The sequence below is a fragment of the Bartonella sp. AA18HLJMS genome (assembly GCF_042197245.1).
GTDB lineage: Bacteria > Pseudomonadota > Alphaproteobacteria > Rhizobiales > Rhizobiaceae > Bartonella.
On the sequence record NZ_JBHIRP010000008.1, the window covers coordinates 1 to 57,671 of the forward strand.

Below are 57,671 nucleotides of genomic sequence, written 5' to 3' on the forward strand. Positions count from 1 at the left end.
CTAATCTTCCGCAATTTAAAAGCTTTAACTCATTGTATGCTAATAGCTTTGTCAGGTGTGGCTATGCCATATACCCCCTTCGGGGAAAGCATAACGACGGGCTATGTGCCGTGTTTTCTAGCACCCGGCATCTTTTAGAGTGTCAATAGAAAACCTTTAAGCACATAGGAGCCAAATCATGGCACAATATTTAATTGACTTACATCAAACTACGATTGATGGTGATATCGTTCAGACAGTGAATGCACCTGAATTACATACATTTTTGGCAATAGGTAAACGTTTTGCTATTTGGATTACGAACCGTATTAATCAGTATGAATTTGAAGAGGGAAAAGACTATATTTTAACGCTTTCCAAAATTGGGAAACGTTAAAATGTTATCAGCAAAGAATATCACCTCACCTTAGACATGGCGAAAGAACTTTCCATGGTTGAACGCAATGAGAAAGGACGTCAAGCACGCCGTTACTTTATTGAATGTGAAAAGAAACTGAGAAACCAAGCTGTTGATTATGATAATGATACACGCTTTGATGATTTTAACTATCTTCGTCAATATGTTTTGACAAATTATCCTAAAATCATGGGTATCATCTTTGGTTATCTTTTGAAAATAGATGAAATCGAAAAAGAGCTTGATCATTACAAATCAGTTACAAAAGAAGCTAAGCGCGTTTTAGCAAGATCTGTCGTAAAAGCTGCTTAGATTTAAAACACATCTCCCCTCCCCGTTCTCAAAATGGGAAGGTGGTTTAAAGATCAAGTTTTGAATGGGAGCCCAGACGCGCTAAAATCAATCGATCTTGACCAATCAAGCGATAAATCAACACTAGGTAAGGTCGAATATGGCAATCTCGATAATTGCTCCAATTCCCAGTCAATGCATGATCATGATATCGAGGTTCTAAGGGTTGATCATTTGCTAATGCTGCAATGATTTGGCGCAAATCAGTATCTAAAAGATGCCGATACCGTCCTTTCATTTCACGCTTGAAATCACATTTGAAGATAGTGGTACGTTCAATCGTCCGCATAGAGATCATCAAATAATTCGTCTACGGAATGAAACTTTTTTAAGTTACCTTCCTCTAGTTCTGCAAAAGCCGCTATAGTTTCCGCATTAGGTTGAAACAAGAAGGACGGAATAGCTTTATCTTGTGCAATACGCGTCATCAACACTCTCACAACATCACTTACTGATAAACCTGAAGCTTAAATAACTTGACTAGCGATATTTTGAATTTCTTCTGGTACACGCGCTTGAACCATGCGACTAGAAGCCATAATGAGCTCTCCTCTTGTAATTGTATTTCAATGTAATACAATTGAAGTTTAATTTCAACTGTAAAGCACATTTTTTAGAGTGGCGAGATCGTTTGGCTTAACAACCACTTGCTTTTTTTAAGACTTCACCCATACGTGTTCGCCAGTCTTTTCCTTGTTTTTTAAAAGAGGCAATAACATTTGGGTCAAGGCGTAGAGTAACCGCTTGTTTGGGAGATTCAACCGGTGGACGCCCACGTTTACGGCGTTCTTCTGTTACATATTTAAAAAAGGAGGCTGGTAAAACATCTTTAGCTGGCTTTAAGCGTGCAAGTTCTTCATCTGTCAATGGTGGGGAATCCACAGCGTCCCAATCTTCTTTTGTGTAGCCACATCCTGTTTCAAAGTTTTTTTTGATAATCATTGAAAACCTCTCTTTCTTTTTTATTCGCTTGACGAAAACTGATAATGGATATCGCTTCATTGCCAAGCTTTGCAAAAACAATAACTGTTGTGCCATCAGCAAAATGTCCAATAGCCTTCATGCGGTTTGAATGTGTTGCATCAATAAGAGCATGTTCCCAGTCAAAGTAAATAACATCAGCAAAATCAAGCTTATGTTTAACAATGTTTAAAGCTCTTTTTGGTTCATCCCACACTATCTTCATATATTTTATGTACACGAAAAATAAAATCTTGTCAATAATTAAAGTGTACAATAATTCGTATATACCATTAAAAATGGAGAAACTATGGATAAGAAGAATCGTAAGGGTTTATCGGTTCGTGCGTTTGCGAAGAAGATGGGTGTTTCACATAATGCGGTGGTTTCTCGGATAAAGACAGGTAAATTTGATAAGGCTCTTTTTGAAGATGGTTCTGTCAATGAAGCCGTTGCAACAGCCATCTGGAATGAGAATCCAACAAAGCGCCCTGCTCCATTTTTAGCGCCTGATGGTCAACCGCGGACAAAGATCAAACAAGCCTCTACAGATGGAGCCAATGAATACAAGATAAAACTGGAGCGAATGCAAGTTGCCCTTGAAAGCGAGAAGATTGCTCTTGAACGCTTACGCGAAACAACCGTTGACCGTGAAGAAGTCAAGAGAGCAGCTCGTGAGTTTGGAAGAGCGCACCGTGATGCTATGTTGAATTTTCCTCATCGTTTTGGTGCAAGCATTGCTGCACAAGTTGGATGTGATGCAGCCAGCCTTATTGGTGCTATTGATTACACTATGAGAACCGCTTTACTTGAGGCGGTTAATATTCCAGTGCCTTTTCATGATCCTCATTCTCCAGAGTTAGAGAACTTGCAAGAAACGAATAATGGATGACAATGCAGTCGAAGAATTTTTCTCCCATGCCAATAATGCAAGACAACCGGACCCACCCTACACGGTTTCGCAATGGGCGGATAAGAATAGATACCTTAGCACGGTAGCAAGTGCTGAGCCTGGGCTTTGGAGAACAAAGCGTACCCCCTATTTGCGTGAAATCATGGATAATCTTTCCTCCTACGTGCCAATTGAAACAACCATTGTCATGAAAGGGGCGCAGATCGGCATGTCAGAAGCAGGATTAAATTTCTGCGGTTATGCCATTCATTATAGTCCGGGACCTGCTCTTTATGTGATGCCAACGGTTGAGACAGCGAAGAAATTGTCCAAAACCCGTCTTGATCCAATGATTATGGCAAGCCCCGCTTTAAGCGAACGCATTGCCCCAGCGCGGGCACGCGACAGCGGTAATACTATGTTTTCGAAAGAGTTTGATGGTGGGGCATTGATGCTTACAGGAGCAAACAGTGCAGCTGGTTTGCGTTCCATGCCTATTCGTTATCTGATTTTAGATGAGGTGGATGCCTATCCTCTCAGTGTGGATAACGAAGGTGATCCGGTGATGATTGCGGAAAAGCGGACCTCAACCTTTGTGCAGAGAAAGATTTTTAAATTGTCCACACCCACCCACCGTGACACAAGCCGTATTGCCAAGGATTTTGTACTAGGAGACCAGCGATATTACAACGTGCCTTGTGATGCATGTGGTACACTACAGCCGATTGTTTGGTCACAAATCAAATGGCCGAAGGGGGCTCCTGAAAAAGCTGTGTTTGTTTGTGCGCATTGTGGTCATGAGCATGCCGAGCACCGAAAAACAGATCTCATGTGTGAAGAAAGAGGCGCATGCTGGGTCCCAACCAGTGAGTCAAGCAGACCCAATTTGCGTTCTTATCATATTTCGGCACTCTATTCTCCTTGGCTTACATGGGGGGAATGTGCAAGAGAGTTTTTAAATGCCAAGGATGATCCAGCTCTTCTACAGCCTTTTGTCAATACAGTTCTTGGAGAGCCATGGGAGGACAGAACAGGCGAAGTTATTGATCCTGATAGCCTCTATGCAAAACGCGAAGATTATCCCCTTGCACCAGAACAATCCGTCGTGTTGACAGCTGGTATTGATGTGCAAAATGACCGCTTGGAACTTGAAGTGGTGGGATGGGGGCGTAGTGAAGAAAGTTGGCATATTGATTATCAAGTGATCCTTGGTGATCCCTCTTCTTTTGAAGTATGGGACCAATTGGATGAATATCTTGCAAAACGCTGGCCACATCCAAGCTATAAAGAGGGGATTAGGATAACAGCTGCTTGTATTGATACCGGTGGTAGACATACACAGGCGGTTTATAATTACGTGCGCCCCCGTGAGGAGCGGCGTATCTGGGGGCATTAAGGGGCAAGCGAGATGGCGTGCAGTATGGCAAAGAAAATCTTTGGGGGTGTGCAATGAATACCAGTATCGATTTTTTGTGCGATTTATGAATAGCATTGTTTCAGTTTTCCAATCATCACAGCATTGGAGATGAGGATTGCACTGCCATAATTGAGATTATGGGCATGGTGGAAAAAGCTTTAGTTTTTAAACTTCAAGATGAAGTGCCTAATATTACAAAGATTTTGGCAGCTCTTACAGATTTTGGCGATTCAGAGTTTCCTACAGTTATGTTGCCTTTATTGCGAGCTTACGAACCAGATCTAGAAAACCCCATTAAAAAGGTTGCTTAAGTACCTCCCTTCCCCATCTTTAAAGGTGGGGAGAAGATCAAGAGGCTTCTTTAGGTAAGAATTCAAAATGAACAGATTTAAAATCAGTTAAGTCATAATCAGTAAGGTTGCAGTATCAACAAAGTTTTCTGCTTCTTCATCCGTCTTGAAAACGGGTATTTGTTTAATTTAGAGGTTTTCATAAGAATTAATTTTCTTTTAGTACGTATAGATTTTTAAAAGATTCAAAGCTTAGAAGAAATGTATCTGTTTAAACTAACACCATTTTCAGCGGCTTGTATTGAAAGTTTTCTATGGAGTTCTGGTGGTATTCTTAATTGAAACTTGCCACTATATTTACCATGAGACAAAGGCAGAGGAACTTCTTCTCCATTATGTTGCATGTCCTCAACAACTTCTGAAACAAGGTCCATAATACCTTTTAAAGCTTTCTCTGCTTGAGCATCTAACCATGAAAGGGATGGGAATTCTGCACACAATCCAACATATTCCTCATCTTCTTGCGACCACAAAACACGATATGTATAATGATTATTGTTCATGTTTCATCCTTTCTATCGCTTGTAAGACTTGTCTGACTTGATAAGCTTTTGCTTTGTTACCAGAATCTTTTTGAATATTCATACGGGGGTCACCAAGCCACGGGGTTTTAAAAACAAAGCGGCTTTTACCATTGTTCCGCGGTTTTCCAAAAAAAATGTACACACACACACAGCCAACAAATCTGAAAACTTGATGTTCTTTGGTGATGCTTTCATCAAGCTGATTATTTTTTCAACTTTATTGTTTATAACCAATAATAGTATCATTATTAATCCTAATCAATCATTTTTAGAAATAGCGTCAACTAACAAGAGCCTTTTGTAACTCGACACTGTTAAAAAAGCTCAATCAAGGTGAATATGAAGCTGTCCCTGCCGAGCTACAGAAATGGACCAAAGCAGGCGGAAAGCGTCTTGAAGGTTTAGCACACCGGCGTGCGGCAGAAACAGGCTTATGGGCAAAAGGGGCTTATGTTTCCTCCAATTATCAAACAGTAGAAACGCAAGCACCAACGGGGGTTTTCAAAGCCGAAGCCCTTGCACCGATTATTGGTTCTTTTTCTGGGCTTGGTGGTTTGTTAGCAGGAAATGGACCAATCCAATGGGCTTTGGCAACCATTATGGTTTTAGCCGCATGTGTTGGTATTTTCTTTGTTGCCAAACGTTTTCAGGAACACCGCCTATGATCTTATGGATGAAAAGAAATCTGCTGTTAATAGGCGCGGCTTTAGCTGCTTTTTTTATGATTTTAGCAAGAGCTTTTACTCTTGGGAAAAAAGCAGAGCAACAAAAGCAAACAGAAAAAGCTTTAAAAGCAGCCACAACACGTCTGGAGGTGGAAAGTGAAGTTAATCAAAAAAGTGATGCTGATGTGCGTACTACTCTCTCTGACTGGTTGCGCGACAAATAAATACGCTTCTTCTTGTGTTGGTTGGTTGCCAATTTATTTAGAGAGGCAAGATCTGAACACCATCAGTTCAAACTTAGCAAGAGAGATCTTAAAGCACAATAATCTAGGTGAACGCTTGTGTGGGTGGAAACATGGTTAGAAAAAAATCCAAAAAACACACAGAGCTTACAGAATCAGAAAAAGAAATACTTCAAGAAATGATCATCACCTATCAAAGTGTGAAAATGATGTCTCGTTTGATGAAGTGGATAGCATTTTTTCTTTTTTTTGCTTATCCTTGATTTTGCACGCCTTATGGATGCGATAGACAATATCTTTGCACATTATAAAACAGTGGCTAACCAAAAACTGAAAGCTTTACCCCCTTCCCGCTTTTAAAGCGAGGAAAGAGAGATTATATCGTAATCTATCCGCTAATCGCTTAAATGTTTCTTAGACACCTGACGCGACAATAGACATAACAATTATCAAGCCTCTCCAGATATAAAAGACGCCCATTGTTCTGAGAGAACACGGCGCTATTCTAAAAAATCCGTCCGCATGTAAGCCTTTGTCACTGAATTCCCAACTGAATACGCAAGAACAGATTCTGCAATTTCAAATGGTGTTGACGTTGTCTCTGCTATACAGTCCCGCAGAATCGATCTGAAACCATGAAGTCTATAATTAAAACCTTTGTTTTTCATGAATTTAGAAAGTGCTACATCAGATATAGGCTTTCCAAAACTCTCAACAAATAAAAAACCATTTTGTTGCTTTTTCAATAACAGCAAGCGCTTCAGCTGTGAGCGGCACATGAAAATCAGAAACCTTTCCAACAATTCTCTTCATATTTTCTTTTGGGATAATCCATATTGATCCATAAATCTCTGAATATACCTGATTGGTATAAAAAAAACGTCAAAATAAGAAGTTTTAAAGCTAGATGTGATACAAGCTCATCATTTTAAGATTGAAAAAACTTAGGCATTTCTTTCCATGGCATAGCTGGAATATTTTGGGTATTTTGAATAAACTTTTCTAATAAAGCTTTTGCTTTTAATTGCATATCCACATCTATACCAAGTGCCACCGCATGTTTTATAGCTATATTCAAGCGGGATAGAGCTTTACTTGCTGTTTCGTTTTTTGTTTTCCAAATAGGAAAAATGCATCCTTTTATATCAATCTGCGTCAGTTCAATGATTGGCGTATCATCAAGTTTAGGAAAAACATGTAACTCAAGAGGTGTTAACCAGCTTGCTGCTTTTCCTTCATTTTTCAATTCGTTTTTTTGGTTTCAAAAGCACTAGAGGCAATTTCTCGTAAAGAAATCTCCCCTGCCCGACGCAAATTTTCTTTTTGTTTTCGGCGAATCGGGTCTATTCTTTGATCTAAAAGATCACGATAAGCTAAAGCTTTGAACAGTGCTTCTTTTAAAGATACATTGCGACAAGAGCCTAATCCCATTTCTCGTCGTCTTTTATTGAGGTCAAACCTAAAAACCCATCATCCTTGATCTGGTGTAGTTTTGATAAGCCATAAACCAGCTCTGTCAGCATATTTTCCTTTAGATAGATTTTTTACAGATAAGATAGACGGTCTATCACGTTCTTCCGAACCACCTTTTAAAAACCACCTTTTGAATTGCACTTGGAGCACTTTCATCTGGTACCAAGATTATATATAAAAGGCAATTTAATAAATAAAATAAAATAAAAACAATTAGTTATTAAACAGAAAAAAGATAAACTGTGCTATCAGGTGATATTGTAGAGAGTTCTAAGGGAAGAAAAAATTGTTGCACAAACGTGCACGCCGTCCGCACCACTCTATATGAATTTTCTTTATTTTCTCATTACTTAGATAGTAAAAACTCTCTTTAAGTTTACTGTTTGCAACTCTATAACGGTATTATAAAGTGATAACTGTAATAATATGAAAGACGAAGCAATCCTTCTTTGCCAACAAATGTTTCAACCACACCTCGTGAACTAAAAATTTTTTATTCTTAACAATTAAGAATCTGAGTAACTCTTCCTTACCTCCTCATTCTCACTCAAAGTCAAAGCCCCCCTTTTTTCACCATAAAATAGTGTTTACAATGCATAAAATTAAAAAATAAAGGCCCTATCAAAGAAATAGGACCTCTTAAATTTAAGCTCCTTTATCCTACAAAATTAGAATTTGTAAGCTATTCCTGCGCGAAAATCATTCGTCTTATACTTAACTTCAATCTCGTCTTTGAATTTCCTTTTACCAAAATCTGAGTAACGATATTCCGCACGCACAACAAGATGATCTGTCATTGCAAAATCAACACCACCACCGAGAGTATAACCAATCATCGTTTTTGTTACATCCGATGTCCTATTAAATGGCTCACCTCCCGTAATTACTGTCGACAAAATATCCTGAAACTGTCCATAAGCAACACCACCAGCAATATAAGGCATCACACGCCCCGTAGAAAACCCAACACGCACCCGTGTAGCACCTGTCCATTTTTGTTTTAACGTATGATTAAACGTTAAACTGCCTTTCTCTTCTTTATCCTCTGCAGAAGAGCGAGAAAAGCCTCTACCTTTTCTCCTGACAATTTTTGCCTTTTTTCGACTTTTTTCTTCTGTACCTAATTCCTCAGTATCAGTACCCGTTCCTTCAGTACCCGATCCTTCAGTGCCGGATCCTTCAGTTCCACCAGCACTTGATTCATCTGCATGAAATCTTGTTTTTGTATCCTTTTTTTCCGTTAAAAGCATATCCGTATCAATCCCCACAATAAAATTATTACCGAGATCAAAATTAACACCCGCATAAAAACCACCTATAAATCCAGAAAGCTCAGGCATATACTGCTTCTCGACAGGCACCCATGGTTTACTTTTACTCTCCTCATCGGGATAGAGAGGAATATCAACATCACGCGTTATTGCAGAAGTCTTACTTGAAAAGCCACCAACTTGCCCCCCGAAATAAAAACCTGCCCAAGAAAAAGGTGAAGAAGCAACAACTTCTGAGGCAACATGTAATGGCTCTTCGTGAGCCACCACATCTGCAGCCTGTACTATAGAAGGTGAAATCAAAGAAAAAACAGATGCTGTTATAAATTTTGTATTCATAAAATTATACCCCATTGCTAAATTTAAATATAATCAAAAATCACATTTAGAAAAACAAAGTTTTATAAAATCTTATGCCGCAAAATCGCATGTACTCCTTTATATTTACATTTCAATCTACTACTATAATAATATATCATTACATCAAAATTTAATATTATCAAATAAATTTTAAAATATTATAATAATGATTACTTAAAATAATAAAGATTTAATAAAAATACCTTTTATCTTTTCAAAAGGAGGAAATATAAAACATTTTGTATTAAAAATACCGCAAAAAAATCACAAAATAGTATATTTTATGCATTTTTTAATGAAAAAATTCTAAAAATGATGTAATTATTTTTAGAGAATCGACGTTCATTAACAATATTATAAATATCTCAATATTCGTACATCCAAAATGCATACTGTAGATTCTACATAGTATAAAAAAACACCCATTTTATACTAAAATCATACTTTTTTTTACCATTTTCTAAAGGATGAGATTATTAATTACACACAATATCATTATCCTTCTAAATCTTGTCCCCAAACAAAAATTCTCAATCATTTTATTTAAAAATTGCTCTTCCCCTACTGATTTCTATATTATCATCTGCCTTTATTGCAAAACGGTCTTTATTAGGAAAAGTTATAAAACATCCCTTCATACAAATTGTAATTGTTTGATGAGTATTTAAAGAAATTTTTGAAGGTATACTTCCTTCAACAACAATAAGAGATTGTATCTTTAAATCAGTATTCTTCACTGTTGCAGCAAAAGCTGTTATGGTAAAAATACTTAATAGAATAACTGTAATCAAAATATAAGTATATTTCAGCATTCTAAGATTCCTTCCTCAGCAAAACGCTTATATAGGCTAAATCGAAGAGCATTGGTTACATGAGAAGATGAGGTAATATTAGGCACATAAATAGCCAAATTAAAGGAAAAACTCTTACGATCAAATGCTGTAAAACTCACCTGTGGGATAGGATTTTTTAAAACGCCTTCTGTCGCAGAAGCAATCTCTAACAAAATTTCAGCAACATGCTCTGGAGCAACCTTAGATGATACAGTAACTGGTATATCAATTCGTCCTACTTTATTACGTCGTGTCCAATTACTAACGTTGTTATTAATAAGGCTTGAATTGGGAATAATAATCGTCTTACGCTGAATTGTCTCAAGTTCCGTTGCACGCACACTAATACGCTTAACAACACCCCCTACTGATCCAGATTCTATATAGTCCCCTATTTTAAATGGTCTTCCAACTAAAATAATAAGTCCAGAGACAAAGTTTTGGACAATATTCTGTAAACCAAAACCTATACCAAGTGAAAGTCCTCCAGCAATAAGAGCGAAATTTCTAAGATCCAAACCTGCCATTGATAATCCGGTCAAAGCAGATACAACAACGCCTCCATAACTTATCACTGTTTTGATAGAATTACGTATACCAGAATCGAACTCTCCATGAACCAACACCACATTATCTAACCAACCAATAAATCGGCGAATAAGAAACCAGCAAACACAAAAAGAAATAATTCCTGTTACAAGAGAAATCAAAGAAAGACTAATATTTCCAATCTGAAAACCGGTCACCGATTGCCACAAAACTGCTTTTAAATCAGAATAGGAAAATCCAAACTGTACAGCAATTGGCATTGCACAAAATATAACAACAAATAAATTGAGAAAAACGCTCACAAAAACTCCCAATTGATTCATCGTTTTTTCTTCTAAATGAAACCTCTGCATCAAAAGATGACCAACCGTTGTTTTCATAAATTGGTCTTTAGTTCCAAGTGCTTGAGCGCTTTGTATTCCTAAATACATGAGAACTAAAAATGCTCCATCAATCATAATTTGCTGCGTAATAAAACGCGCAAGTCCAACGTAACCTAAAAAATTCAATACAAAGAGCAGTAACCCCAAGCCAATAAGAGGAATGCGTATATAAAATGGCCAAAAGTATGGCTCTTTTTTTTCTTCTTGAACACGCCTACGTCTAAACCGCAAAGGTACAAATGATATTATAAATAGCAATATCGCTACAAGAAAAACAGCAATAAAACTTTTAGCAATTGTTAAAGATAGAGGCGCTGAAATGATTTGATAAATACTATCAAGAACAGCGTCAAATGCCAAAATACCCCCTAAAGAAGTGAGTAAAATCACTAATTGATAAGCAGACGATGGTGCAATACTGAGAAGACGCACATGGGGCCTATTCGATGATAGAAGAACAACAGCTAATCGATTGATTAAAAATAATAAAATAATTTGACAACCTATCATATAAAAAACTGTTGTAAGCTTACCTGGATCTAAGTTAAAACTACGAAACAAAAACAACACAAGATAAACGCAAAGAATACATACAAGTGAAGGTAAGAGAACTGAAATAAAGGCGATCAATAAGCGTTGTAAATAAGATATTTCCTCATTAGACTTCGTAAAGTGGCAATACACATGAACAAGAACTTTTTGAGAAAAATACGAAAGTCCCAAAGTAATAAAAAGTGGAATTAAAAAGCAAAGAAATAGTTGTAAAAACTTGAAGTAAAATATAAAATTCCACCAAGAATTTAACAACACAAGAAAATCTGATGAAGCCTCTTTTGTTTTTTGGACGAGATGTTTAACCATCGGAATCGAAAACTCAAGCCTATACGTAAGCGTGCGTTTAAAAAGCTCCCGAGATTGAGAAATAGAAAGTTCAGCTATTCTATTTGCCGCTAAGAAAATTGCTTCAAAACGAAGCATGATACTGTTAATTTTAGCTTTTTGCTCTATCAAATAGGAATATTCCTTCACAGAGCTTTTCAGTTTTTTCACGTCACGATGGAGCTCCATTAATTGATCAAGAAGTGTATTAATCTCATTAAGAGGAGGACGCAAAACAAATGCTGCCTCAATAGCACGTTCACTGATATCTTGTGCACGTAACCGTAATTCTTCTAAAGCACGCTCATCTTCTGGCTTTCTATCAAAATCTCTTTTTAAAGTTTCAGTATTTTCTTCAAGAGTCTTAATAATCAACTGTTGTTGCAGAATAATTTCATCAACTGAATAAGAAGCTATCGTTTGTTCGACAATTGTATTTTGTGCCCCCCTATTACCCCATGCACCAGAATTAAATACAAAGATAATCCCCAAAAGAAGGAAAAGTATGTGGATGTTTTTTCTACAAAATGAATACATATCTACCTTATGAGCACAAAAGGGATTTTATTTTTCTCTTTTAAATATGGTATAAAGTAGATATTTTCAACTTTTATAGAATAATCTTATAAAAGCTTTCCCTTATCCTATAATACTGGTAATAAGATAAAAGAATGATAAATAAGCTGAACTCAATAAGATTAAAGAAGGCACTCTAGCATGTTTTTTTTGCACCTTTATTGCAAAAAAGAAGATTTTCTTCCTTTGACAACCTGGATTTTTCTATCCAGTTTAGGTGTATTCTTGACGAGCAACCTAGAAACACGTGCTTATTTAATCAAACAATCACACACCAATAATGTCATTAAAACGAATAGACTTGATTTACATCATAAGTGTGACCATGTGAATGTTACCACAACTGAAAACAAAAAACTTGTAACACTCCATACAGAATCTATTTTTATCAGGACCTTTCAAAAAATCCTAACATTGGATTTCTTTTTAATAAAGATTCCAGCTGTTGACACACGATTTCGTAACGTTAAAACACAATATTTCTCAAATAAACGCGCTCCTCCCAATGAACACACTTAATTCTCTTCCTTGAATATAAAAACGATCATCTTATTTTACTTGTGCTTTTAACTTTGAATAACTGTTAGATTGCCTATTTACGGAATATATCATGCGTACACCTGGTTGGTTAACTACCCTTTATTGTTTTATTCTTTTAAGCAGCATTTATGTTGCCTTACCCAATTTATTTTCACACGAACAAGTTAAAAACTCGAAATTCTTACCCGACACCCGTGTAGCACTTGGTCTTGACCTTCAAGGAGGCTCTTCTCTCCTGCTCGAGGTTGATAGCAAAACGTTAAAACGCGATCAGTTACATATAGTTTTAAGCAATGTGCGCAATGTATTGCGTGAAAAACAAATCCGCACCTCAAGTGTGCGTATCGTTGAAGATAGCGTTATTGCCCTTATTTCTGACCCATCGCAAACTGAAAAAGCACTCTCTGCTTTGAAAACATTAATAACCCCCATACACAGTAGCTTTGGCACAACAGAACATAACATCACGATCAGTGCTCAAAATGAAACTCTCCGCGTCACATTAACAGAAGCTGGTATAAAAGACCGTATCAGCAATGCTATTGAACAAAGCTTAGAAATCATCCGTCGTCGTATAGATCAAGTTGGTGTTTCAGAACCAGCCATCCAAAAGGTCGGAAATGATCGTATTATGGTCCAATTGCCTGGACTACAAGATCCAAAACAACTGCGTGATCTTTTAGGAACAACCGCTAAGATGAGTTTTCATCTTGTTCCTTCTAATGTGGACCCCAATAATCCCCCTATAGGTGTTTCTATTCTCCCTGGATACACTGATGCAACACAACATTATGCAATTTATGATCAAATTGCTTTAGATGGAAATGTCCTGAAAGATGCCCGTGCAGGTTTTGACCCCCAAATACCAGGACGTTCCATTATTTCATTTACGCTAGATTCCGCTGGCGCAAAAATATTTGCCGATATAACACGACAAAATATTAACCGTCCTTTTGCCATTGTTCTGGATAATAAAGTTTTAACCGCTCCGACCATCAATAGTGTCATTCCCAATGGACAAGGTCAAATTACAGGAAACTTTGACCCCAAAGAAGCCTCAACTCTGGCTGCTCTGCTTCGTGCTGGTTCCCTCCCCGCACCACTCACGGTCATTGAAGAGAGAACCGTAGGTCCAAATCTTGGTGCTGATGCTATCCAAATGGGACTTTACACCGGCATAATTGGCTTTATTCTTGTTGCAATTTTTATTTTTCTTCTCTATCGTATTTGGGGATTAATTGCCAATATAGCACTAGCTCTGCACACAATTTTAACATTTGCTGCACTGAGTCTTTTGGGTGCTACGCTTACGCTGCCTGGTATTGCTGGTATTATTTTAGGCATCGGTATTGCCGTTGATGCTAATATCCTTATCAATGAACGTATCCGTGAAGAAAGTCGAAAAGGTGTGGGTGCTTTTGCAGCCCTAGATCGTGGATTTAAACACGCTTTTGCAACCATTGTTGATGCAAATGTTACAGCAATTATAGCGACCGTCTTACTATTTTGGTTTGGCACAGGCCCAGTTCGTGGTTTTGCCGTAACAATGTTGCTTGGTATTATCATCTCCATGTTTACAAATATCACCATTGTACGCATCATCATGATTTGGATCGTTCGTAAATGGAAAATTAAAAAATTGCATATTCACTCTGCTTTCAACATCATGCCACAAAACACAACTTTCCACTTTATGAAAGCACGTTTCATTGGTATTGGCGTCTCAATTGTTTTATCAATGGCTTCAGTTTTTCTCTTTTTTAAGCCTGGATTGAATTTTGGTATTGATTTCATTGGCGGAAGCCAAATGAGTATTACCACGAAAGGACCAGCAGATCTAGCAACTCTGCGTTCCAAGCTTTCTACTCTTAATATTGGTGAAGTTACCTTGCAAAATATTGATAACGAAAATACCGTATTAATTCGCATGCAGAAACAAAGCGGTGGCGAAGCACAACAAACCACCGCCATTGATAAGGTCAAAACAGCTGTACAAAATATCTATCCCGATACCACATTCGATCAAATAGAAGTTGTTGGTCCCAAAATTTCAGGTGAGCTTGCCACAGCTGCTTTTACTGCTGTTATTCTTGCGGCTATTGCCATGTCTCTCTATATATGGTTACGCTTCGAGTGGTTCTTTGCCATTGGAGCAATTATCACTCTCATTCTAGACACCACAAAAATGATTGGCTTTTTTGCTTTGTTTCAATTTGATTTTAATTTAACGGCTATCGCCGCACTCTTAACAATTGTTGGATATTCTATAAATGATAAAGTTGTCGTCTATGATAGGATGCGCGAAAATATGCGTCTTTATAAAAAAATGCCGTTGCGCGAGCTGATTGATCTGTCAATTAATCAGGTTCTTGTACGTTGTTTTTTTACATCAGCCACAACAATTCTTGCGATGCTCCCCATGGCGATATGGGGTGGAAGTGCTGTTCATAATTTTGCATTACCCATGGTCTTTGGGATTATTATTGCAACATCATCCTCTATCTTTATTGCTGCTCCTATTTTACTCCTGCTAGGAAATTGGTGGCGTGAACGAAATAATCGTGCAAATATCAAAGTGAAATAAAAATGCCCTTTAATGCGTATGGTACATCTCGCCTCTCTTCTCATAGAAATATAGTCGTTTTCATTCATTCGCTTTTTGATCAAGAATAGTAAATAATCCATGCTCCACGACACACCACTTATCACAACTATTGTTGCAGGCTTATGTTTAGCATTTCTCTTGGGAATGATTGCTAGCCGTTTACGTATTTCACCCCTTGTAGGCTATTTGTTAGCTGGTGTTATTGTGGGACCCAATACAGGCGGATTTAAAATAGATTCTGTCATCATTAATCAACTTGCTGAAATTGGTATTATTTTGCTGATGTTTGGTGTTGGGCTCCACTTTTCCTTAAAAGACCTTTTATCTGTCAAAGCTATTGCTGTCCCCGCTGCTATTGCACAAATGGCATTTTCTACTTTTCTAGGTTTGTGCCTTGGTCTGATTATGGGATGGGGCTTTAGTGGAAGTTTGATCTTCGGTCTTGCTTTATCTATAGCAAGTACCGTTATCCTGCTACGTGCTTTGCAAGAGCGTCATCTTATTGAAACAGAAAAAGGACGCATTGCCGTTGGATGGTTGATTATTGAGGATTTAGCAATGGTCCTTATACTTGTCCTCATCCCTTCCTTGGCAAGTGCCCTCAGCAATACCAAAAAAGAAGCGTTGGATCCTCTTGTTCAATGGTTGGATTTAAGTATTTGGGGTATTTTTGGTCTCACTATCCTAAAAGTAATTGTATTTATTGCACTTATGCTCGTCATTGGGCGACGCGTTATCCCATGGCTTTTAAAAATGAGCGCACAATCGGGATCACGTGAATTATTTCGTCTTAGCGTCTTTGCTATTGCATTAGGAGTAGCTTTCGGAGCCGCTCATTTATTTGGAGTTTCTCTTTCTCTTGGTGCTTTTTTTGCTGGTATGGTCATGAGCGAATCAGAATTAAGCCACCGTGCCGCGGAAGAATCTTTACCACTGCGCGATGCTTTTTCTGTTCTCTTTTTTGTTTCTGTAGGCATGTTATTTGACCCCGAGAAACTCTTAACTCATTTTTTCCCTCTCTTAGCAACCTTATTCATTATCGTAATCGGAAAATCTGCTGTTGCCTTTTTCATCGTTAAAGCTTTTCGCTATTCTAATGCAACAGCTTTGACTATTTCTGCAAGCCTTGCCCAAATCGGAGAATTTTCCTTTATCCTTGCTGGTTTAAGTTTAAGCTTAGGACTTTTAAACAATGACGCTCATGATTTAATTCTTGGAGGAGCAATTTTTTCTATTTTGCTCAATCCTCTTGTTTTCCTTGCCTGTAATAAAATTAAAAAACGTCTAGAAAAAAATTCTGCATCTTCACAAAATACCCAAACAATTATTGATATTGATCCACAAGATCCTGACCAAGATTTTTTACCGATGACCTTAAAAAACAACCATATCGTAATTATTGGCTATGGTCGTATCGGTAAGTGTGTTGCATTATCTTTAATAAATAGAGATGAACCTATAGTGATCGTAGAAGAATCAAAACGCCTCTCTGATAAAGCGATTGCAGATGGCTTTGAGGCTATTTGCGGCAATATCATTCAACAAGAAATAATGAACGCAGCAAATATAAATAATGCACATAAAGTTGTTATTACAATGCGAAGTACCATTGAAGTAGGAGAATGTATCGTGAATATCCGTGATATGAAGAAAGATATCCAGATAATCACACATGCATTATCCGACACAGACACAACATATCTCATTGATTTAGGTGCTGATGTTGTAGTAACAGATGATGAAGAAATTGCCAATGGCATTATAGAGTATATAACAGAACGAAGATCTGTAAGGAATATGCTCAATCATGAAAATTTACAGAAAACATAAAATGGATACAGAATCGTGAAAATAAAGCAATTTATATGGCCATTGATTGGTATCTTAGCAATGCTGGTATCTATTCGAATTCTTTACATGAAGCTCTCTGCCATTTCATTTGGGGATGTATTGGAGCGCTTGAGCAATTTAAATGCACAGCACTGGTTATTAGCCTGTTTATGTTCTCTCCTAGCTTATGCTGCTCTTGCTGGATATGATCGAATTGCCTTGCAACATCTAGGCCATAAAATTTCTTGGATTTTTATCGCTATATGTTCATTTACAACCTACGCTCTTTCACACAATATCGGTGCTTCAGTTTTTTCTGGTGCCGTTGTACGCTATCGCGCCTATAAAATGAAAGGATTAAACGGAACAGAAATCGCAATATTAGTAGGTTTTTGCTCTTTTACTTTTGTAATCGGCACAATCTTACTTTTGGGAATCGTTTTGGTGCTGCAACCCGAAATTATCACCCTCATTCATAAAGAACTTCCTGAATGGCTCGGAACAACGGCTGGAGCAATTTTACTCAGCTGTATAGCACTTTATACGTTTGGCAGCTGGCTTCAGTTAAAACCCTTACGCTTAGGTAAAAAAATTCAACTCTCCTATCCACGGCTGAAAATTGTTATTCAACAGCTTCTCATTAGCCCTCTAGAGCTTTTAGGAGCAGCAGGAATTATATATGCTGTTCTCCCACATAACGCAGATATTCATTTTATATCTGTTCTTGGTGTTTTCCTAGCGTCTTTTACGATAACTCTTCTCTCTAATGCTCCAGCAGGAGGAGTAGGAGTTCTTGAAGCTCTCTTCATAACAGGCATGCCCAATATAAATCCAACCGATGTTATTGCAGCGCTTATTGTCTTTAGAATGTTTTATTTGATTATACCGCTCATCCTTTCATTATTTGTGGTCGTCATTTTTGAGGCGCGACAATATTGGAAAAGAGTCCCCAAAACACCACCGGAATAAATAAAAGGCTATCAATGACTTCTTTTTTGTGTACCTATAAAAGAACAAAACACCATCGTGTTGCCAATTTACATATCTTTTTTAAGAAACCTCTCTCAACGCTCTTCTCCATTACACAGCAGTACCCATAAATGGTATAATAGTAAAGCTATTGTTGCACCATCAACTTTATACTTAATAAAAGATCAAGCCTGCGCCATTATAATATTTTTCCAATGTTATGATAACTTTTAGCACTTAAGAACATTAATAAGAATTATTTTCATGCCTTTCTTCAATAGTCTTTATCCACACGTTAATCCCATTTATGATGCACAAATGAATGATTTTAATTAATTTATTATAAGAAGGATTGAAACAAAAGAAGTTTATGATAGTAAAGTTTTTTCAAACAAAGAATAATCAATTCTTTATAAATTAATATATTATAATGAATCTAAGTAGCTTTCTTAATATTTATATTTTTAGAGGTTTAGCTAACGGAAAGACAGCATAGCGTAACCACACAGCTTAATATTTTAAAACTTTAAGCCTCATTAAAGTTTATTGTCTTTCGTTTAACAGGTATTAACTTTAAACAATTAAATTGATATAATTTTATTCCTTGTATGTCCAGCTAACTACTTCATTTTATCTTGATTTACCCTCTTGGAATACTGATGATTATTACAGAAGTTTTTTGTTTAAGCGGGAGAGTTATCAAAAAATATCCACGCTGCTGACACAACTAAAGTGTAAAGTTTCTTCTGTCTTTAAACAATATGCTAAAAATCCAAAAAAATTTTAATCAATTTATATTAAAAGAAGTGAAAACTGTTGATTTTTATACCCCTTTTTAAATAACACAATTGTCGGTAAGAAGCTTCTCCTTACCAATTGCAACTTAAAAAAAGAAACAATACGCATTAAAAGATCTTTAAATGTCCTTTGGAAGTTCTTTGAGTCCCCTAAAAAGTACAAAAACCGATGACTAAGCTATATCAACAATCTTCACTTTTAAACAAACAGATATGGGGAAATCCTACTGCCCAATTTTATTTAGAAAATCGTACCTTAAAAAAATTACGCAATCAATAAGTTATTTACGGTATAAAACCAAATGGTGGGTGATGAGGGGATCGAACCCACGACCCGCTGATTAAGAGTCAGCTGCTCTACCGACTGAGCTAATCACCCATAAGTTTCTCAAAAAATGAGAATGAGCGTTTCTATAACGCTCCTAAGAGTGGATGTCTAGATATTTTGTTGTTTGTTATATGAACTCATTGTCTGTAAGGTTAAAAATATGATATTCACCACTTGATCTTATATAAAAATAAACTCATTATAAGAAGCTTTATAAATAAATGTTCTGATTGTTATACAGAACCTATAGTTAGAGGATTATCGAGCATAATGCCCGAGCGAAAATTAGAAGAACCTTCTTGTGGTTGTAAGCGGGATGGGGCATCATTTTGTTTTATCAACAATCACATGCATTCAAGCAATATTGTGCTGTTTTTTTCTTTGAATATAAGTTTTTTTACATTCAATGTTCATGATCCAATATACGAATAAAAGCCTATGAATTTTTTTTGTCAATCGCGCGCTTTTAAGCTTCTAAAAGGTAATGAATGATGGAATGGATCACTGATCCCCATGCGTGGTTTGGTTTGATCACGCTGGTTTTTCTCGAAATTGTTTTAGGAATAGATAACCTTATCTTTATTGCAATTTTAGCTGAAAAATTGCCACTGCATTTGCGTGACCGCGCACGCTTTATAGGTCTTACTTTAGCATTAATTATGCGGCTTTTCCTTCTTACCGTTATTGGATGGGTTATGAGACTCGATAGGGTAATTCTTTCACTTTCATCTTTTGTATTTAGTTGGCATAGCTTTATTTTAATCGGTGGTGGAGCCTTTTTGCTCGCAAAGGGAACGCTAGAATTACATGAAAGGTTAGAAGGAGTATCACATGAAAGAAAAACAGGCGTTGGTTATGCTGTTTTTTGGCAAGTAATCGTCCAAGTCGTGGTGCTGGATGCTGTTTTTTCACTAGACAGTATTATTACCGCAACAGGTATGATTGCAAAAGAGCAGGCAGCAGTTATGTATATCGCAGTCATAGCTGCTATGGGAGTAATGATGTGCGGATCTGGTGCTCTTATGCGTTTTATTAATCGTCATCCCACTATTGTAATCCTTTGTCTTGGTTTTTTGATGATGATTGGTTTTACTCTCATTGTTGAAGGATTTGGTTTTCATATTCCAAAAGGGTATTTGTATGCTGCTATTGGTTTTTCTGTTCTCATCGAAGCTTTTAATCAAATTGGACGTCGTAACCGTGAAAAAATGATTAAAACGAATGATCTACGCAGTAGAACAGCTGATGCTGTTTTGAGGCTCTTAGGAGGAGGAAGCAAAGATAGTCACCTTGCTGAGACTGTAGATGTTATTGCTGAACAGGCCGCAGCTTCTGAATTGTTTAGACCAGAAGAAAAGGAGATGATTCGTGGTGTTCTCGATTTAGCTGATCGCCCTGTTCGCTCTATCATGTCGCCGCGTAATGAGATTGAGTGGTTAGATTTAAATGCTGATGAAAATGAAATGCGTGAAGAATTACAAAAGGTTAAACATAGCCGCTTAATTCTTGCGCGTGAAAAAGTGGATGAATTTGTTGGCGTTGCATTGACAAAAGATCTTCTTTTGAATTTGGCTGAGGGGAAAAAGATTAATTGGAAAAAAGCTATGCGAGAACCCCTCGTTGTTCATGAAAACACAAGTGTTTTACGATTGATGGAGCAATTACGTCATTCTTCGATTCAGCTTGCAATTATTGTTGATGAGCATGGATCTTTTGAAGGAATTGCAACACCAACCGATATTCTTGAAGCTATTGCAGGAGACTTTCCTGATGACGATGAAGAACTCATGATCGCAGAACAACTTGAAAATGGCAGTCTTCTTGTTGAGGGATATGCTGATATCCGCCGTTTAAGTGGTTATCTTGGACGTAACCTTGTGGATGAAGCAGATCGTTATACGACTCTGGCAGGCTTTATGCTTTGGCAGTTTGGTCATTTACCAAATGAGGGAGAAAGTTTTGAAACTGATGGTTTACACTTTAAAGTGATTGAAATGGAACGCAGAAACATATCTAAAATCCTTATTTCTCCACTTGTATCACCAGAAAAAAGCTAATTCTTTTTATAAGCAAAATGAATAAAAAGATTTTTTTATGATTAAAAATTGAAAAGAATAAGCAGCTGATAACTCAATTGCATTTCATTATTTTTATATTTTTTTAAGCGTAAAATAATGACATACAAAAGTTATATTATCAATGAACTTTCCATTATAAAAAATTTTCATTGATGATTGACGAAAAGCTGGAAGAGAGAAAATGGTGCAAAATTATTTGTCAATGGTCATTAATCTCAAAACAATGAATATATACAACATATTGATTTATAATAATTATTTATTACAATATTACCTTCACATCAAGAAAGCCTCTTTCAAACATCAGATTTCCGCCAATGGATAAAACTCCACCATTGTTGAGTTCACTCAACTGATGATGGCATCTTTAAACCAGACTCTGGCTCCTATAATCTTTTTAGATCTTCTTGATATTTCTTAAGGAGCTATTCCTTAGCTTTTGTTTCGATAAATTTAGCTATTTTTTTCCTTCCAAGAATGAAACTCCACCTCTCTGGAAAGCTCTTATTAAGAACTTTGTTTTTCTTCCAGATGGTTCATATTTTTTACTACTTTTGCAATGAAAGCGTAGCTGTGTTGCTTAGATTTGACTACTTCTTTGACTACAGCCAATGCACGTTCAAAATGAATCTGTTGGGTATTTTCATCAAAGCCTAAATGATCCTATGCACTGAAACTTTGATAATAAGATTGTAAGGTTGCAACATCACCCAATAAAGCCAGTGCACCAATATGAAGTAAGCTATAATCTGCATCATCTACCTTGATAACCTTTATGTGCCTCCAACTTCACTCTATCGCCAAGGTGGTGCTCCATATCTGGAATAAAAGCATTTATGAAGATCAATTTTTTCTATCGCCTATTTCAAGACATAATCAAGCTTAATTCCAACCAATCTGCATATATTCCTTCTTCACAAACTCTCAACCCCTTTTTATAAAAATCAAGTTGTAGATCCTGTAAGTGCTGAGAATTGATAGGGATCAATTACCATACAGGCAGCAGATAAAATACCAGTACTAATCGAAACTCCAACATCAAATTACGGATAACCTTTGATAATTGCGTCATTATAAAGAATTTGTACTTCACAATCTGGGAGTTGATAACATGCTGAATAATTATCTAACTCTTTAATTTTTTCAACAAACCAATCAAGATTTTTGAAGAACACTGTTGCACTCTCCATGATTAAAAAATTCTTTGCTCTACCTCAAAAGAGGTTGTATCCATATCAAAAGTCAAAAGCGAAGCAGATTTTTGCAAACAAAAGTGATAACGCCGTGTAAGAGAAGAATCTTATCAATAAGGTCTTTGGTGATTTCTTTTGCAACGTCTAAACGAGATGGAATCTTATTCATAAAAAAATATAATAAAGTCAATAGTTTGTGTGCAATTATTCTATATGAATCCCATTTAAAATCTACACTTTTATACGTGATTTAATTAACCATTTTTCATAAACAATTACCATGTATGGATAGACCATAAAACGCATGTAAACATTCAAATGAAGTGAACGCAGCTATCATTCATAACAGTTCATAAATTTTATGATACGTTTTTATCACACACAAATCGCATTATTAAAAACGTAATCGTTTGAAATTATCGATAACATAAATTGCATGCGTTTAAAAAATGGTATGGGGTTTACTCTTTTTTTGAGCTAAACCTTAAAAGAAATAATCATTTGAAACTATCATAGAATAGGTTTTAATTCATTAAGGGCACATAAAAGGATTTAAAGACAAGTCGATTTTAAAGCGCCGCTTACTAAAAAGTTAGTCAATAATAAGCAGACATTATATAGATACTATCATCACAACAGGTAATGAAATTGATAATGTTATGTCGTAGAAATCAAAAGATTTTTAATGATATAACGCAGGCAAACAAGCAAAAAACGTTTTAAAAGTTACAGTTTAAAAATACGAAACCAAATGAAGTCCCCTCAAATTTGAGTATACTTATTAAGACAAAGATAAGTAGATAAATTTCAAAAGGATTGCAATCATATTACAAAGGCATGGTGTTTTACTCAATTTTGAGTCAAAAGCGACAATATTAAAGACTGCTCTACTCTAAAGTTAACGAGCTCAAATTTGGGCTGATTAATTTTGCCAGCCCAAATATGGACCGGCTTATTTGCAGAGAAATTAAGTTTAAATGCAAAGTGAAAATACGCTTATGAGAACCTCACTACATGAACGTTTAAACGTTTAGAGACATAAAATGATATCTCTATAAATACGTTTGAAACCTAGATTTATAACAGTTTAAAAGCCTTAGATTTTATAAAAAGCGGTTGTTTATTATCTTATGAAAAGCTGCTTTTAAAAACCAATGTTCGTAAATGTAAACAACGGGTTTTGTTACAAATATTCACTTAATACGCATTTTCTCTTGAGAGTCTTGATATGAACCTACCAAGCATTGAGACATTTTGATAATGTACTTTGTGTCAAATGACCACTTCAAAAATGCGAGCGTTATTCTTAATACGCTTTATAGCCATACATAAAGTGTTTATAGGTTCTGTAATTCAAATGAGTGATTAAAGATCATATCTGTCATTTACGTTCCTTTTGATCAGTTTTAATCAATAGAATAGAGCGTTTGCAATATGATACGTTTTGTATACATGCATTCATTATTTACTTCTTTTGTATGATCTGTAGTACCTCTATTTAAAAGCAGCGTCATATCAATTGGCACAGCTTTCTTTTATGATGCGTTTATAACCATCAAAGAAGCACCCTCCACGTCTGTCATTTATTCTGTTTATCAATCTTGATAACATCATCACTTTCATAAACCTCTCAATTTATGGGAACCGAATATAAATCGCTATGTCTTTTTATTCTTGCATTGCCATATACATTACTTCTAATCACGATATAATCAGGAGATCTTGGCATAGCCATAAACAGAGCCGTAGACCTTAGTATGACACCCCACGCTAGCATTGCCGTAAACCTTGCCTAACAACCGCATGATCATAAACCGCGGCATTGCTATGAATACGTGCACTACCGGATAATTTTGCATTCCCATAAACCCGCGCTTAATGATAAACTCAAACGTTATAAGAAAGATGAGCATTGTCATAAACATGAACACCAAAATACACATGGGTTTTATCACATATAAGGGTATTGCCATACACATAGCCACCAATGGCAGCATTGCCATAGCCCCTTATATTTTCATAAACACAACCAGATTTTACAACACAGACATTATCAGCAACCCAGCAATTACCATCATGAGAGAGATTGCTTTCATTTTCAATAAAAGCATCCAGATCGCTTTTTTTACATCACCAAAATCGTTTAAAGCACGAATGCGATAATATATGTATACATGACCAGTCACGAAATCCATTTGATTGATCTATTCATATTTTGGATGGTTTTTTCTGATTAACAGGAGCGGTTTCAGTTGCAATGAAAGAAATAACGGAGGTGTTTTTTGATATAGTTATCATAATTAAACCTGTATGTTTTTAAAAGTTTTGAACAGACATTAAGCCAGCTCCAAACCAAATGTTTGTTGCATCAAGCGCTCTGTTCAAACTAATAATAACATATTCATTACCTAGTAGTAGAATACCAACTCCTACACCTGCATAAAGCGAAGCAATAATCCGCCCATATGGCTATGCTGCATGACCATAATAGAACCCAAAACCATCATTGCTACACTCGCAACACCAGCAGCAAAACGGATCAAAAGGACTAAGTGTTAACGCCATGAAAATAATTAAGTGCACTCATCACTATAGCTGCACAAGATAGTATGCGAGGAGCAAGAAATATAATCCCAATTCTGCCAAACGTAAAGAATATACTCCCAACTAAATAACCACCATAATTAGCGTTCAGTATATAAAAAAGTTGATTAAAAGTAAACAATCCCTCATCCAACATAACTGGCAATATTGGTGTATAGAGAAATCACCAGATACCCATATCAAAACCATATCGAATACAGCATTTTGAAACAATTCAAATCTTAACGGTTGTTTTTTCCCCCTTATTATTCCTTTAACTGATGATATTCCTCATCCGCGTTCCATATCACCATAACAGCCTTTAACTCCAAAAATAGAATAAAAGCAAATTTAGCTATCTATTTTAATGCTCAAAACAATATATTTAGCGGTCTACTATCAACATCGCCAGATCAGTTTTACAATAACATATTGAATTAATATGTATTTTTATGTTATAAATGTTTATAGTTAAATTGAAAGCATATTTAGATAACCTTGCTTTTTTATCTCGATATTCAAAATGACTAACCGAAAAATTATATACGCAGCCGTAAATTTTACTTCTCTTAAAATCATTTGCTTATTCGCTGCAAAACTTAATAAACAACTCAAATAACCATTTTCATAAAAGAGGAAATTGGTTTCTTTTAGATAATATTGTTATTTAGTATGATATAAAGTTGAAAAATTTGGTGCACCCGACAGAATTCGAATCTGTGACCTCTGCCTTCGGAGGGCAGCGCTCTATCCAGCTGAGCTACGGGTGCTTCGCACTGATTATTAAAATCAGTTATGGTCTTTTAACTAATCATACTCTTAGCTTCAATGCTAAATTATCATTCTAATAAAAAAATTACTCGTTTGTAATTTATCTAACGACGCATTCCTTTTACTTTTTAATGATACTTTACCTTGAAATAACTTCTCTTTATTCAATGCTCTTTTTATTATAAAAAGAGCTTTTATTACAACTTCAAAACTCTCAAAAATAAGTTACAACATAAATTATAAGTATCAGGATAATTTTTAAATGGCTACATTACCAAGTCGCTTTCATTTTATTTCCGCAGAAACTGAGGAGGCTATCAAAGCTACCCATAAATTAATTTCCGTTTATGGTCATTCTTCTCTGGAAGAAACTGATATTGTTGTTGCAATCGGTGGTGATGGGACAATGTTACAAACCGTACGAGATGTCATGAACACAGGCAAACCTATTTATGGTATGAATCAAGGTTCTGTAGGATTTCTTATGAATGAATTTCATGAAAAAAAATTGCCCAATCGTATTGCTGCCGCACATAAAAAAGAAATCCATCCCCTGCGCATGATTGCAAAATCTGAATGTCAAGATTCTATCGAGGCGCTTGCAATTAATGAAGTATCCCTCTTTCGGCAATCTTATCAAGCGGCAAAAATTCGCATCACCATTGATAACAACGTACGCATGGAACAATTAAGTTGTGATGGTGTCCTCGTCGCTACACCAGCTGGATCAACCGCCTATAATTTATCAGCACAAGGACCTATCTTACCTCTTATGGCTCCCCTTATGGCCCTCACTCCCGTTAGCCCTTTTCGCCCTCGGCGTTGGCATGGAGCTTTGCTTCCCGATACAGTAACAGTGCGCTTTGATATGCTTGAACCTGACAAACGCCCTGTAAACGCTGCTGCAGATAATATTGAAGTTAAATCTGTTCATTCAGTTACTATTTCAATGGCAACAGAAGTAACAGCTTCAATCCTTTTTGACTCAAATCATTCATGGGATGAGCGCATTTTATCAGAACAATTTCGCTATTAATGATTGTATTATGCGTTTTATATGTATATGATTGTTATAGTTATTTTTTTTTGTGAAACCATCTTAATACTTTTAAAGAGTGTAGAATATTGGTTATAATCATCATTAGATAGCGCAGTTAAAATCACAGAGCAGTTGATAAAAAAATGATACCATCTTTAAACAGTTTTGATGATTTAGGTCTTTCCGCAAAGGTTATTAATGCGGTGAAATCAGCGGGGTATACAGCTCCGACACCTATTCAAAGTGAAACAATTCCGCATGTCCTTCAAAGAAAAGACGTTTTAGGAATCGCCCAAACGGGAACAGGTAAAACTGCCTCTTTCGTATTGCCTATGCTCACTCTCCTTGAAAAAGGTCGTGCAAGAGCACGAATGCCCCGTACACTCATCTTAGAACCAACAAGAGAAATTGCAGCTCAAGTTGAAGAAAATTTCGATAAATACGGAATAAATCATCGTTTAAATGTTGCTCTTTTGATTGGTGGAGTTTCTTTTGAACTCCAAGATCGCAAACTTGAACGGGGAGCTGATGTTCTTATAGCAACACCAGGGCGCCTTCTTGATCATTGCGAGCGCGGTAAACTACTCCTGATGGGCGTTGAAATCCTTGTGATTGATGAAGCTGATCGCATGTTGGATATGGGCTTTATTCCTGATATTGAACGCATCTGTAAGCTAACCCCTTTTACGCGTCAAACTTTGTTCTTTTCTGCAACAATGGCGCCAGAAATTACAAAACTAACGAAACAATTTTTACATTCTCCCGTATCTGTTGAAGTTACAAAAGCTTCCTCAACAGCTACCACAATTACACAACGGCTTGTCAAATCTGGAAATAAATCATGGGATAAAAGAGCGGTTTTACGAGAGCTTATCCAAAATGAAGGTGCAGAGCTTCAAAATGCAATCATTTTCTGTAATCGAAAGAGAGATATTTCTGAACTTTTTAGATCGCTCATCAAACATAACTTTAATGTAGGGGCACTTCATGGAGATATGGACCAATATTCGCGCATGAACACCCTAGCTGATTTTAAAAATAATAAACTTACACTTCTTGTTGCTTCTGATGTTGCTGCCCGTGGACTCGATATTCCAGCTGTAAGTCATGTATTTAACTATGATGTTCCTACACATGCTGAAGACTATATCCATCGAATTGGTCGTACAGGGCGTGCAAATCGTAGCGGAAAAGCCTTTACAATCGTTACAAAAGCTGATCAAAAATATATCAATGCCATCGAGGAAATGAGTAATGAAAAAATTGAATGGCTCAATGGAGATCTCTCAACTTTAATAGCCGATGATCAAACAGAAGATATTGTTGTAAAGAAAAAATCTTCAAAACCATCAAAGAAAACTGCTCCAAAAGAGACTGTTGCTCACACTAAAAAATCTGTAGAAGAGAATAAAACAGAATATATCAAAAATGCAAATAATAAGGAGAAGCCATCTGAGCAACGACGCTCACGAAAAAATAAGAATTACACACCTATTGGATTTGGTGATGATATTCCTGCTTTCATGCTTATAAAAACGTGCAAATAAACCCGTTCTCTACTCTCTTTTAGAGTGAAATGAACAAAATACTTTTAAAAAATCCGCTCTTATTTTCTAGAGAGCCTTTCCGTTACCTTTTCACGCCCTAAAAGCTGCAAAATTTTTCCCATTTCAGGTCCATGATCCATGCCCGTAAGTGCCTGACGTAATGGCATAAATAAAGCTTTTCCTTTTCGACCTGTTTTTTCTTTTAATGCTGTTGTCCAAATTTTCCAACTTTCCTCATTCAAAGCACCTTCAGGTAAGAAATCGAGTGATTGGTGCACAAAAGCACGATCCTCTAGTGCTACTGTATCAAAATTCTGTTCATCATGAATGATTTTCCACCAAAAAACAGCCTCATTGACTTTATTAATATTGCTTCTTATCGCGTTCCAGAAATATTCCGCCTTATCTCCCTCAATAGAAAGTTTTTTAAGGCGCATTTTTACTTCCTCATAGGTTAACTCATGGACAAGATGACTATTCAAAGCAAGAAGATCAGCAATATCAAATTTTGCAACGGATCTTGACGTATCTTGGAGATTAAAATGCTCTAAAAGCGCAGCTTGATTGGGATAGGGATGCACATTTTGCGATGTCCCAATCAAAACGGCAAGGCATTGAACAGCTATAGATTCAAATCCTTCTTCCCGTAGAGAACGAATAGAAAGATCATTATTACGTTTTGAAAATCCTTTTCCTAAAACTGTCGCCAATAAATTGGTATGAGCAAAAACCGGTAATTCTGCATTAAGAGCTTTAAAAAGAGCAATTTGAGCGCCTGTATTTGTAATATGATCATCCCCACGAATAATATGCGTAATAGCCATATCTACATCATCAACAATAGACGGCAATGTATAAAGATAGGTTCCATCTTCACGAATAAGAACAGGATCTGAAAGAGAAGCTAAATCAATCGTCTGCTTTCCCTTTATTGCATCATTCCAGCAAACTTCTGTTCGCTTTGTGTGTAAAGGATCACTTTCAAAATTAGGAAGAAGAAAACGCCAATGGGGTTTACGACCTTGTGATTCAAAGTTTTTTCTCTCTTCTGTTGTCAACTTCAATGCTGCACGGTCATAAACAGGAGGCAATTTGCGTGAAAGCTGGATTTTACGACGCCGCTCTAATTCCTCTGTTGTCTCATAACAAGGATAAAGAAGGCCACGTTGTTTGAGAATTTCTGCCACTTCATCATATCGATTAAATCGCTTGGATTGGTAATAAATTGCATCTGGTTGAATACCAAGCCATTCAAGGTCAACAGCAATAGCATCGATATATTCTTGTTTAGAACGTTCAATATCTGTATCATCATAGCGTAAAATAAATTCTCCCTTATACGCTTGCGCATAAAGCCAGTTGAAAAGCGCACTACGGATATTGCCAATATGAATATAACCTGTTGGAGAGGGAGCAAAACGAACTTTAACCATAAAATAATACTCAATTTTTATCGCGAAAATGATTGACTATAGGATAGCGACGATCGCGTCCGAAATTTTTGTAACTGATTTTTACACCAGGCGCAGATTGACGCCTTTTATATTCGGCACCATAAAGAAGCTGTTCAACTTTCGCAACAGTTTCTCGTGAATGTCCACGTTTAACAATATCACAAATACTCATGTCATTTTCTACAAGAGATTGTAATATATCATCTAAAATAGGATAAGGCGGAAGAGAATCTTCATCTTTTTGATTTTCCCGCAGCTCTGCAGAGGGTGCTTTTTCTATAATATTGGACGGAATGATCATTCCTTCTGGTCCTCTCAAATTGTGCAAGTGATTTTTATTGCGCCACTCCGCTAATGCATAAACCTGCATTTTATAAATATCTTTAAGAGGATTAAACCCGCCATTCATATCCCCATACAGTGTTGCATATCCCACAGCCATTTCTGACTTATTGCCTGTCGTTACCACCATTGAGCCGAATTTATTTGAAAGCGCCATTAAAAGTGTACCGCGTATACGACTTTGAAGATTTTCCTCTGTGACGTCAGAGGGTAACCCTGAAAAAACAGGTGCCATTGTCTTTAAAAAAGCCTCAACAGATTGTGCAATCGGTATGATTTCATAACGACATCCCAAAAGATCAGCACATTCTTTGGCATCTTTTAATGATTCTTGCGAAGTATAATGATAGGGCATCATAATGGTGCGAACCCTCTCAGCACCAAGAGCATCCACCGCCATTGCCGTACACAGGGCTGAATCAATTCCTCCTGAAAGACCAAGAATAACATCCTTAAAGCCGTTTTTATTAACGTAATCTTTCAACCCCAAAACACAAGCTTGATAATCAGCCGCTAATCCATTGAGAAGACTTTCATTAGGACCTGAAATACAGTGCCATCCCGTCGTTGTTTTTTGCCAATGGCTTAAAGCAATATGGCTATCAAAGTGTTTCATTTGAAATATCTTTTTGCCTTGTCCATTCAAGGCAAAAGACCCACCATCAAAAACGAGCTCATCTTGACCACCTACTTGATTAGCGTAGATAATTGGCACTCCAGATTGTAGAGCCTGTGTATGAACAACGTCTATACGTTTTAATGTTTTATTACGATAATAAGGAGATCCGTTAAGGACAAGAATAATTTCCGCTCCTTTATCTTTAAGCTCTGTACTAAGAGAGGAATCATTCCAAAGATCCTCACAAATGACTATTCCTAATTTAATTCCATGATAGACAATAGGCTGAGGACGTGGACCTGAAGAAAATAAACGCTTTTCATCAAATTCAGCATAATTAGGTAAATCAAACTTCAAACATTCGGCAATGACTCTCCCTTCATCAAGAACCATGACAGCGTTGTAAATATTACCATTGCGCCTTAATGGAAGACCAATGACAATTCCTGGTCCGCCTACGGTTATCTTTGCTAATTTCTCAACAGTCTCTTCACATGTTTTTGTAAAAGCAGGTTTTAGAACAAGATCTTCCGGCGGATAAGCACTTATAAAAAGTTCCGTGAATAAAACAAGATCAGCCCCCTCTTCTTTGGCCTTTTGATGCGCCATGACAGCTAAAGAAAAATTCCCCTCAATATCACCGACAATAGGATTTAATTGGGCAATTGATACCCGAATATCATTTTTCATAAGCCTTTGTATCATTTCATCAGTTTAGCAACCACAACTTTATTCTTCATCATCGGAAACATCATTTTTTAAAATTCTTTTCTGCCATAATGACCTAAAAATATTAGGCAAATTTTTGCCTACCCCCCAGCAGCAATTGCTAACGAGTCAGTCACGCGATTTTTTTTAAGGAGTTCAGCAACAAGAAAAGCCAATTCTAACGCTTGATCTGCATTTAACCGTGGATCACATTGCGTATGATAACGATCAGATAAATCGTCCACAGAAATGGCGTGCGCCCCTCCTGTACATTCAGTAACATCACGACCTGTCATCTCAATATGAATGCCTCCTGGATAAGTTCCCTCTCCACGATGCACTGCAAAAAAATTCTCTACTTCTTTTAAAACATAATCAAAAGGACGCGTCTTATAACCATTGGCAGTAATTGTATTGCCATGCATTGGATCACATGACCATATAACCGCACGCTTCTCGCGTTCAACAGCACGGATGAGTTTAGGTAGATAACTTTCAACTTTATCATAACCAAAGCGCGTAATGAGAGTAAGCCGCCCCAGCTCGTTTTCAGGATTTAAAATATCAATTAATTTCAAAAGCTCATCAGGCTCAATGGAAGGACCACATTTTAATCCTATAGGATTCTTAATGCCGCGACAATATTCAACGTGAGCATGGTCAATCTGACGCGTACGGTCACCAATCCATAACATATGACCAGATGTTGCATACCAATTTCCTGAAGTTGAATCAATCCGAGTCAAAGCCTCTTCATAACCAAGTAACAGTGCTTCATGACTGGTATAAAAAGATGTTTCACGCAATGAAGAATGTGTTTTGGATGTAATCCCTATAGAACGCATAAAATCAATTGCTTCAGAAATACGCTCTGCCAATAATTCATAACGTTCTCCCTGCGGACTGTTAGAAACAAAACTCAACATCCATGTGTGAACATTTTCTAAATTAGCATAGCCGCCTTGTGAAAAAGCTCGCAATAGATTAAGTGTTGCCGCAGATTGGCGATAAGCCATAGACATCCGTTGCGGATCTGGAATACGAGAACCGGCTTCAAATTCAATGCCATTAATAATATCCCCACGATAAGCAGGAAATTCAACTCCCTCTTTTCTTTCAATATCAGAAGAGCGAGGCTTTGCAAATTGACCAGCAATACGACCAATTTTAACAACCGGTTTAGAACTACCAAAGGTCAAAACAATCGCCATTTGCAAAAATACACGAAAAAAATCACGAATATTATCAGCTTCATGTTCTGCAAAGCTTTCGGCACAATCACCACCTTGCAATAAAAAAGCTTGGCCTTTCGCAACGGCTGCTAATTCATTTTTTAAATCACGTGCTTCACCGGCAAAAACTAAAGGAGGATACCGTCTCAGTTTTCGCTCAACATCTTCTAACATAGACTTATCCGGATAAGTCGGAACTTGTTTAATTGGCCTTGTTCTCCAAGTGTCAGGCGCCCATTCTTTTATCATTACACTCTCTCTAAAGATTAATCTTACAGATTAGCATACCAAAAGCTTTTTACCGCAATATATGCTGTTTAACTTTCTATTTTCTTCCCATTTTCATATATATAACTTGGTTTATACATCGTTACCAATTCTTCTGCCATCGTTGGATGCACTGCCATCGTCTCATCAAAGATATCCTTCGTCAGCTTACCCTTGAGAGATATCCCTATAAGCTGAGCCATCTCACCAGCATTTTCCCCTAAAATATGAGCGCCCACAACAATACGGCTTTCACCATCAACAATGAGTTTCATAAGCATTTTCTCTGAACTACCAGAAAGAATATTACGCATAGGACGAAAAACTGTACGATAAATTTCAAGACGCTTATAACGCTTTACCGCCTCCTCTTCTGAAAGACCAACCGTTCCAATCTCTGGCTGTGAAAAAACTGCTGTTGTAATTAAATCATAATCAGGTGTTGTTGGAATATTTTCAAATGCTGTCTTAACAAAACACATTGCATCATGAATCGCAACGGGTGTTAATTGAATATGACCTGTTACATCACCAACAGCCCAAATATGGGGGATATTTGTTGTCATTTTCTCATCAACAACAACTGCACCAAATTCATTCACCTTAACACCTGCCCGCTCAAGTCTTAAACCCGTTGTATTTGGTACACGCCCCGTAGCCAACATAATCTGATCGGCTCTGATTATTTTCCCATTTGATAAAACAACTTCATAACAATTTTCTGCAGCCTGCACTTTAGAAATTGTTATGCCATAGAGAATAGAAATCCCTTTTTCAATCATTGCATCGCTGAGCAATTGCCGCAAATCATGATCAAAATTACGAAGGATTAAATCACCACGATGAAGGAGTGTTGTTTTTACACCTAATTCATGAAAAATATTAGCAAATTCAACACCAATATACCCTCCACCAACAATCACTATTGATTTTGGGAGTTGATTAAGGTCAAAAATCTCATTAGAAGTAAGGCAAAATTCACCGCCTTCTATGGACGTATTTGGTGCAAGTTTTGCCCCTGTTGCAATCAAAATTTTTTCTGCACTTACCCGCTCACCCGTGGCAGAAAGCTCTAATGTGTGATCATCTATAAAAGTAGCACGACTTTCATAAATATGCACATTGTTATTTTCTAATCCCTTACGATACAACCCTTCTAACCTTGATATTTCTTTATTTTTAGCTGCAACCAACTTTTCCCAGCTAAAAATTGGATCCGCATATTCCCACCCAAAACCAACACTTTTCTTAAATTCTTTTACATATTGTGATGCATAAACATAAAGTTTTTTGGGAACGCAACCACGAATAACACAAGTGCCCCCTATACGATATTCCTCTGCTATAGCGACCCGCTTGCCAAGACCTCCAGCAAGCCGTGCTGCACGCACTCCACCAGAACCACTTCCAATAACAAATAAATCAAAGTCAAAAGAGCCCACGAATTATTCCTTCTTATACATCTGCAAGAGTAGGCTAAGATCTTTTATTATCAAATGAAAGTCTTTTTTTCTTTTGAAGAAGCCTTTTTTATAAAGCAGTATTCTAAAAAGACTTATTCTCATTAAAATATTTAAAACGGCGGGAAAACCGCCGCTATTAAAAAAATTAGAAATTGCCCATTGTTGTCATGATATCGATCAAGCTATTTTTTATTTTCTGAAGATTCTGATTTTATAGGCATATTTGTAGGCATAGTAGAATTATTCAAATTAAGTGTTTCAGACATCTCTTTTTTCACATTTTCTACAAGATCCCGCATAAGAGCAGTACGCCATATATCAAATGCTGAATAAGAATCACGTGCAATATTGGGGACTTCTGTCAAAAACTTTTTACCGGTATCAGAATTATAAAATGTTGTTATCGCATCAAGCTCTTTTTGAGTAAAATATTTTGCATATACATGAGCAATCTCTTTTTCTAGATCAGAGCGCCTTTTAATTAAAGCAAGCGCCTGCTTATCAACAATATCAGAAATAGCTGTTGCCAAATTCGGATCATCGCTAATCAGTTCATTTTTGAAATCATGGACCGCATTTGGTAAAAAGCTATCAAATTGATCCGTTGCATGAATAGCTCCGATTGCCTTTCGCGCTGAATCTAAATGTTGATCACTCACACCTTGTGCATAAGCCATGCCAACATTCACAACAAAAATAGCAATTGCACTAAAATATACGACAAAACGCTGAAAAGAAAATATTATTTTCATTTAATGATTACCCCGATCGCTAATTATAATTTTAATTCGTTATTCTACCTAAAATCTTTAAGACCCTTTTTTACTGTGCTAACATATCATCATGTAAATGCCTTTTCTAAAAATCAAACGGTTCTAAAACTTTTATTTGACCATCAGCCATAGCGACAATTGCACGTGAAGCCAACCCCAAAAAAAGGCCATGCTCAACAACACCAGGAATAGCAAGAAGTGCATCTGATAATGGTTTTGGTTGCAAAATGCAGCCCCAAAATGCATCAAGAATAAAATGGCCACCATCTGTTTCAAAAGGATTTTTTCCATTCATTCGCAATGCAATTTTTCCAGAAAGCCCTAAATCATCAGCGACTTTTTCAATGGCTCTGCATGTTGTGTGGATACCAAATGGATTAACTTCAATTGGTAGTGCAAAAGCACCAAGTCTTTTTACCACCTTTGTTTCATCCGCAATGACAAGCATTGCACGAGATGCCGACGCTACAATTTTTTCATACAACAATGCTCCCCCTCCCCCTTTAATGAGCATCATCTCAGGACCAATTTCATCTGCTCCGTCAATATCAAGATCCAGCTCAGGTATTTGTTCTAAAGTGCTAACAGGCACTCCAAACTTATGACAGAGTTGTTCAGAATATTTTGAAGTAGCAACACCAGTCACCCGCAAACCATCCGCAACACGCTCACCTAGAAGACGAATAAATTCATTGACTGTCGAACCAGATCCGATACCAAGCCGCATACCATCTTCAACAAACTCAAGCGCTTTAATAGCTGCCATTTTTTTTAACTGCTGAACATTCATGAATGACTTTGCCTTCTATCCGTATAAGCAGCATTTATCACCCCTATTACCACCGATAATAATGATAATAAAAGATAACCTCTTGACGCAATCTATTTAAATTGACCATCATCTCTTGCTTGAAGAGATGTTACTCGTTATAGAAATATATGATAAGAATAAAATAGAATAATCAACAATTATCTTTTTTATTTCTTTGAGAATATTTGTTAGCATTTTTCTCATTCAATAAGAATTTTTGATTTATTTTGTGCTATCAATAGGATGCACAAAGATGCACATATCAATTTTTTTGAAAAAATTAAAATGATCAGATATAAAAAATCATCCATTTCTAGAAAACTGTAGATTATTATCTCATTTCAATAACGTTGATAAACTTACCAATTTAAATACCGTAAAATATTATGAGAAAAGTCTTCTGTTATTTTTTGTTTTGTCATTATCCAAATGTGAAGCAAAATATGACTGATTATATGTTTTTATGAATGCTGTCTGTGCATATTCCATGGTCTATGAAACCCTAGCGAAGACCAAATAATATCTCCACCTTTGGTCATCATAACGCTTCCTCGTGATAACAATTGTTGAGGTATAAATACTATTTTTGCCTTCTTGTAACAAGTTGGATTATGCATCACAAATGTCTGAATGAGAATATCTGCCTCTACACATTGATCTGTTTCTCTCTGTAAAACGATCACTTTTAATCCATTATCCAATAAAGATGTACATACATGATAATCACAAATAAATTGTCCGTGCAACGAAGGACCATATTTTGTTGGTTTAATCGTTTCATTCACACGAAATGACTTTTTCCATATGGATGTCGTGAACTTAGAAATATGGTAATGATCAATATATAATTTTTTATCATGAATAACGCCCACGAGGCGCATATTATCTGCTATAATCAGTTGTACAGGTGAATGCAATACACAAATAGAAATACCTGCCAAAATAAACAAACTAAAAAAGAGCCGGATGGGTGTTTTGCAAAAAGTCAGTCCAACCAAGCCTATACTCAATAAAACTAACGCTGATAACGGCATAAAACCAGGATTCAAATCAGGAGAAATAGCCTTGATAGCATGTGCAATCTTTATTACAAGATCAACTCCAAAACCCATAATTTGAAGAGGAAGCCATTCGAATCCTCCTAACATTGCAAGAACTGCGATTAATCCAAAGGGAATGACAAAAATTGAGATGACAGGCAAAGCAAAAGCATTACTGATAATGCTCAACGATGCCATATTAGAAAAATGATAAGCAGCATAAATTCCACTTGCACTCCCTGCAACAAAGGAAGAAGCACATGTTGAAAGCATCGATAAGAAAACAAAATTTATCACTCCTCCTCCAACATAAGAGGGAGTTGTTTTTCTTTTAAGAAAAAATGACCTTCCACTCCACCAATCAAAAAAAGCGATCAAAGCAGCAGTCGCAGAAAAAGACATTTGAAAGCTAGGACCTAATATTTCATGGGGTGTCATCGCTAGAGTTATCAACCCTGCAATGGAAAAATTACGCATTGTTATAGCAGAGCGATTACACAATATAGCAACCAACATAACAGCAATCATCACAAAACTTCTTTGCGCTGATATTGCTAAGCCCGACAATAACAAATAAAAAGCTGTTATCATAAAAGCAACGATAGCAGCAAATTTTTTACTGGAATAATAGGAAGAAAAAACTGGAAAAAATGCTAAAAAACTACGGATACTCAAAAGAACTATGCCGCTTAACAACGCCATATGTAAACCTGATATTGATAAAATATGAGCTAATCCAGCTGTACGTAATGCTTCATTTGTCTCATTTGAAATACCAGCACGCTGCCCTGTTATGAGGGCAGCTGCAACACTCCCCTTTTCTCCTTCAAGGGCTATACGGATTCTTTGTGTCATCTTCGTGCGTAAATTTTCAATTTTCTGTAGAATGATAGCGAATATTCCATCAGGCTGCGAAACGGATATTTTTCTTGGTTTTCCTAAATAAACGCCTTGTGCTCCAATTCTTTTAAAATAATTATGAAAACTAAAATCGTAGCCTCCTGGACGCACCGGCCCAGAGAATGCACGAATCTTAACTTTTCCATGCAATCCATCACCAATCGCTAAGCCAGATGGCAAATATCTTGCCGATAAACGAACACGATGAAGACTATGGCGTAATACGGGATTTTCTGTATTCAAAATATCCAAAACTAAACGAAATCCTCCTTTGGCACCTGACTCAATAGAAACAATTCTTCCCGTCAATGTAGTGACAATGTCACTGCTTAGCATGGGTGTTGCAATACGCCACGTTTCTATTTTTGCCGCTAAAGCACCCAATATAATACAAAACAGAAACCCCACGGGAATCGATATTTTTCGATAAAAACGTGCTACATAGAATATTCCCAGAAAAATACTGACCAACGCCCCCAATTGTCCCCAACTCGGTTCCCACTCTAAATGAAAATAGAAAATGATTCCTAGGGCAAAAAAGACTAAAATCAGCGAAAAAAGGATACCAAAAGAAACTTCTTTATTAATACAATCTTCTAACCATTTGCGAAAAAAAATGATTACTTCTTTTAAGAGTGTCAATAAAAAAAGTTTTTGTTGATTATAGCTACTGTTCTTTGCATCATCATACCTAGAAAAAACACTCTGCCCTATCTGACATGGCTTTTTTCTTTCTGTAACAGATTTTTCGGATAAACCCTCTTTACTTTTATAAAACATCAGTCCCCCACTTTAACTCGCAATACGGCTATTGCACGCCCCATCACTTATGCTAACATGACTTTTCTATAAAATTCCATAAGTAATATCTTAGTTTAAAGGAAAATATTCGTGTCTGTTATTACTCGTTTTGCCCCTTCACCCACTGGCTTCCTTCACATTGGTGGTGCTCGTACTGCTCTTTTTAATTGGCTTTATGCAAAACATACCGGTGGAAAAATGCTTTTACGAATTGAAGATACAGACCGAGAGCGTTCAACAGAAGCAGCTGTAAAAGCCATTATAGATGGCTTGCACTGGATGGGTCTTAGTTATGATGGCGCCCCTATTTCGCAATTCGAACGTGCAGAACGTCACCGCCAAATCGCTGAACAGTTGGTCAAGAATGGCAAAGCATATTATTGTTATGCTTCACCTGAGGAGTTAGCTGAAATGCGTGAAAAAGCCCGTTCAGAAGGGCGCCCACCACGTTATGATGGACGTTGGCGTGACCGTGATAGTTCTGAAGCTCCTAAAGATGTTAAGCCTGTTATTCGCATCAAAGCCCCTCAAGATGGAGAAACGATTGTACATGATCTTGTTCAAGGTGATGTCCGTTTTCCTAATAAAGATCTCGATGACTTCATTATTTTGCGTTCTGATGGTTCGCCTACCTATATGCATGCTGTTGTCGTTGATGATCATGATATGGGCATCACACATATTATACGTGGTGACGATCATCTTACCAACGCAGCCCGACAAACGATTATCTTTAAAGCAATGGGATGGGACATTCCTGTTATGGCCCATATTCCTCTTATCCATGGTGAAAACGGTGCAAAATTATCAAAGCGACATGGTGCGCTCGGTGTTGATGCCTACCGAACAATGGGATATCTTCCTGCTGCTTTGCGCAATTACCTTGTCCGTTTAGGTTGGAGTCATGGTGATGACGAACTGATGTCCCTTAAAGATATGATTTCTTGGTTTGATATTGAGGATATTAACAAAGGTGCTGCTCGTTTTGATCTCAAAAAGCTCGATTCCATCAACGGACACTATATGCGTATGAGTAATGATCAAGAACTTTTTGATGCCGCTCTTAATATTCTACCAGAAACCGATAGGGGAGCACAAATTATTGAAAGACTTGATGAAAAACGCCGTGTTCAATTTTTAAAAGCAATCCCGCATTTGAAAGAACGTTCAAAAACACTGTGCGAACTGATTGACAATGCCTCCTTCATTTTTACGCAACGACCTTTACAACTTGATGAAAAAGCTCAAATGCTCTTAGATAAAAATGGACGAACCATTTTAAACGATCTTTATCTTGCTCTGAAAGCGTGCCCCTCTTGGGATACAAAAACTCTAGATGAAACACTTCGCTCTTTTGTCCAAACACAGAATCTCAAATTTGGATCTATCGCCCAACCACTTCGCGCAGCTCTTACAGGATGTGCAACATCACCAGGTGTTTTGGATGTTCTTATTTTATTAGGACGCAATGAATCCCTTCATCGCATCAAGGACCAACTTATCACAACAATATACCCATGATGGACACTGAGTATATTTCCTCAAATAAGGGTCTATACAGATATCTCAACGTGCCCTAAAAGAGTTTTTTATGTTATATCATTGAAATACATTTCTTATTGAGTAATAATGATCAATAAGGAAATATTTTTAGATTGCATGTACTCACTTTTAGAGGCAATCTACCCTTAAATAAGTAAGAAAAGCTTCAGTTATACATCCCCCACTCTGATGAAGCAGAGTCTTAATTTTTAGAAGTGAAGGATCTGAAAGGAATACCGAATGTCTGAGAATAACGCATATATTATTGTGAATGATAAAAAAGTAGAGCTTCCCTTGCGTAAAGGCACGAGTGGACCTGAAGTCATTGAAATTGCTTCTCTCTATAAAAAAACCGATATTTTTACTTATGATCCTGGTTTTACTTCAACAGCTTCTTGTGAATCAAAAATTACTTATATCGATGGTGATAAAGGCATATTGCTTTATCGTGGTTATCCTATTGATCAATTGGCTGAAAAAGGAGACTTTCTCGAAAGTTGTTATCTTTTACTTTATGGTGAACTCCCAACACAGCAAGAAAAAAATGAATTTGATCGATGTATTATGCAGCATACCATGGTCCACGAACAATTTGCACGCTTCTTCCATGGCTTCCGTCGTGATTCTCATCCTATGGCCGTCATGGTTGCCTGCCTTGGCGCTATGTCTGCGTTCTATCACGACTCTATTGATATTACAGATCCTCACCAGAGAATGATTGCTTCTGTTCGTCTTATCTCAAAAGTTCCAACGCTTGCTGCTATGGCCTATAAATACAGTATTGGACAAGCATTTGTTTATCCACGTAATGATCTTAGTTATGCTGCAAATTTCCTCCATATGTGTTTTGCTGTTCCTTGTGAAGAATATAAAACAAACCCTGTGCTTGCTCGGGCGATGGATCAAATATTTACCCTTCATGCAGATCATGAACAAAATGCTTCTACATCTACGGTACGTCTTGCTGGATCCTCAGGTGCTAATCCGTTTGCCTGTATTGCAGCAGGTGTTGCATGCCTTTGGGGACCAGCACATGGTGGTGCCAATGAAGCATGCCTAAAAATGCTACAAGAAATAGGTTCTATTAAAAGAATTCCTGAATTTATTGCACGTGCAAAAGATAAAAATGATCCTTTCCGCCTTATGGGCTTTGGGCACCGTGTCTATAAAAATTATGATCCACGTGCAAAAATCATGCAAAAAACCTGTCATGAAGTTTTAAAAGAACTCAACATTCAAGATGACCCTCTTCTTGATATTGCAATAGAGCTTGAAAAAATTGCCTTAAGTGATGAATATTTTATTGAGAAAAAGCTTTATCCCAATGTTGATTTCTATTCCGGCATTACATTAAAAGCTCTAGGTTTTCCAACTGAAATGTTTACTGTCCTTTTTGCATTGGCGCGCAGTGTCGGGTGGGTGGCACAATGGAAAGAAATGATTGAAGACCCTGCACAAAAAATTGGTCGTCCTCGACAACTCTACACTGGCTATGCTATGCGTGACTATGTTCCTATAGATGAACGTGCAAATTAAAAAAAGAAATCAATAAAGCTTCAATTTACTGAAGCTTTATTGAGAGTAATCAAAAAACATCCTTTAAGAATTTTTATAAAACGTGATTTTAAAACTCTTTCTACAGAGATAACATCATCATAAAAATTTACTAAAAAATTCTAAGTTTTAGCTCTGTAAAGAAATTGAGAATACTCTTCTGCGAATTAGCCAAACATTTAGCAAAAAGAAATTGAAAAGTTTACCTTATAATCCTCATTATCTTTAATGAAAATGTATTCCCTATCATTCCCCCATGTTTAAAAGCCTTATTACATATTAAAATCTAGCAATGTCAGAATTTTTCTTTCTATCTTCTTCAGATAAAATTGCAAAAAGCTTACATTAAGTGCTTCTCTAATTAGAATAAAAACACTTTTACATTTTGTTCTGTTAAAAGCTGAAATTTTCTTTGTATTTAAGTTGATAGTTTTTCTTTTAAAGATAAATTATTGATTTTTAAATAAAATTATTAAAAATCACCCTATAATCAATAAGAGGTGACCTTCTTTCCTATATTTTTTATTCCTATACTTGATAAAAAGAATTTATTTTTTTGATAATGATATTCAGCATAATGATAGCAAAATGAACACAGATAAATTTTTTACATTGCTCCAAAAGAGCTTACAGATTATAAAAATTCATGATGGTTTCATATTTGCCAGCTTATCTAATAGGAGAACATAATGAAATTATTAGTAGGAGCTCTTATAATAAGCGCGACACTGTTTACCCTATCGGCCAATTCTCAAACGCTGAAAATTGCAAGCGATGCTTCTTATCCGCCATTTAGTTATATGGACTCAAATAACAAACTGCAAGGGTTTGATATTGATATATCTTATGCGCTTTGTAAAAAAATGAATGTTGAATGTACTATTGTCACACAAGACTTTGAGGGGATGATTCCCGGTCTTCTTGCCAAAAAATATGATGCTATCGTTTCTTCCCTTTCTCCTACAAAAGAGCGCTTACAAAAAATTGATTTTACAGATCCTTACTACAACACAGCACTCGCTGTTATCGTTACCAAAAGTTCGGAAATTAAAGAAATCTCAACACAAGCCTTTAGAGGTAAAAACCTTGGTGTACAATCAAATACAACACAAGCTGCATATGCGGAAGATCATTATGCCTCTGAAGGAGTTAATATCAAACTTTATCCTACAGCAACAGAAGTTAATCGTGATCTTTTAAGCCATCGGCTTGATATCATCATCTTTGATAAATTAAAAGCATTAAATTGGCTTGAAAATGAAGGAAAAGACTGCTGTCACCTCTTGGGAACTCTAGAAGAAACAAATTTTCCTATTGCAATTGCACTCCGTCAAAATAATAATGATCTTAAAAATAGTTTTAATAAAGCAATAGAAGAAATCCGCGCCGATGGAACCTATGAGAAAATTATGAGAAAATATTTTACTTTCGATATCAATTAGATAGCACTATGAATTAAAACTCAATCTGTATATTTAAGGAGTATTTTTTAAATCTTTATTGGACATGCAGATATAATTAGAAATTCGGCTTTTTTATAAGAAAATTTACATTTATCAAAATAACTTTTAATTGCTCCTTGAGAGCTAAACATTTTGTAGAATCTAATGACAACAATAAGGTTGTATTTTTATCGTATCAAAATCTAATTTTTTCTTTATGTTCAAATTTAATAGCCTTATTTTCAAAAAAAATCCGCAGTTTTGACTCATGAAATGATTCAAATCAAATATTTCGTGAAAATTAAGCTATCATACAAGCAATAAGATATTTATTCTTTTTTTATCAATAATGTCCAACATAATGATCTAAAATAAACATCAATAAATTTTTGAATTGCTCCCAAAAAGCTTACAGATTATAAAAACATAATGATTTCATATTGCCCGCTTATCCAATAGGAGAACATCATGAAACTATTAGCTGGAGCTCTTATAATAAGCGCTGCACTATTCACCCAATTGGCTGATGCGAAAACATTAAAAATTGCGAGTGAAGGCACCTATCCTCCCTTTAGTTATATTGACTCAAATAACAAACTGCAAGGATTTGATATTGATATATCTTACGCACTTTGTAAAAAAATGAATATTGAATGTACTATTGTCACACAAGACTTCGAGGGAATGATCCCTGGACTTATTGCAAAAAAATATGATGCTATCATTGCTTCCCTCTCTCTCACACAAGATCGCTTACAAAAAATTGACTTCACAGATCCTTACTACGATACAGCACTGGCTGTTATTGTTACCAAAGCTTCGGGAATTAAAGAAATCTCGACAAAAGATTTTAGAGGTAAAAATCTTGGTGTGCAATCCAATACAACACAAGCTTTCTATGCAGAAGATCATTATGCCTCTGAAGAGGTGAAAATAAAACTCTATCCTTCCACAATCGAAGTGAATCGTGATCTTTTAAATCATCGACTTGATGTGATTATTGTTGATAAATTACAAGCATTAAATTGGCTTAAAAATGAAGGAAAAGATTGCTGTTCCCTCCTAGGAACTCTAGAAGAAACAAGATTTCCTGTTGCAATTGCAGTCCGTCAAAATAATAATGATCTTAAAAATAAGCTCAATGAGGCGCTAAAAGAAATTCGTTTGGATGGAACTTATGAGAAAATTATGAGAAAATATTTTACAAGTGATGTTTATTAAATATCAATATGATATTTAAATGAAACCCGTTGGTTATTGCTAAAAAATATTATCTAACTCTTTCATGAGGAACACAAGAATGATTGAAAATTTAGCATTGCTATCATTTAGCAATGGGGGATGGGGAGCGGTTATACTTTCCAGTGCAGGAATGACATTGTCATTGGCGTTATGTTGTGGCCTTCTAGGATTTCCTCTAGGACTTCTCAATGCAGTAATGATTCGATCCAATATTAAGATAGCTAAAGCTCTAGCACGTCTCTTTTCAACGGTGTTTCGTGGATTACCAGAGCTTTTAACTCTGTTTTTAGTTTACTACGGATTACAAAGCCTTATTCAAAATTTATTTGACTATTTTAATTTTGAAATCATGTTCAGTATCAATGCTTTTGTTGCTGGTGTTCTTGCTCTTAGTATGGTTCTTGCAGCTTTTTCTTGTGAAGTTTGGCTTGGAGCATTTAATATTTTTGATAAAGGTCAATATGAAGCGGCTAAAGCTTTAGGTCTTTCGCGAACAACCACATTTTTTCGTATTGTCTTTCCTCAGCTCATCCGAAATGCCTTACCAGGACTTTCTAATAATTGGCTTACTTTACTGAAAGATACATCCCTTGTTTCTACAATCGCGCTTGTTGACCTCATGCGACAAACGAATTTAGCTGTCGCTGCTACCAATAAACCCATGCTATTTTATTTTATAGCATGCTTACTCTATTTGTTATTTTCAGCGTTTTTTACTGCAATCTTACGCCATTTGGAAACATACACTCAAATAGGCTATAAAAAGGTGCTAGGTCAATGATTCCTGAGTGGCTTTATTTCCTTTTTAATCCTGATCTTTTAAGCCATTATGGACCAAAATTTATTAATGGCTTTATTATTACTGTTGAGCTTGTTTCTATTTCTTGTTCTCTAGGTCTTTTTTTGGGTATGATTATCGCTTTTGCACGTCTATCAAAGAATACATTTTTACAATATTTTGCAAATGCTTATGTCTATTTTTTCCGCGGCTCTCCTTTATTAGCTCAACTCTTTCTTTTTTATTATGGGCTTGGTTCAATGAACAGTTTTTGGCAACAGGTGGGGCTATGGTGGTTTTTTCAAAACGCGTGGTATTGTTGTCTTTTTATTTTTACACTCAATTCTGCTGCCTACCAATCTGAGATCTTTAAAGGAAGTTTTCTATCCGTAACAACTGGACAACGCGAAGCATCAAAAGCTTTAGGTTTAAGCAACTCTGTCACATTTTTTAGAGTTATTCTTCCACAAGCAATGATTGTAGCATTACGCCCCCTAGGAAATGAGTTGATTTTAATGATTAAATCCAGTGCTGTTGCCTCACTTATTACTGTTTATGATTTAATGGGGGTTGCTAAACTCGCTTATTCACGGACTTTCGATTTTCAAGTTTACGTTTGGGCTGCTCTTATCTATCTCTTTATCGTTGAACTCATTCATCGTTTTATTGTTTTTATCGAGCAGCGCCTCACTCGACATTTACGGTAAATAAAATGATCATAAAAAACTTTACCAAACCAAAATGTTGAATTAATCAAGTTCTTCATCAATGAAAGAATAAAATAAGATGAATTTGAAAAATAATAAATCGATCTCTCCCAGTAAAAAACCAGTGATCTCTATTCGAAATCTAAATAAATGGTATGGAAACTTTCAGGTCCTACATGATATCAACTTTAATGTTCAAGCTGGTGAACATATCGTTATTTGTGGACCATCCGGATCAGGAAAATCAACGTTAATTCGTTGTATTAATCAATTAGAACAAGCACAAAAAGGTTCAATCTGTATCCATAACGTTGATATCCATACTGCACCTATACAACAGCAAAAAAATGTTCTTCGTAAGATAGGAATGGTCTTTCAGAACTTTAATTTATTTCCCCACATGAGCGTTATACAAAATTGTATTTTAGCACCTATGACAGTTCAGGGCCTTTCCAAACAACAAGCAAAAGAACGGGCAATTCGTTACTTAACGCATGTTGGTATTGAAAAACACTGTGAAAAATATCCTTTACAACTTTCTGGTGGGCAACAACAACGTGTTGCGATTGCCCGTGCACTTTGTATGGAACCCGAAGTCATGCTTTTTGATGAACCAACCTCTGCTCTTGATCCAGAAAGTGTGGGAGAAGTTTTGGAAGTGATGGCTCGATTGGCCGATACAGGGATCACAATGCTTTGTGTTACCCATGAAATGGGCTTCGCACGTAAAGTCTCAGAAAGAATACTCTTTCTAGAAAATGGAAAAATTGTTGAAGATACAGCCTCTGAAGAATTTTTTACCAATCCTAAAAGCCAACGTGCTTGTAATTTTCTTGCTAAAATTAAATATTAATCATTAAAATATTGCTTTATTTATACAATTTTATTCCTGCTTTTTAAAAGAGTGATAATTGTTTGTGCGCCAACAACCCCCGATGGTACTTCAGTTTTCATTTTCTGTTCTACCATCTCAAAGGAATCAAGTTGTGCCTGTCGCAATAAAGGATTAGCCAAAAGTTGTTCTACCTGTCTTGCTAACATGCCAGGACGGATTAATTCATTCAAATATTCCGAAACAATAGGCTTATCAGAAATAATATTTGGAAGAGCAGCACTCCATAACATCATTTTAGGAAAAATAAATATTTTAGAAAAGAAATCAAGTTTATAGCAAAGAACCATAGGAACTTTTGCTAAGGCTAATTCAAGTGAAACAGTTCCATGTGCAGCAAGAGCAACATCTGCTTGTGCAAAAGCACGCCATTTTTCATCTTCACCAACTACAATTTCTATCTTGCTTTTCCAGCCCTGCACAAAGTCCCAGATTCTATCTACCAAATGAGGTAAGGTTGGTAAAATAATACGTAAATGAGGAATACGTTGTACAAGAATCTCTACTGTTTCTCGAAAAATAGGCATTAAGGAACGAATTTCTGAATTGCGTGATCCTGGCAAAATAACTAATGTAGGCGATAATGTTTGTGTATCGATCAAATTTCTGTGTTCTAATTGGCTTTTTTTTTCTGACTGAACTCTCAAAAGGGGAGGATATGTCAAAAGACGATGTCCAACATAAGTCGTGGCAGGGCCTCCCAAATCTTGCATAATCTTTTCTTCAAAAGGAAAAACCGCTAAAACATGATCAACAAATCCACACATAGCTTTCGCACGCTCTGGCCTCCATGCCCAAACGGTCGGTGCAATATATTTAATGATAGGAATAGAAGGCGCTAAAGCACGTACCTTTTTTGCAATACGATGCGTGAAATCAGGACTATCAATAATAATTAAACAATCAGGTTGTTCTTGTGCAATAAATTTGGATAAATTGCGAATATGTAGCAACAACAATGGTAGTTTTTTCAACACCTCCTTTAAACCTATTAAAGCAATATCATGGGAATCAAAAAAGCTTTTTAAGCCTAATGCCTTTAAATGGCTCCCCCCAACACCAATCAAATGAATATTGCATCCTATCTGTTGTGATAAACAAGAAATTAGATCGGCCCCAAGTAAATCACCAGATTCCTCACCTGAAACCACTGCAATCTTTAAGAAACAATTATTCATGACCAAACTTTTCAAATGTCTCTATAAATAAAGAATATTTGTTGGCTTTTTCTATTGTTGTTTTCACTGATAATATTAGACTTCTATTTGCCTCCACCGCAACACCAGATAAACCACTCTTTGCAATATTCATTATTGTCGCGGGCCCAATTGATGGCAAATCAACGCGATTATCCTGTTGTGGTTTTGCGCATTTTACAAGAATGCCACCTTTAAGGGGAATTTGCCCTCTTTCTCGCATTTCACAAACACGCCACAACATATTATCAGTTCCCTCAGCGCCCTCTAGAGCAACCACCCTTCCTTGGACAACGACAACGGCTTGCCCGATATCTAATTGACCTAAAAGCTTTGCTGCTTCTACTGCTAAAAAAATATCTTTTTTCTCTTTTGGAGTAGCGCGCCGTACTGTTAAATTAAATTCTATGGGAGCTAAAAGATCTGGGACTATTTCGTGAGCACCGATAACACAAAAACCATGTGCTTCAATAACTCGTATAAAAGCTTTTAATAACGCATCGTCTCCCCTCTTCAAAGCTCCGATTAACTTAGGAAGAGCTAAAAATGTTGTCCAGTCCAGTCGCAATTGTTTAAGAAGTGGACGCTTTTTTACACCACCTGCCAAAACAACATTATATACACCAGCCTCTTTTAAAATTTTAACGAGTCGTGCTAACTCTACAATTGATAGCTCGCAATGCTCATAGCGATAAAGAACAGAATCTGCCTCACCATGCAAAAGCACAAGAAAAGGATTTTCTCCATTCTTCTCAAGAGTCTGCGCAACAGTAATCGGTAGAACACCATTTCCTGCTATAATAGCAGTACGGCCGGAAAGAAAACTTCTGGCTCCCCAAATAGGCATTTTTAATCCTTATGTTCTTTTATTCTAACACCTTCAAATTTTGGTGTACAATAAAAACGCTTTCCTTCTTCTTTAATAAAATTAACAACTTCAGAAACAGACTGAGAAGAAGAATAGAAAGAAGCAACATCACTGACACGCTCTTTAAATGGTTTGCTATGATCAAAAAGCATAGCAACCGCATGACGGAGTGCATGAATATCTTGACGCTCAAGTCCTGCACGCTTCATGCCAATAATATTGAGTCCAGCAAGTTTTGCCTGCACACCAACAGCTGTTCCATAAGGTATCAGATCACCAACCAGTGCAGATACGCCGCCGATAAATGCATGATGTCCAACACGAACAAATTGATGAACAGCAGCACCACCACCAATAATCACATAATCACCAATAGTAACATGACCAGCAATCATTGCGTTATTGGCAAATGTTACATGATTGCCTACATAACAATCGTGAGCGATATGCGCATAACAAAAAAATTGGCAATTATCACCAACAACTGTCATTCCTACACTCGAATCGGACCCCCTATGCATTGTTACACCTTCACGAATCGTACAATTCTTACCAATAAAAAGAGTTGTAGCCCCTCCTTTATGTTTATTATTTTGCGGATCTGCCCCCAAAACGGCATGAGAAAATACTTTACTCTTGGCTCCTAACGTTGTCTTTCCCATTATTACAACATGACTTGTCAAACTACATTCATCACCAATAACAGCCTCTGAACTAATATGGCAAAATGGTCCAACGCGTACATTCTCACCAAGCTGCGCTCCCTTCTCCACAAGAGCAGTTGGATGGATTTTTGTACCGGACATTTTTAAATTCCCATCAAATATCGTTTATTCTTCTTCGACAATCATTGCTGCAATTTCTGCTTCAGCGACGCGGACATCTTCTACTTTTGCAACACATGAAAAACGTCTCATACCAGATCTTTTTTTCAAAAGCTGAACATGAATCTTGAGCTGATCACCAGGCATAACCGGCTTACGAAATTTCGCATTATCAACCGTCATAAGGTAAACTAAATTTGTTTGCTTATTGCCTAAATTTAAAAGTGCTATTGCTCCTGCCGTTTGTGCCATAGCTTCTAAAATCAAAACTCCAGGCATAACAGGCTTTGAGGGAAAATGTCCCGTAAAATGTGGCTCGTTAATCGTTATATTTTTAATACCAATCGCTTCTTGTTCACCATCAATATCAACGATACGATCAATTAATAAAAATGGATAACGGTGCGGTAATATTGATAATAGCTTTTCAATATCGACAGCCTCTAAGTTTTTAGTTTTTTCATTGCTGATCATATCAGCGTTTCTCCTTTTTAACTTTTCCCATACTGCGCAACGCCGCTACTTCACGAAACCATTGTTTAAATGGTCGCGCTGGACTACCTCCCCATTTTTCGCCATCCGGAATGTCATTCATAACACCACTACGAGCAGCAATCTGAACAGATTTACCTATTATGATGTGATCAGCTACTCCCACACTTCCGCCAAGCTGAGACATATCCCCTATAGATGTACTTCCCGCAATGCCACATTGAGCGGCAATAAGACAATAGCGGCCAATTTTTACATTGTGGGCAATTTGTACAAGATTATCAATCTTGCTTCCTTCACCAATAACAGTATCTTGAAATGTTCCACGATCAATTGTCGTGTTCGCACCAACTTCTACACCATCCTCAATAATAACGCGACCAAGCTGTGGAATTTTCTCGATTCCAGAAACGCCCCCAACATAACCAAAACCATCTTGCCCAATGCAAACACCAGAATAAAGCTGAACCTTATCACCTATTATAGAACACTGAACTGTTACCTTAGGAGCAATATAGCAGTCACATCCAATACGGCAATTTTCACCGATAACAGCTGTGGATGAAATGAGAGTTCCTGCACCAATCTCAACATTTTTACCAATAACAGCTCCCGCTTCAATACACACATCATCTGCCAACTTAGCCGTTGGATGAATATGCGCATGCGATGAAATCCCCTTCTGCCCCAACCAAGGCATTGGCTTGACAGAATCTGGAAACAAAATACGACCAATCTGAGCAAAGTCACGCTGTGGTGTGGATGTCACCAAAATTGCCATAGTTTCGGGAACTTTAAAAACAATCTCATTCGTACACAAAACAGCAACAGCAGAACTGTCCAGTAAAGCATCAGAAAACTTCCGATGCTCTACAAAAACAAGCGAACCTTCCACAGCACTCTCAAGTGAAGAAAGAGTATTGATAACTTTATGAGAAAACTCTGGATTAAGAAGCTTTGCACCCGTCAACTCAGCAGCATTTGCAACTGTCAATCGTCGGGACGGCGTAAAAAAAAATGTATCCGCCATCAAAACACTTTCTCTCCCAGCTTAAGCTATTCTCTTCAAGTTTTTCCTTCTTAAAATCGCTCAAATCAGAACTTCGTAGAAATACCAAAGTTCAATTTTTGCAAACGATCACCTTCCTGCTTCGTTATTGGCCAAGCATAATCAAAACGCAAAGGACCAAACGGAGAATCCCACATCAAACTCACACCTGCAGATGAACGCCAAGCACTTTTGGTATTGGTAACAGACGGTTCACCCTTAAAAACGGCTTTATAATTATTGCCATAAAGCGTGGCAATATCCGCAAATAAAGCACCGCGCAACCCAAATCCTTCAGGCACGACAGGGATAGGGAACTGTACTTCAGCAGTCGCATTCATATATGTCGTTCCCCCCAAGAAATAAACCTCACCCTTACTGGAAACCTGACGCGGACCTATTCCATTATATTTGAACCCTCGAATCATATCAGAATTTACTTTAAACATATCGAAAATACGAACACCATCTCGGCCCATTCCGTGGATATAACCACCCCCAAAGGAAAGCAAACCAACGATATCCTTCTGGTCAGAAAGAGTCTTGTACATCATCGCCTTACCCGTGGTCTTCAAGAACTTTGCACTCCCACCAAGCCCTGCATATTCCTGAAGCAGATGCACGTACCACCCATCATGGGGAGATCTCATATCATCAATCGTATTATAGGTGAAACCATAACTAATTGATGAACGTTTCCAAGGGCTGTGTTTTGCAGCTTGAACAATCGCACCAGAATATTTCCCATATAATTCTATTATGTCACTCTCTTTGTCAAAATCATACTCTCCGCCAAAATCATATTCTTCCTGCACATAAGAATAAGCTACATTAGCAGATAATTGATTATTAATAGGTAACGAAAACCGCAGCGATCCACCTGTCTGCCGTACATCATAGGCTTTATCAGCACGATAAGTACTACGAAAAACATCAACACCAGCAGATAAACGATACCCTAAGAAATAAGGATCAACAAATGATAAATTATAATTACGAGATTTTTCTTGCCCCGCACCTAATCCTAAACGAACATATTGACCACGTCCCCCAAGATTACGTTCAGTAACAGAAACTTCAAGTGACATACCAGGACTTGTTCCCCCTGTTGTATACCCTCCAGAAAGAGAGAGATCTCCTGTTGAAGCTTCAACGACATCTATTACCAAAACAACTTGGTCAGATTGATCTGTAGGAACCATTGAAATATTAACGGCTTTGAAGAAACCTAAACTTTCTAGACGACGTTTTGCCCGCTGTAATAAAGTTTGATTGTAAGCATCTCCTTCGTTTAAATCAATCTCACGGCGAATGACGTAATCACGCGTTTTCTCATTGCCACGTATATCAATACGTTGAATATAAGCACGTGTTCCCTGTTCAATATTATATAAAATTGAAATTGTATGATTTGCTAAATTACGATTTCCCCGCGGTTCAACTTTAGCAAAAGCATATCCCGAATCAGCAACTTTGTTATTAATAGTTGCAACAGACTGTTCAATATCTTCTGCACTATAAACATTACCTGGCTGGGTTTTAAGTATCCTTTTCACAGATTGAACGTCAATTCCATCAACATCACTTTCAACCTGAATATCGCTAATTTTATAGAGCGCACCCTCATCAAGAACGAAAGAAATTTTATACGTATTGCTTGCTGCATCAAAAGTTGCTTTAGAAGAGACTACACGAAAATCTGCATAACCACGGTTATAATAAAAGCGACGTAAAGCTTCTTCATCAACAGCGAGGCGCTCTTCACTGTAAACATCACCTCCCAACAACTTCGAAAAAATTCCTGAAGTTTTTGTTGAAATCACATCACGCAAACGGCGACTTCCAAAGACATTATTTCCCTTAAAAGTGATATCACCAATCTTTGTTTTTTTCCCTTCAACGACATTAAATACCACATTAACCCGCCCTTTTCCAAGGTTAATCGTTTGAACGTTAACAGTGATATTATTACGACCAAGAGTTTTATAAGCCTCACGAATTGTATTTATATCAGCAGAAAGCTTAGCAGAATTAAAAGGCTCATTCGGTTTTAAAGAAATAAACCGCTTAAGATCTGGGTCTTTAAAAGATTTATTTCCTTGAAACAATATTTGATTGACAACCTCATATTCTTTTACGAATACAACCAATTTATCACCCACCGGATTTATTTTAACATCATAAAATAAACCCAATTCGAAAAGGTTCTTCACAGCACTATCAACATCACCACTGGAAACACCTTGCCCAACCTTAATCCCCATATTGTCTCGAATCGCCTGAGAACTTACAAACTTATTCCCACGAACCTCAATAGAGCGGACTACAGACGCTTGTATTTCTCCGACCGCAGCAATTGACATAAAAACCGTTGTTGGGGCAATCATCCCCATCTTTAACACCAATACAGATGCTGCATTTAAAAACTTTGAATTCGTAGTCATTGGCTTTTTTACCTTACTCTCGTTCCTTGGACATGATGCCTTAAAAGCTAACTGCCATAACAACCTTTTTACAGCGAGACTTTTCATTCCTTAATTACTCATTATAATGTACAACGCCACAACATTTTGTAGACATGGTAAACAACCTTCAATTTGTTTTTGCTATTATTACTTAATTTATAAAGCGTTTTCCATAATTTAATTAGCTAAACCAACAAAAATAATCATTAAAAAAGACAAAGATCATAAAAAGGAGAAGAATGGAAAAACCTAAACGAAAAACGATTCCCTGAATTTTAGCAGATATTTTCCTCCCAGTAATGACCTCAATGACATGCAATAAAAGATGCCCACCGTCAAGCGGTAGAATCGGAAAAAGGTTAATAAGCCCAACACTTATTGAAAGAAAAGCTGCCAAATTCAACAAAGAGATAAAACCTGTCTCGCTCACTTTCCAAGCAATTTTAACGGTTTTAGAAGGTCCACTTAGCCGACAACGATCCTCTTTGCCTCCTATTAAACGACTCATAAAAAGAACGGTTTGAGTGGCGATAAACACAGTACGGTCTGACGCTTTTCTTACAGCTGTTACAAAACCATAGCGAATATGTTTTATATAAGTTGGATCTAAACGTGCAGGATTATTTAAATCAACAGGAACACCTACACCTATCATAGCACTTCGTGTTCGATTACCAAATCCATCATCTCGCTCAACGACTTTCGGGGTAATCATCGTTGTAAAGACTCGCCCCATGCGTTCTATTTTAAACTCTATGGGTTCTCTTCCGTGAAAAGCTACATAATTCATCAAATCTTCAAAGCTTTCAACCCGTCGTCCATCCATTTCAACAAAACGATCACCTAATTCCAAACCGGATTGAAGAGCAGGGCTATCTTTTACCAAAGAACCAACAACGGGCTCAATGGCTACACGACCATAGATAAAGAAAAAAAATGTTAGAATAACAACAGTAAAAAGGGCATTGAAGAAAGGACCGGCAAAAACAGTTGCTGCTTTTTTCCAAGCATGCGCACTAGCAAATGAACCATCAACAATCAGAGATGATTGGGATGATTCCGTATCGATTTTTTCCTCATCCCCAACAAATTTTACATAACCTCCTAAGGGGATAAGTGCTAAACGCCACTTCGTGCCATGCTTATCTGTATAACTCGCTATTTCTGGTCCAAATCCAAGCGAAAAAATTAACGCCTTAATACCACACCACCGACCAATGAGATAGTGCCCAAATTCGTGCACAAAAATGATAATCATAATGATGAAAAGAATACTCAAACTTCTTAAAAGAAAATCACCCATAGTGACGATATGATTTAAAAGTTCCAAACTATCTTCTCCCAATTAGATCATACTAAAAAGATTAAAAGGCGCATCCATATCAGACATAAATGAACCAATTAAATAAAGAAGAAAAGCTGCCCCTACCAATCCATCTATACGATCCATAAAACCACCATGTCCAGGCAATAAAGAACTAGAATCTTTAACAGAAAACCGTCTTTTGAGCCATGATTGCCCTAAATCACTCAATTGTGAAACAATTGACAAAACAAGTGTAAGGAGTGGCACAAAAAAACTGGCTAAATTTATATCAAAAAATCCAAAAGCAACCCATATACCACCGAAAACTCCGACAAATGTACCACCAAGTGCTCCTGACCATGTTTTATTAGGAGAAAATTGTGGTGCTAATTTAGGGCCCCCTAATGCACGTCCGATAAAATAACCACCGATATCTGTTCCCCACACTATCGTAAATAAGAAAATAACAACTTGGAACCCCAACATTTCATGATCCCGTAGAAAGCATAAAGCAACAACAGGAAAAGATGCATATAAAAAACCACAAAAAACCCAACCACTCTTTTTTATAGATATAATAGCTAACACTGTAGCTAAAACGATTAAAACACAAAAAATCAATGAAGCAGATACACTCAATACTAAAAAAAAGCCAAAGATTAAATAAAAGATACTTGCTAATATTTTTTGTAAAATACACCATTTCTCTTTAGTAATACTCATCCACTCATAAAGAACAAAACCGCCAATACACCATACAAATAAAAAAAAGAAGTTTCCTCCCAACCATGTTAGATACAACGCAATAATGCCAAAAACAAAAGCTGTCAGAATACGATAAACCAAATTAGACAAAACAACATCCAAACAATAAAAATAGAAAATACAAGCTCTAAAATTAACGCAAGAAAAACTCCCCTACGCAGTATTTTTATCTCATACCTGTATAATTTCTCTTATAATTTATCATAAATAATTCAGTCTACTAAGATAGCGCTTATGAAACTAATAATCAATGAAAACAGCTTCAAAAATCTCCGTCAAAATTATAAATATTTTTTTAATATTTTCTCAAATATAAAATGAAAAAGCAGTTACCTCTGCCCCATACAAATTAACTAATATAGGTTTCGTATAAAAACACTTTTCTATCAACTATTCGTCATTAAAAAATGAATTACGCCACATAACATCTGCTTGATCAATTATACTCACATGTTTTATAATGAGAAATAAGAGAAAGGTTAGACTTGTTTTTTTGCATTATATTCTTTCCTCAACCTTCATCTTAGAATATTTGAATAATTTCTAATAATGCTTTCATTATGCATTTTAACAAAGACGTGCTCAACTAAAAACCCGCACCATGCTGTTAAATAGTGTCTCCCAGCAAAGGGCATGATTTATCACGCAGACTAAAAAATAAAAACATCTGCCCTTTCAAATCAGTCTCTCCCATATCAAAATGATAGAACACCTTCCTGCATCACACCTTGCTACCACAGAGCACACCACTCCCTACAATTTCCCTAGAAACAATTTACAGGCTGGGAGTAAATATCCTTTTTCTAGTGACAAAATCGTCTTAAACGTGCATAATTTCAGATTCTTTTACGGCTAAAATTTTATCAATATCAGCAATAGTTTCATCCGTGAGTTTTTGAACTTTTTCAGACAAACTATGGGCTTCATCTTGACCAATTTCACCATCTTTTTCTAACTTTTTCAAATTGTCCAGACCATCCCGACGAACATGACGTGTAGCAACACGCGCTTGCTCTGCATAGTGATGCGCAATTTTTACAAGTTCTTTACGGCGCTCTTCATTCAACTCAGGCAAAGGAATACGTAGATTCGTACCATCAGTTATGGGATTTAAACCAAGACCAGAATCGCGAATAGCGCGCTCTACAGCTCCGACCATCGTTTTATCCCATACAGAAACAGAAAGCATCCGAGGTTCGGGAACAGAAATATTAGCAACCTGATTGATATGCACAACAGAACCATAAGATTCAACGGTCAACGGCTCTAATAAACTGGCCGATGCACGTCCAGTCCGCAAACCACCTAATTCATGTTTAAAAGCCGTAATGGCACCATCCATGCGACGTTTCAAATCATCCATAATTGATGTAACATTCATATTTCTGTCTCCTTCAATTGTCCTTTGAAGCTTACCCTTATTCCGATACTATTGTAAAGCGTCCTGTTCCATTCAAGACCTTAGCCAAACCGCCTTTTTCATGAATGGAGTACACAATAATCGGTACATTGTTCTCACGTGCTAAAGTGACCGCCGTTGAATCCATAACAGATAATCCCCATTGCAAAACTTCAACATGTGTTAATTGGTCAAAACGCTTAGCCGTAGGGTCTATTTTTGGATCTGCTGAATAAATACCATCAACTTGTGTTCCTTTAAGAAGGACATCCGCACCAATTTCTGCTGCACGTAAAGTAGCAGCAGAATCAGTGGTAAAAAATGGATTTCCTGTACCAC

The 57,671-nt window shown here is 36.7% G+C and carries 46 protein-coding genes, 2 tRNA genes and 6 pseudogenes (1 of these 54 running past the window's edge); 22 read left to right on the forward strand and 32 right to left on the reverse strand.

Going from position 1 to position 57,671, the window contains the following annotated elements; all coding sequences use genetic code 11:
- The first annotated feature begins 178 nt into the window (after positions 1-178).
- Positions 179-709, forward strand: a pseudogene (locus ACFINW_RS05800) (antA/AntB antirepressor family protein).
- 46 nt (positions 710-755) lie between these two features.
- Here ACFINW_RS05800 and ACFINW_RS05805 read toward each other — a convergent pair.
- The 4 genes and pseudogenes from ACFINW_RS05805 to ACFINW_RS05820 form a co-directional block, all read right to left on the reverse strand.
- The gene (locus ACFINW_RS05805; RefSeq protein ID WP_375612165.1) at positions 756-1,037 is read right to left on the reverse strand and encodes a type II toxin-antitoxin system YafQ family toxin; all 282 of its coding nucleotides are present in this window, start codon (positions 1,035-1,037) and stop codon (positions 756-758) included.
- A pseudogene (locus ACFINW_RS05810) lies at positions 1,024-1,197 on the reverse strand (type II toxin-antitoxin system RelB/DinJ family antitoxin); the annotation flags it as partial. The gene ACFINW_RS05805 and the pseudogene ACFINW_RS05810, both read right to left, overlap by 14 nt.
- 187 nt (positions 1,198-1,384) lie before the next feature.
- A complete protein-coding gene (locus ACFINW_RS05815) occupies positions 1,385-1,690 on the reverse strand; it encodes a BrnA antitoxin family protein (protein WP_375612163.1) in 306 nt (101 codons plus the stop codon).
- Complete coding sequence (locus ACFINW_RS05820; protein ID WP_375621844.1) at positions 1,668-1,934, reverse strand: BrnT family toxin; 267 nt, start codon at positions 1,932-1,934, stop codon at positions 1,668-1,670. The genes ACFINW_RS05815 and ACFINW_RS05820 overlap by 23 nt, the downstream gene beginning before the upstream one ends.
- Before the next feature lie 84 nt (positions 1,935-2,018).
- Between ACFINW_RS05820 and ACFINW_RS05825 the strand changes: the two genes are divergently transcribed.
- The 3 genes and pseudogenes from ACFINW_RS05825 to ACFINW_RS05835 all read left to right on the forward strand — a co-directional run bounded on the left by ACFINW_RS05825 (position 2,019) and on the right by ACFINW_RS05835 (position 4,328).
- Complete coding sequence (locus ACFINW_RS05825) at positions 2,019-2,600, forward strand: hypothetical protein (RefSeq protein WP_375673963.1); 582 nt, start codon at positions 2,019-2,021, stop codon at positions 2,598-2,600.
- Positions 2,593-4,033 (forward strand): annotated as a pseudogene (locus ACFINW_RS05830) (phage terminase large subunit family protein); the annotation flags it as partial. The gene ACFINW_RS05825 and the pseudogene ACFINW_RS05830, both read left to right, overlap by 8 nt.
- A 52-nt stretch (positions 4,034-4,085) precedes the next feature.
- Positions 4,086-4,328, forward strand: a complete 243-nt coding sequence (locus ACFINW_RS05835; protein WP_375612169.1) for a hypothetical protein — start codon at positions 4,086-4,088, stop codon at positions 4,326-4,328.
- Positions 4,329-4,552: 224 nt separating this feature from the next.
- Here the strand turns inward: ACFINW_RS05835 and ACFINW_RS05840 are convergent, their stop codons facing one another.
- Complete coding sequence (locus ACFINW_RS05840; protein ID WP_375633830.1) at positions 4,553-4,870, reverse strand: type II toxin-antitoxin system HicB family antitoxin; 318 nt, start codon at positions 4,868-4,870, stop codon at positions 4,553-4,555.
- Between the two features lie 308 nt (positions 4,871-5,178).
- Between ACFINW_RS05840 and ACFINW_RS05845 the strand changes: the two are divergent.
- The 4 genes and pseudogenes from ACFINW_RS05845 to ACFINW_RS05860 form a co-directional block, all read left to right on the forward strand.
- Positions 5,179-5,556, forward strand: a pseudogene (locus ACFINW_RS05845) (lysozyme); the annotation flags it as partial.
- Positions 5,553-5,780, forward strand: a complete 228-nt coding sequence (locus tag ACFINW_RS05850; RefSeq protein WP_375673964.1) for a hypothetical protein — start codon at positions 5,553-5,555, stop codon at positions 5,778-5,780. The pseudogene ACFINW_RS05845 and the gene ACFINW_RS05850, both read left to right, overlap by 4 nt.
- Complete coding sequence (locus tag ACFINW_RS05855; protein WP_375640911.1) at positions 5,713-5,919, forward strand: hypothetical protein; 207 nt, start codon at positions 5,713-5,715, stop codon at positions 5,917-5,919. The genes ACFINW_RS05850 and ACFINW_RS05855 overlap by 68 nt, the downstream gene beginning before the upstream one ends.
- A pseudogene (locus ACFINW_RS05860) lies at positions 5,912-6,132 on the forward strand (hypothetical protein). Before ACFINW_RS05855 ends, ACFINW_RS05860 begins: the two are co-directional and overlap by 8 nt.
- Positions 6,133-6,726: 594 nt before the next feature.
- Here the strand turns inward: ACFINW_RS05860 and ACFINW_RS05865 are convergent.
- From ACFINW_RS05865 to ACFINW_RS05885, 5 genes are all read right to left on the reverse strand, one after another.
- Positions 6,727-7,044, reverse strand: coding sequence for a phage integrase central domain-containing protein (locus ACFINW_RS05865; protein WP_375640912.1), 318 nt, complete (start codon positions 7,042-7,044; stop codon positions 6,727-6,729).
- Entirely contained in the window at positions 7,041-7,229 is a 189-nt protein-coding gene (locus ACFINW_RS05870; RefSeq protein ID WP_375640913.1) for a hypothetical protein, read from the reverse strand. The genes ACFINW_RS05865 and ACFINW_RS05870 overlap by 4 nt, the downstream gene beginning before the upstream one ends.
- Positions 7,230-7,939: 710 nt before the next feature.
- Positions 7,940-8,881 carry an outer membrane protein gene (locus tag ACFINW_RS05875; RefSeq protein ID WP_375640914.1) on the reverse strand — a complete coding sequence of 314 codons (942 nt, stop codon included), beginning with the start codon at positions 8,879-8,881 and terminating at the stop codon, positions 7,940-7,942.
- 560 nt (positions 8,882-9,441) lie between these two features.
- Positions 9,442-9,714, reverse strand: coding sequence for a hypothetical protein (locus tag ACFINW_RS05880; RefSeq protein WP_375612155.1), 273 nt, complete (start codon positions 9,712-9,714; stop codon positions 9,442-9,444).
- Positions 9,708-12,083 (reverse strand): mechanosensitive ion channel domain-containing protein, encoded by a 2,376-nt coding sequence (locus ACFINW_RS05885; RefSeq protein WP_375640915.1) that lies wholly within the window; start codon positions 12,081-12,083, stop codon positions 9,708-9,710. Before ACFINW_RS05885 ends, ACFINW_RS05880 begins: the two co-directional genes overlap by 7 nt.
- A gap of 180 nt (positions 12,084-12,263) precedes the next feature.
- Here ACFINW_RS05885 and ACFINW_RS05890 point away from each other — a divergent pair, with 180 nt between their 5' ends.
- The 4 genes from ACFINW_RS05890 (at position 12,264) to ACFINW_RS05905 (ending at position 18,066) form a co-directional block, all read left to right on the forward strand.
- On the forward strand, positions 12,264-12,641 hold the full coding sequence (locus tag ACFINW_RS05890) for a hypothetical protein (RefSeq protein ID WP_375640916.1): 378 nt from the start codon (positions 12,264-12,266) through the stop codon (positions 12,639-12,641).
- Positions 12,642-12,732: 91 nt separating this feature from the next.
- Positions 12,733-15,246: a protein translocase subunit SecD gene (gene secD, locus ACFINW_RS05895; protein ID WP_375640917.1), complete on the forward strand. Its 2,514-nt coding sequence runs from the start codon at positions 12,733-12,735 to the stop codon at positions 15,244-15,246.
- Between the two features lie 99 nt (positions 15,247-15,345).
- Positions 15,346-17,097, forward strand: a complete 1,752-nt coding sequence (ybaL, locus tag ACFINW_RS05900) for a YbaL family putative K(+) efflux transporter (RefSeq protein WP_375673965.1) — start codon at positions 15,346-15,348, stop codon at positions 17,095-17,097.
- Positions 17,098-17,112: 15 nt separating this feature from the next.
- Positions 17,113-18,066 (forward strand): YbhN family protein, encoded by a 954-nt coding sequence (locus tag ACFINW_RS05905; RefSeq protein WP_375630027.1) that lies wholly within the window; start codon positions 17,113-17,115, stop codon positions 18,064-18,066.
- 1,100 nt (positions 18,067-19,166) lie between these two features.
- Here the strand turns inward: ACFINW_RS05905 and ACFINW_RS05910 are convergent.
- Positions 19,167-19,242: transfer RNA gene (locus ACFINW_RS05910), tRNA-Lys, on the reverse strand.
- A 437-nt stretch (positions 19,243-19,679) separates the two neighbouring features.
- Between ACFINW_RS05910 and ACFINW_RS05915 the strand changes: the two genes are divergently transcribed.
- Positions 19,680-21,248, forward strand: coding sequence for a TerC family protein (locus ACFINW_RS05915; RefSeq protein WP_375612149.1), 1,569 nt, complete (start codon positions 19,680-19,682; stop codon positions 21,246-21,248).
- 2,844 nt (positions 21,249-24,092) lie between these two features.
- Here ACFINW_RS05915 and ACFINW_RS05920 read toward each other — a convergent pair.
- From ACFINW_RS05920 to ACFINW_RS05935, 4 genes and pseudogenes are all read right to left on the reverse strand, one after another.
- A pseudogene (locus ACFINW_RS05920) lies at positions 24,093-24,657 on the reverse strand (hypothetical protein).
- A 121-nt stretch (positions 24,658-24,778) separates the two neighbouring features.
- Entirely contained in the window at positions 24,779-24,919 is a 141-nt protein-coding gene (locus ACFINW_RS05925; RefSeq protein WP_375630051.1) for a YbfB/YjiJ family MFS transporter, read from the reverse strand.
- A gap of 91 nt (positions 24,920-25,010) precedes the next feature.
- The gene (locus ACFINW_RS05930; protein WP_375640919.1) at positions 25,011-25,202 is read right to left on the reverse strand and encodes a hypothetical protein; all 192 of its coding nucleotides are present in this window, start codon (positions 25,200-25,202) and stop codon (positions 25,011-25,013) included.
- A gap of 536 nt (positions 25,203-25,738) precedes the next feature.
- Positions 25,739-25,815 (reverse strand) — tRNA-Arg (locus ACFINW_RS05935).
- Positions 25,816-26,078: 263 nt separating this feature from the next.
- On the opposite strand from ACFINW_RS05935, the gene ACFINW_RS05940 reads away from it, so the two are divergent.
- Both ACFINW_RS05940 and ACFINW_RS05945 read left to right on the forward strand, forming a co-directional pair.
- Positions 26,079-26,852, forward strand: a complete 774-nt coding sequence (locus ACFINW_RS05940) for an NAD kinase (RefSeq protein ID WP_375612145.1) — start codon at positions 26,079-26,081, stop codon at positions 26,850-26,852.
- A 146-nt stretch (positions 26,853-26,998) separates the two neighbouring features.
- Complete coding sequence (locus ACFINW_RS05945) at positions 26,999-28,402, forward strand: DEAD/DEAH box helicase (protein WP_375640920.1); 1,404 nt, start codon at positions 26,999-27,001, stop codon at positions 28,400-28,402.
- 59 nt (positions 28,403-28,461) lie between these two features.
- Here ACFINW_RS05945 and gltX (ACFINW_RS05950) read toward each other — a convergent pair whose 3' ends face one another.
- The 7 genes from gltX (ACFINW_RS05950) to ACFINW_RS05980 all read right to left on the reverse strand — a co-directional run bounded on the left by gltX (ACFINW_RS05950) (position 28,462) and on the right by ACFINW_RS05980 (position 38,791).
- Positions 28,462-29,835 carry a glutamate--tRNA ligase gene (gene gltX, locus ACFINW_RS05950; protein ID WP_375640921.1) on the reverse strand — a complete coding sequence of 458 codons (1,374 nt, stop codon included), beginning with the start codon at positions 29,833-29,835 and terminating at the stop codon, positions 28,462-28,464.
- A 10-nt stretch (positions 29,836-29,845) separates the two neighbouring features.
- Positions 29,846-31,507: an NAD+ synthase gene (locus ACFINW_RS05955; RefSeq protein WP_375640922.1), complete on the reverse strand. Its 1,662-nt coding sequence runs from the start codon at positions 31,505-31,507 to the stop codon at positions 29,846-29,848.
- Between the two features lie 119 nt (positions 31,508-31,626).
- Positions 31,627-33,006, reverse strand: a complete 1,380-nt coding sequence (locus tag ACFINW_RS05960; RefSeq protein WP_375640923.1) for a class II 3-deoxy-7-phosphoheptulonate synthase — start codon at positions 33,004-33,006, stop codon at positions 31,627-31,629.
- Positions 33,007-33,074: 68 nt separating this feature from the next.
- Positions 33,075-34,466, reverse strand: coding sequence for a glutathione-disulfide reductase (gor, locus tag ACFINW_RS05965; RefSeq protein WP_375612141.1), 1,392 nt, complete (start codon positions 34,464-34,466; stop codon positions 33,075-33,077).
- Positions 34,467-34,669: 203 nt separating this feature from the next.
- Positions 34,670-35,239 carry a DUF2059 domain-containing protein gene (locus tag ACFINW_RS05970; protein WP_375673966.1) on the reverse strand — a complete coding sequence of 190 codons (570 nt, stop codon included), beginning with the start codon at positions 35,237-35,239 and terminating at the stop codon, positions 34,670-34,672.
- Between the two features lie 106 nt (positions 35,240-35,345).
- Entirely contained in the window at positions 35,346-36,050 is a 705-nt protein-coding gene (gene rpiA / locus ACFINW_RS05975) for a ribose-5-phosphate isomerase RpiA (RefSeq protein ID WP_375612139.1), read from the reverse strand.
- 482 nt (positions 36,051-36,532) lie between these two features.
- A complete protein-coding gene (locus ACFINW_RS05980; RefSeq protein ID WP_375640924.1) occupies positions 36,533-38,791 on the reverse strand; it encodes a ComEC/Rec2 family competence protein in 2,259 nt (752 codons plus the stop codon).
- Positions 38,792-38,902: 111 nt separating this feature from the next.
- Between ACFINW_RS05980 and gltX (ACFINW_RS05985) the strand changes: the two genes are divergently transcribed.
- From gltX (ACFINW_RS05985) to ACFINW_RS06015, 7 genes are all read left to right on the forward strand, one after another.
- A complete protein-coding gene (gene gltX, locus ACFINW_RS05985) occupies positions 38,903-40,333 on the forward strand; it encodes a glutamate--tRNA ligase (protein ID WP_375640925.1) in 1,431 nt (476 codons plus the stop codon).
- Positions 40,334-40,594: 261 nt separating this feature from the next.
- Complete coding sequence (gltA, locus tag ACFINW_RS05990; protein WP_375618359.1) at positions 40,595-41,890, forward strand: citrate synthase; 1,296 nt, start codon at positions 40,595-40,597, stop codon at positions 41,888-41,890.
- A gap of 707 nt (positions 41,891-42,597) precedes the next feature.
- Entirely contained in the window at positions 42,598-43,350 is a 753-nt protein-coding gene (locus ACFINW_RS05995; protein WP_375640926.1) for a transporter substrate-binding domain-containing protein, read from the forward strand.
- A 468-nt stretch (positions 43,351-43,818) separates the two neighbouring features.
- Entirely contained in the window at positions 43,819-44,571 is a 753-nt protein-coding gene (locus ACFINW_RS06000) for a transporter substrate-binding domain-containing protein (protein ID WP_375630036.1), read from the forward strand.
- A gap of 79 nt (positions 44,572-44,650) precedes the next feature.
- Positions 44,651-45,373 (forward strand): ABC transporter permease, encoded by a 723-nt coding sequence (locus tag ACFINW_RS06005; RefSeq protein ID WP_375620789.1) that lies wholly within the window; start codon positions 44,651-44,653, stop codon positions 45,371-45,373.
- The gene (locus ACFINW_RS06010; protein WP_375620788.1) at positions 45,370-46,077 is read left to right on the forward strand and encodes an ABC transporter permease; all 708 of its coding nucleotides are present in this window, start codon (positions 45,370-45,372) and stop codon (positions 46,075-46,077) included. The genes ACFINW_RS06005 and ACFINW_RS06010 overlap by 4 nt, the downstream gene beginning before the upstream one ends.
- 79 nt (positions 46,078-46,156) lie before the next feature.
- The gene (locus ACFINW_RS06015) at positions 46,157-46,930 is read left to right on the forward strand and encodes an amino acid ABC transporter ATP-binding protein (protein ID WP_375620787.1); all 774 of its coding nucleotides are present in this window, start codon (positions 46,157-46,159) and stop codon (positions 46,928-46,930) included.
- Between the two features lie 20 nt (positions 46,931-46,950).
- Here the strand turns inward: ACFINW_RS06015 and lpxB are convergent, their stop codons facing one another.
- The 10 genes from lpxB to pyrH all read right to left on the reverse strand — a co-directional run.
- Positions 46,951-48,147 carry a lipid-A-disaccharide synthase gene (gene lpxB, locus ACFINW_RS06020; RefSeq protein ID WP_375640927.1) on the reverse strand — a complete coding sequence of 399 codons (1,197 nt, stop codon included), beginning with the start codon at positions 48,145-48,147 and terminating at the stop codon, positions 46,951-46,953.
- Positions 48,140-49,012 (reverse strand): LpxI family protein, encoded by an 873-nt coding sequence (locus ACFINW_RS06025; RefSeq protein ID WP_375629630.1) that lies wholly within the window; start codon positions 49,010-49,012, stop codon positions 48,140-48,142. Before ACFINW_RS06025 ends, lpxB begins: the two co-directional genes overlap by 8 nt.
- 2 nt (positions 49,013-49,014) lie before the next feature.
- Positions 49,015-49,839, reverse strand: coding sequence for an acyl-ACP--UDP-N-acetylglucosamine O-acyltransferase (gene lpxA, locus ACFINW_RS06030; protein WP_375609506.1), 825 nt, complete (start codon positions 49,837-49,839; stop codon positions 49,015-49,017).
- A 24-nt stretch (positions 49,840-49,863) separates the two neighbouring features.
- Positions 49,864-50,331 (reverse strand): 3-hydroxyacyl-ACP dehydratase FabZ, encoded by a 468-nt coding sequence (fabZ, locus tag ACFINW_RS06035; protein WP_375620785.1) that lies wholly within the window; start codon positions 50,329-50,331, stop codon positions 49,864-49,866.
- Position 50,332: 1 nt separating this feature from the next.
- Positions 50,333-51,379 carry a UDP-3-O-(3-hydroxymyristoyl)glucosamine N-acyltransferase gene (gene lpxD / locus ACFINW_RS06040; RefSeq protein ID WP_375630039.1) on the reverse strand — a complete coding sequence of 349 codons (1,047 nt, stop codon included), beginning with the start codon at positions 51,377-51,379 and terminating at the stop codon, positions 50,333-50,335.
- A gap of 65 nt (positions 51,380-51,444) precedes the next feature.
- The gene (gene bamA / locus ACFINW_RS06045; protein ID WP_375630040.1) at positions 51,445-53,841 is read right to left on the reverse strand and encodes an outer membrane protein assembly factor BamA; all 2,397 of its coding nucleotides are present in this window, start codon (positions 53,839-53,841) and stop codon (positions 51,445-51,447) included.
- Between the two features lie 202 nt (positions 53,842-54,043).
- Positions 54,044-55,192 carry an RIP metalloprotease gene (locus tag ACFINW_RS06050; RefSeq protein WP_375613470.1) on the reverse strand — a complete coding sequence of 383 codons (1,149 nt, stop codon included), beginning with the start codon at positions 55,190-55,192 and terminating at the stop codon, positions 54,044-54,046.
- Between the two features lie 15 nt (positions 55,193-55,207).
- Positions 55,208-56,023, reverse strand: a complete 816-nt coding sequence (locus ACFINW_RS06055; protein WP_375613469.1) for a phosphatidate cytidylyltransferase — start codon at positions 56,021-56,023, stop codon at positions 55,208-55,210.
- Positions 56,024-56,753: 730 nt separating this feature from the next.
- On the reverse strand, positions 56,754-57,314 hold the full coding sequence (frr, locus tag ACFINW_RS06060; RefSeq protein ID WP_273790667.1) for a ribosome recycling factor: 561 nt from the start codon (positions 57,312-57,314) through the stop codon (positions 56,754-56,756).
- A gap of 37 nt (positions 57,315-57,351) precedes the next feature.
- A protein-coding gene (pyrH, locus tag ACFINW_RS06065; RefSeq protein ID WP_273790666.1) for a UMP kinase crosses the window boundary here: on the reverse strand, positions 57,352-57,671 show its 3' portion. It continues 400 nt past the right edge of the window; the window shows 320 of its 720 coding nt (coding positions 401-720); its start codon lies beyond the right edge, outside the window; it ends in the stop codon at positions 57,352-57,354.

Excerpts from the sequence above, each read along its gene's own strand:
- ACFINW_RS05805 (WP_375612165.1), bottom strand. The coding sequence starts at position 1,037 with ATGCGGACGATTGAACGTACCACTATCTTCAAATGTGATTTCAAGCGT.
- ACFINW_RS05815 (WP_375612163.1), bottom strand. The coding sequence starts at position 1,690 with ATGATTATCAAAAAAAACTTTGAAACAGGATGTGGCTACACAAAAGAA.
- ACFINW_RS05820 (WP_375621844.1), bottom strand. The coding sequence starts at position 1,934 with ATGAAGATAGTGTGGGATGAACCAAAAAGAGCTTTAAACATTGTTAAA.
- ACFINW_RS05825 (WP_375673963.1), top strand. The coding sequence starts at position 2,019 with ATGGATAAGAAGAATCGTAAGGGTTTATCGGTTCGTGCGTTTGCGAAG.
- ACFINW_RS05840 (WP_375633830.1), bottom strand. The coding sequence starts at position 4,870 with ATGAACAATAATCATTATACATATCGTGTTTTGTGGTCGCAAGAAGAT.
- ACFINW_RS05850 (WP_375673964.1), top strand. The coding sequence starts at position 5,553 with ATGATCTTATGGATGAAAAGAAATCTGCTGTTAATAGGCGCGGCTTTA.
- ACFINW_RS05870 (WP_375640913.1), bottom strand. The coding sequence starts at position 7,229 with ATGGGATTAGGCTCTTGTCGCAATGTATCTTTAAAAGAAGCACTGTTC.
- ACFINW_RS05875 (WP_375640914.1), bottom strand. The coding sequence starts at position 8,881 with ATGAATACAAAATTTATAACAGCATCTGTTTTTTCTTTGATTTCACCT.
- ACFINW_RS05880 (WP_375612155.1), bottom strand. The coding sequence starts at position 9,714 with ATGCTGAAATATACTTATATTTTGATTACAGTTATTCTATTAAGTATT.
- ACFINW_RS05885 (WP_375640915.1), bottom strand. The coding sequence starts at position 12,083 with ATGTATTCATTTTGTAGAAAAAACATCCACATACTTTTCCTTCTTTTG.
- ACFINW_RS05890 (WP_375640916.1), top strand. The coding sequence starts at position 12,264 with ATGTTTTTTTTGCACCTTTATTGCAAAAAAGAAGATTTTCTTCCTTTG.
- secD (WP_375640917.1), top strand. The coding sequence starts at position 12,733 with ATGCGTACACCTGGTTGGTTAACTACCCTTTATTGTTTTATTCTTTTA.
- ybaL (WP_375673965.1), top strand. The coding sequence starts at position 15,346 with ATGCTCCACGACACACCACTTATCACAACTATTGTTGCAGGCTTATGT.
- ACFINW_RS05915 (WP_375612149.1), top strand. The coding sequence starts at position 19,680 with ATGATGGAATGGATCACTGATCCCCATGCGTGGTTTGGTTTGATCACG.
- ACFINW_RS05930 (WP_375640919.1), bottom strand. The coding sequence starts at position 25,202 with ATGTTGGATGAGGGATTGTTTACTTTTAATCAACTTTTTTATATACTG.
- ACFINW_RS05940 (WP_375612145.1), top strand. The coding sequence starts at position 26,079 with ATGGCTACATTACCAAGTCGCTTTCATTTTATTTCCGCAGAAACTGAG.
- ACFINW_RS05945 (WP_375640920.1), top strand. The coding sequence starts at position 26,999 with ATGATACCATCTTTAAACAGTTTTGATGATTTAGGTCTTTCCGCAAAG.
- gltX (WP_375640921.1), bottom strand. The coding sequence starts at position 29,835 with ATGGTTAAAGTTCGTTTTGCTCCCTCTCCAACAGGTTATATTCATATT.
- ACFINW_RS05955 (WP_375640922.1), bottom strand. The coding sequence starts at position 31,507 with ATGAAAAATGATATTCGGGTATCAATTGCCCAATTAAATCCTATTGTC.
- ACFINW_RS05960 (WP_375640923.1), bottom strand. The coding sequence starts at position 33,006 with ATGATAAAAGAATGGGCGCCTGACACTTGGAGAACAAGGCCAATTAAA.
- ACFINW_RS05970 (WP_375673966.1), bottom strand. The coding sequence starts at position 35,239 with ATGAAAATAATATTTTCTTTTCAGCGTTTTGTCGTATATTTTAGTGCA.
- rpiA (WP_375612139.1), bottom strand. The coding sequence starts at position 36,050 with ATGAATGTTCAGCAGTTAAAAAAAATGGCAGCTATTAAAGCGCTTGAG.
- ACFINW_RS05980 (WP_375640924.1), bottom strand. The coding sequence starts at position 38,791 with ATGTTTTATAAAAGTAAAGAGGGTTTATCCGAAAAATCTGTTACAGAA.
- gltA (WP_375618359.1), top strand. The coding sequence starts at position 40,595 with ATGTCTGAGAATAACGCATATATTATTGTGAATGATAAAAAAGTAGAG.
- ACFINW_RS05995 (WP_375640926.1), top strand. The coding sequence starts at position 42,598 with ATGAAATTATTAGTAGGAGCTCTTATAATAAGCGCGACACTGTTTACC.
- ACFINW_RS06000 (WP_375630036.1), top strand. The coding sequence starts at position 43,819 with ATGAAACTATTAGCTGGAGCTCTTATAATAAGCGCTGCACTATTCACC.
- ACFINW_RS06005 (WP_375620789.1), top strand. The coding sequence starts at position 44,651 with ATGATTGAAAATTTAGCATTGCTATCATTTAGCAATGGGGGATGGGGA.
- ACFINW_RS06010 (WP_375620788.1), top strand. The coding sequence starts at position 45,370 with ATGATTCCTGAGTGGCTTTATTTCCTTTTTAATCCTGATCTTTTAAGC.
- ACFINW_RS06015 (WP_375620787.1), top strand. The coding sequence starts at position 46,157 with ATGAATTTGAAAAATAATAAATCGATCTCTCCCAGTAAAAAACCAGTG.
- lpxB (WP_375640927.1), bottom strand. The coding sequence starts at position 48,147 with ATGAATAATTGTTTCTTAAAGATTGCAGTGGTTTCAGGTGAGGAATCT.
- ACFINW_RS06025 (WP_375629630.1), bottom strand. The coding sequence starts at position 49,012 with ATGCCTATTTGGGGAGCCAGAAGTTTTCTTTCCGGCCGTACTGCTATT.
- lpxA (WP_375609506.1), bottom strand. The coding sequence starts at position 49,839 with ATGTCCGGTACAAAAATCCATCCAACTGCTCTTGTGGAGAAGGGAGCG.
- fabZ (WP_375620785.1), bottom strand. The coding sequence starts at position 50,331 with ATGATCAGCAATGAAAAAACTAAAAACTTAGAGGCTGTCGATATTGAA.
- lpxD (WP_375630039.1), bottom strand. The coding sequence starts at position 51,379 with ATGGCGGATACATTTTTTTTTACGCCGTCCCGACGATTGACAGTTGCA.
- bamA (WP_375630040.1), bottom strand. The coding sequence starts at position 53,841 with ATGACTACGAATTCAAAGTTTTTAAATGCAGCATCTGTATTGGTGTTA.
- frr (WP_273790667.1), bottom strand. The coding sequence starts at position 57,314 with ATGAATGTTACATCAATTATGGATGATTTGAAACGTCGCATGGATGGT.